A 56,756-nucleotide genomic window follows, 5' to 3' on the forward strand; every position below is an offset into this window, starting at 1 on the left:
TTCTGCTGCGCTTATTTACGGACGAGCAGAGCCAACTCGCTACGTCGTAGATTTGGTTCGAGGCCGCTGGCGTAGCTGTTTGCTGGTTCTGCTGTTCTTCTTCGCGAGCTTGACCGCGTACTCTACCTACAAGATGGCCATCCCGTCCGTCGTTCCATTCTATGCGGACAACTGGTTAGCCGATCTGGATGAATGGCTGCACGGGACAGCGCCGTGGGAACTCACGCACAGGCTCGACAGCAATACGTGGTCGATCGTCGTCTTCAACAGCTATGAGGTGATTTGGTTTTTCCAATGGTTCGGCACCATGCTTTTCGTGTCTCTCTGGTCGGACAAGATTGGCCGCATCCGCTACCTCTGGGCAGCAGCGCTGACGTTATGCATCCTCGGCACCATCTTGGCCTCGGCGCTGGCGTCGGTCGGGCCGATCTACTACCACCAGTTTGTTGGCGAGGACCGCTTCAGCGGACTCAAGGTCGCCATGGACGGTCTCGACTATAGCCACATGGTGCGGGAGCCCGCCGCATATCTTCTGACGGCTTACCAGAGCGGCCGGCCAGACCTTGGCGGCGGCATCTCGGCCATGCCAAGCATGCACGTCGCCTTTGCCACACTGAATGCCTATCTGCTTTCTTCCCTCAATATCTGGCTCGGTGTTCTCGGTTGGATGTTCGCAGCCCTGATAATGTACGGTTCGGTATATACCGGATGGCACTATGCTGTTGACGGCTACGTCTCCATCATTGTGGTGTCGGTGATCTGGTGGGTAACCGGACGCCAGCCGGCGCAAATTGAGACACAGTTGATACGCCAATCGATAGAAGGTTAGGTGTGCGACGCCTGACAATGTCAGCCAGGGGCAACAGCGCTGGTTAATTTATTGGCCGCGCCAGCAATTGCAGACGCCCCACAGCGACGGCGAGGTCAAACCATGGAAAAGAGAAGGTCTTGGCCGATCCCGGGAATGGCTTTGCTAAAGTGAAGATCCAGCTTTAACCTTCTGCAGCGCATTTCCAGGTCGAAAACCGGGCTTGATCCCCTATCTGTCCGGGAACGCCGCACGGAACGGAGCCATTATGAGTGACAGCCAGCTCAAGGTAAGGATTGCGGGTGGGAACGCCATTCGAAGCCTGCATGCCGACCTGCCAGTCAACGCCACGTTCCATATCTGGCTTAAGGCGGCCAAGCCGGACGTTCCGGGCTCGCTGTCTTTTTCCAATGTCCGTGGCAAGTTCGGCGAGGTGAGCGTTACGAACGCCGAAGAGTATGAATTCAGAATTTTTCACGTCTTCGGCGGTGGCAGTGTCGAACTCGACTACGACACGGATCAGACCTCGGTATCGGTCGCCTACTGGTTCGCATTGGCCGACGTGCTGGAGACAGGCATTACAGTTATCCACACCAATCCGGGAAATGCCCCGCCGAACATTCCTGACAGCTATCATTTTCGCCCGCCGTTCGGCTGGATGAACGATCCAAACGGATTCGGCCGGTTTGGAGGTCGCCCACATCTCTTCTACCAGCATTATTCCCATGGGCTTCGGTGGAACACGATGCACTGGGGGCACGCCGTATCTTCCGACTATCTGCGATGGCGTCACATGCCCATATTCCTGTTCCCGTCGGAAGATCTTACCGCAAGGCCCGACAAACGGGGCGGGGCGTATTCCGGCTCAGCCATCCCGCTTGCCGATGGCCCGGGTATTCGCGTCTTTTTCACCGAGCAGGTACAGGACCGTATCCCGGAACAGCAGATCCAGCTCACTGCCACTTCCAGCGACCTCATTACGGCTGGAAATGCCGACGTCATCCTGCCCTACCGCCCCCTTGACGAGGGATTGACCACCGATTTTCGTGACCCATACGTCTTCAAGGGACCGGATGGCCGTTGGAAAATGCTGCTGGGCAGCCAGAGCGATGAGGGCGGCGTTGTCCTGCTCTACGAAACCCACGACCATACGGCCGCCACCGGCTGGACATATATCGGCAAGCTTCTGGTCGAGAAACACTATCGGACGACGGCGATCGAATGTCCCTGTCTGCTGCCGATCGACGGGCCTGCGACCGATCCCGCGACGCGCTGGGTTCTAATTCTCGGCCTGATGAATAGTGAGGACCAGTCCACCCGGCGCAAGAATCTGACAATGGCCATTGTCGGCTGGTTCGATGGTCAGACCTTTTCCAAGGAATTCGAACAGGAACTGGACTTCGGGACGGATAACTACGCCTTCCAGGCCTTCGTCGACGGTGATGCCATTGTCGGTATTGGATGGCTTGCCAACTGGGCCGATACCGGACCAGCGATCGATTTCCCCACAGCCATGACGTTGCCTCGCAACATCCATTTGTCTGCAGGCGAGTTGCATACCCCGCCCATCGGAGCAGCCGAGAGCCTGCGGAGCCATATTCTGGACCGAACGCGCCTTGCAGCCGGAGAGCAGGTAAGCTTTATCAACGGTTCCGTCGAAATCCTGTTCGAGTTGGAAAAGCCGGGTGCCCATTTCCGCCTGAAGCTCCATCATCCAACTGTTCGCCTCGAGGTTGTCGTCGACGACGAGGGACTTGCCATTTGTCATGAAGACGGGGGCGCAGCTCAGTCTCCTCACTATATCGCCAAGGGAGCCCGTCCAAGACGGCTGCGGATATTCCTCGACTACGGATCGATCGAGGTCTTCGCGGATCACGGTCGTTGGGCTGGCACGAAGCGGATCAGCGGTTTTGAGCCGGTGCAATCGGCACGTCTCATCGCCGAAACGGGCGCAGTTCTACACGCGACGGTATGGGCGCTCAAACCGTGACAAGGAGATCAATATTTCCAGTTTAGGATGGGGCGTCGTCAAACACCGACCAATGAACGAGGCCTTCGACGACGCCAAAGGCAAACTGTTCTTTTGCGCTGTAAATCAGCGGGTTGTCCCGAGCCATGTCAAGCAGTTCGGGTAGGGCATTGGCGACGACAATCCCGCGCGCACCCGGCAGGTCGAACATACTGCGATCGTTGTTGGTGTCGCCGGCGACCACCACCTCATCCAGGCCGATGCTGAGTTCATTGCAGAGCCAGGCCAGCGCCTGGCCCTTGTCTGCCGAACGCGGCAGGATATCGAGATCGCGTCCGCTGGAATAGATCATCGTCACTGACAGGCCGGCCTCGGCCAGAGCGCGCTCGATGCTGGCAAGGGCTTCCGGACTTGCTTCGTGCAGGTACCAACTCGATTTGAAGGCGTGTTGATAGCCGTCGGGTTGGCGAACGGTGTCTTCGAGCGATCCGAGCACCGCATCGACTTTCTCAAGAGACCAGCCTTCCGAAAACCTCTGGGTAAAGTGCCCCAGATCAGTAAAGTGTGCGAGACGCGAGGTGTGCCGCGGACCGGCGAGCATTGTGCCGACACCGCCGATCACGTAGTCCGGCGCTGGCAGGCCGACTTCGTCGACGAAGTTCAAAATATCGTCGGCCAGACGACCGCTGTTGTAGACGAGAACCGGCCGGTGCTCGGGGTCGAGCGCTTCCCATTTGGAACGGAAGCGTGATGTCGCCGGCGCGTCGCCTGCCAGAGTCCCGTCGAGGTCACTCGATAGAAGCGCGATCGGTTTCAATCGCCGTCGTTCCACGGCTCATCCCAATCATGGTCGTCGACCGCCTTCAGCACCGGACGTCCTTCGACAAGGCTGACAAGCTGCTGCGCGATACCTGTCCAGGTGAACAGGCTGCGCGCCTTGTGCGCGCCCATGCGACCCAGTCGGCCGTAGAGGCGCTGGTGCTTCATAGGCTTGACGATGGTGATGCCGAGATCTTCCTTGTCGAACGGATCACCGAACAGCGCGTGCCGGCCATAGCTGATCCCGCGATAGAGGCCGCCATGGATCGTAACCACGGTGGGCGTTCCGCAGGCCATTGCCTCGATCGCGGTCATGCCGAACGGCTCGTAGCGGCTCGACAGGACGAACATGTCCGCCGCCCGATAGGAGTCGGCCAGATCCTCGTCGGCAACATATCCAGAGAAGACGACACGATCCTGCAAGCCTAGCTGTTCAACCTGTTCCTTGAGCTGGTTCAGGATCTTCTGTTCCTGCTCGTCCATGTTCTCGCCGCCGACAGCAAGTCTCAGGACCGCATCCGGCACACGCGGCGCCACCACGGAAAACGCATCGATCAGCAGGTCGTAGCCCTTGTTGGTGGCGAGCCGGCCGAGCGCCAGGATCGTTCGCCCTTCGAAGCCGAGCCGATGGCGGATCAGCCGGCGAGACGCCTCGCTGACGGGGAAGAACCGGTTGTCGTCGTAACCGGGCGGGATCATGTGCACGCGGTCGCGCTCGAGACTGTAGTCCTCGACCAGCATATCCAACTGCGGCGGCGTTGTTGCAATCACCATGGCACAGCTTCGATAGATGATGGTCTCGTGCTTTATGCGCTCGGTGAAATTGAACTCGGCCTCGAATGTATCGGCCTTGTCCGGGTAGTCCGTCTTCATCTGGCGCTGCTTCCATATGCCGAGCGAATGCGGCGTATGGATGTGCGGGATATTGAGAGCTTCCGACAGTCGCTGCCCCGCCACGCCCGCATCCCAGTAGTGACTGTTGATGAAGTCGTAGGAGAGGTTTTCCCTGCGAATCAGGCGCAACGCGTTTTCACACCACTCGAGAAGGTGGCGGTGGAGGTATTCCTTCGGAATAAAATCGGGTCCGCCGCAGGCGACACGCAGGACACGAACCCCGTCTGCCACTTCATCGATAGGAGGCTGGTCTTCAAATCGCCGCGTCCAGATATCGACGGCATAGCCCAATTGGGCCAGCTTTTTGGCAAGTTCCAGGACGTAGACCACCTGTCCGCCGGTATCGGCCGCGCCGAGTGGTGGGTTGGCAGCTACGTAGCCGTGGGTTGAAATGAGTGCAATTCGAGGTGTCGCCGCATCCGAGTTGACGTCCGGCATCTGTATCCTTCTCTACGATTCTGCACGCCCTCAGTCGAAAGCGTGCGCCAATTCACAACTATAGGGATTCCACCACCCATCCGCAAATTCCGAGCACGCGCTCAGGTCAGCGCAATTGACGCGATGGTAAGGCGAACCGGCTCTGTTGCATGTTTCGGTCACCGAGTGGCCTCAAACAGCGTTAGACGGTTGTTCGAGGATTTATGGTGTCCAAAGGCCGCCATTTCGATCGGTCTGTCGTCCTTTGCGCCCGTTGGTCTCTGGCCTCAGGAGCTGAGCCTACGCCTCCTTGAGGAGATGGCCGAGTGCGGCATCAACGTCGATCCCTCAATCCGGTTGCGCGTGGCTTCGCTCCCCGGTGAGGAAGGGTGGATTTCGTTTGATTTTCCCGCGCATTGCGCAATAGAGCTGCGGAGCCTCAGGTCGAATCGTGCCGCCGCTCTATCTTTGTGTTTCAGCATCGGATTTTCCCAAAACCGGTTTCCACTTCTGGGTCCGATGCTCTAGACCTGACAGGCACCTTTTCCGGAATTCTGATGGCGGGAGGCGCTGGTGGAAGGCCAGGACGAACAGACGACCGGCGCCAGGGCCGCTGAGGACAGCCACGCCGACATTTATGGCGAGGACGGCGCCATTCTGTCTTCGTTCCTTGCCGCGATCGGTGCAGCGATTGCCGATCGCGACACGCTGACGCTGAAGCGTGAAGTCGACGACCTGCACCAATCGGAACTTGGCGATCTGCTCGAGGCGCTTCATCCCGAACAGCGCCGCGCGCTGGTCGACTTGTTGGGCGCCGATTTCGACTTTTCCGCGCTGACCGAGGTCGACGAGGCGATCCGCCGCGACATCGTCGACAGCCTGCCCAACGCGCAGATTGCCCAGGGGGTGCAGGATCTCGATTCCGACGACGCGGTCTACATTCTCGAGGATCTCGAAAAGGAAGACCAGGACGAGATCCTGTCGCAACTGCCGTTCACCGAGCGGATCAGGCTGCGCCGCTCGCTCGACTATCCCGAAGAGACCGCCGGCCGCCGCATGCAGACGGAGTTCGTCGCGGTGCCGCCGTTCTGGACGATCGGCCAGACCATCGACTACATGCGCGAGGACAACAACCTTCCCGACCGCTTCAGCCAGATCTTCGTCATTGATCCGAGCTTCAAGCTGCTCGGCGCCATCGATCTCGACCAGATTCTGCGCACCAAGCGCTCGATCAAGGTCGAAGAGGTCATGCATGAGACCAGGCACGCCATTCCGGCCACGATGGACCAGGAAGAGGCGGCGCGCGAATTCGAACAATACGACCTTCTCTCCGCCGCCGTCGTCGACGAGAACGAGCGGCTGGTCGGCGTGCTGACCATTGACGACGTGGTCGACGTCATCCAGCAGGAAGCCGAGGAGGATCTGCTGCGCATGGGCGGTGTCGGCGACGAAGAGCTGTCGGATAGCATTCTTTCGACCTCGCGCTCGCGGGTTCCGTGGCTGCTCGTCAACCTGCTGACGGCGTTCCTGGCGGCCTCGGTGATCGGCCTGTTCGACCGCACGATCGAGCACATCGTGGCGCTGGCCGTGCTGATGCCGATCGTCGCGGGCATGGGCGGCAATGCCGGCTCGCAGACCATGACGGTCACGGTGCGGGCGCTGGCAACCAGGGACCTCGACATCTACAATGCCGGCCGCATCATCCGCCGCGAGATGGGGGTGGGCTTTATCAACGGCATCATCTTCGCCATCTTGATCGGCATCGTCGCGGCCGCCTGGTTCCGCGATCCCAATTTGGGCGGCATCATCGCAGCGGCGATGATCATCAACATGTTCGTCGCCGCACTTGCCGGCATCCTGATCCCGCTGCTGCTCGACCGGTTCAAGATCGACCCGGCCGTGGCCTCGGCGGTTTTCGTCACGACGGTCACCGACGTCGTCGGCTTCTTTGCCTTCCTCGGCCTCGCCACATGGTGGTTCGGCGTGCGCTGAGCGAACGTGCGGTTATGCCTTCAATTGACTTTTACGTAAATGCCATGCGAGATTTTGGAAGTGCCTGTCGGCCGATTCTGACGCGCGTCTGGACGATAGCGAGGCCGCATGGTTGGAACTCGCAGCGCGGCTGGGCATTTGGAGTGACGATGCGGGAATATTATTCGATCACCGAACTGACCCGCGAATTCGATATTTCGACGCGGACGCTGCGCTTCTACGAGGACGAGGGGCTGGTGCAGCCGGTACGTCGCGGCCGTACGCGGCTGTTTCGCCCGTCGGACCGGCACCTCATCCGCCAGATCATGCGCGGCAAGAGACTCGGCTTTTCGATCAATGAAATCCGCGAAATCATCCAGATGTATAAGGAGCCGCCCGGGGAGGTCGGTCAGCTCAACCTGATGATCAAACGCATTGAGGAAAAGCGCGAGGATCTGCGCCAGAAGCGCCGGGACCTCGAAGAGACCTTGGCCGAACTCGACCAGGCCGAGGAATCCTGCGTCGAGCGATTGGTGGAGCTCGGCGTCAACACCTGACCGGCCCTTTCGATAATTCTACTCTGAAAAGACCTTGCTGCACGCCTCAAATCCAGCGTCGCACCTTTTTCGCGTAGTCCCGGTATTTCTTGCCGAATTTCGTCGTCAGCACTTTTTCCTCGCCCTCAATCGCCATTTTCTGCGTTGCGAAGGCGGCGATGATCGCCAGCGGCAGGAACCATACGATCCCCGAGACAAGGGCCACGCCGATCAGCAGCAGTGTGTTGGCCAGATATATTGGGTTGCGGCTGACAGCAAAGGGGCCTGATGTCACCAGATGGTCCGGCACGGCGTTTGGGTGGAGCGTCGTCTTTGCCCGGATCATGGTGCGGATCGCCGTGAACCAGAGTGCGACGACGCCGAACAATGCCACCCAGCCGGCCGCGAACAGGATGTCGCCGAGCAGGCCGCCGATCCATGGCAGCGGGTAGAGCAAGCCAAGCCCGATGCTGACGGCGATGGCCGCGACATAGATCAGCGGCGGCCAAGGTATAAACCCCGGTTTAGGTTGCCCCGGTTTCTGTTGATGGTCGGTCATTGTGCTCCTCCCTCCATCAAAGTGCTGTCGGCTTTGGCAGTGCAGGCGCCGGCGAGCTCGTTGAGATGTGCCTTCCATTCCGCAGCCTGGTCGTTGCGGTAGAGCCGATCAAGCGTGGCCTCGCCCTCGAGTGTATCGAGCATGCACACACAATAGCTGGAGCAGAACTCCGTGTCGCGCGATTGCTCGCACGATGTCTGGCATTCTTTCAGGAAGGTGACCTGCCTGGTCTCGACCGGTGCCGGCACCACTTGCGAAAGCAGCCAGACCGAGCCGATCAGCACCGGCTGGTGGATCAGATAGAAGGCGAGGCTGTGCCGGCCGATAAAGACCAGCGGATTTGTCCAGCGGCCGGGCGTCAGGCCCGCCAGCCGCGTCAGCAAGCCGGAAGTGAAGGCGAGTTTTGCCGCCGCGATGCCCACAAGCACGGGGCCGAACCATGGAAACAGCGGCACATAATCGTTGGAGCGAGGATTGGTTGCCGACAGGCCGACCCACCACAGGGCCGGATGGTCGAAGATCTCGGACCTGAGGTAGAGCGGCGCGGTGATGACGAAAGCCGCGACAACAAGCGTCAGCAGCGCCGGCAGCCGCAGAAACACCAGGCCGAGCAGGCTGGCGAGCGCGATCTCGTGCAGGATACCGAAGAAGATGAAACTGTCCGGCGTGGCAAGCCTCGTGGCAGCCGATATGGCGAGCGCCGCACCAGCGACCATGGCGAAGCGTTTCCAGAAACCGTTCCAGCGGATCTGTTTGCCATGGGCGAGGAACAGACTGACGCCGACCAGGAACAGGAAGGTCGAAGCGATGCAGCGCGCGTAGAATTTCCACCAGCCGAAGGCGGTCAGACCGGGATCGGTGTAGCCGAAGAATTCGAGATCCCAGGTGAAATGGTAACTCGCCATGGCAAGCAAAGCGACGCCGCGGGCGACGTCGATGGCGATGATGCGCTTCGGCTTCGGTTGATCCTGAACGGATACGGTCAGCGTGTCGATGCTCATGGTCTCGCAATTCTGATTCAGCAAAGCAAGACGACTATCACGATTGGCCCGGACAAAAGAAGGCGGCAACACACGGCCTCGGCTCCGGTTCGCGCCGGCGTCGCATCAAGGCCGGCATTAGAGCGACGTGCGTCCACTTGGACGCACAAAGTTCGCTCTAACGCTTTGAATCTACGCATCGTGCTTTCCGAGAATCGATTCCGATTTCGCGCCGATGCGGTAGGCCAGCGCCGGAAAGCCTTTGGCCGGTTCGCTTTTTGCCGTGAACGGGTCGGTTTCCTGTTACCGACCCTAGGATGGCCACGGCAGATTTGGCGCTCACGTCCTGCTTTGGGCGATTCTGCTTCGGGGACAGCAATGGCTACCCATGTGCGGCAGTTGGTGGGCATGCTTTGCCGCGTGATGGGCGCCAGCGCGTTGTCCATCACGCTCAGCCTCTACATTATGGACCACATCCGCAAGACCGATTTCATGCAGGCCGAATCGCTGCGCATGGCGTGGTCGATGCTCGCCTGGACAAGCGGGCCGACACTCGGCATCTTCCTCTACACGCGTTTTGGCATCTATGCCGCGCATGGCGCGGTCGCCATCTTCGCCATGGCCCTGCTGGCGCTGTTCTGGACCAACCGGCTCGGCGACGATCAGTCGATCCGCCCTGGCAAGACGCGGCCGGCCAATCCGCTCGCCAATATCGGCCGCTTCGTCCCGCAGCCGCGTCTCAGGCTGGCCTGGCTGATCGCCTTCGGCCGCTCCTGCTTCTGGACGACATTTTTCGTCTACGGGCCTTTGTTCATGGTGATCACAGGAGAGGGCGAGCTCGCTGGCGGCCTGCTGGTCTCAGCGGGCAATGCGCTGTTGTTCACGGCCATCTTCTGGGGCAGAGTGGGACAGCGTTTCGGCGGCCGGCGAACCATGACATCAGCCTATTTCGCCCTGTCGGCCATGCTGCTGGCGGCAGGCGCCGTCGGCGAATCCGTGCCGTTTCTTACCGGCGCCTTGCTGCTGTGCGGCGCGCTCTTCGCCATCGCTCTCGACGCGTTGGGCTCGACCGCCTTCATGCGCTCGGTGCGGTTCTATGAAAGGGCTGAGATGGCGGCGGTCTATCGCACCTATCTCGACTTTTCCGAGCTGACACCGCCGTTGGTCTATTCGGTGGTGCTGGCGTTTTTCGGGCTGGGCTCGGTGTTCGCCACGCTCGGCCTGCTGGCGGCGGGCTGCGGTTTTGTCACCTGGCGGTATCTGCCGAAGTCGCTTTGATCGTCAGAATTTTGGTGAAAGCGTTGTATGCCGCTCGCGCACCCAGTTGTGGAAGCGATGCAATTCATATTCCTCGGGCATCAGCATGCGGCCTTGTGGCGCATCGAGCGCAGGCCTTTCTGGTTGATCTCGCAGATATCAGCGTCCTCCTCCAGCACCTGCCTGCCGAAAGCGACGATGTTGTCGATATTAGCCGTTGGATCGGCGAGCTTCGGGGGAAAAAAGCCATTCGGCGGTCAGTTCGGTCTGCTCCGAGCCGAGCGGCACCAATCGCGGCGACGGGCTGGCTGGCCCGCCGAGAGGCGCATTCGCGCTGGTGGCTGGCGGAATTTGGTTTGCCGGACGCGACGATTCTGCCTATAGTCGCAGCTGTCGTCGGTTCCGTTTGGAGCCGCGCATGATCCCGAAACCGGAATCGGTTTCGGAAAGGTCATGCGCAGAGTCTAAGTGTTAGAGCGTCCTTGTGCGTCCATTCGGACGCACGGCGCCCTAAAGGGAATGCGGTGAGGGCGAATTGTTGGCCCAATGCCGTGGCTGCCCCCGCAACTGTGTGCGGTTAGTCCTCTCCATATGCCACTGAAGAGTTTCTTCGGGAAGGTGGGGAAGGGCGTTGATCCGCGAGCCAGGAGACCTGCCGGCGACAGGAAAACTGACTTCTATGCCCTCGGGTGGAGGGCGAAAGGACAAGACATGAATACCGCTTCCGTCTCGCTCGGCACTTCCGTCTCCTCGCAGTCGCGCTTCGTGCAGCTGGCGCTTGCTGCATTTCTCGGCATTTTCGTGATGGGCTTTGTCGGCTTCTCGCATATCGATGCGGTCCACAATGCCGCTCACGACTATCGCCATTCGATGGCGTTCCCCTGCCACTGATGAGGGGCTGACACCATGACACTGTTTCGCAACGTCGTGTTCATCGCGGCGATCGCAGGGCTTGTGGCAGGCGTCGTTCTCGCCTGCATGCAGGCCTATGCCACGGTGCCGCTCATTCTGAAAGCGGAAGTCTACGAACAGGCCGGCGGTGGTCACACGCATGACCATGCCGCGGCGCCGGCTGCGAACGCCGGGGATACGAATGCTATGACCAGCGCGGCGCCAGCGCCGGCCGAAGCTGCCGCCCCGGAAGAGGGGGGCTGGACGCCGGCCGACGGCTTCGAGCGCTTCGCCTTCAATATCGTTGCCAATGTGGTCACCGGCATCGGCTTTGCGCTGATCTTGGTCGCCGCTTCGGAGTTCGCCGGCGGCATCGGCAATTGGCGTCAGGGCCTGTTCTGGGGCTTTGCCGGCTTTGCCGTATTCACGCTGGCTCCGAACCTTGGCCTGCCGCCCGAATTGCCGGCGATGCCGGCGGCCGATCTCACCCAGCGCCAGATCTGGTGGACGGCGACCGTGATGGCGACCGCGGCGGGTCTCGGCCTGCTTGCCTTCCGCAAGTCGTTGCCACTGGCGCTGATTGCCGTAGCGTTGATCGTGGCGCCGCATATCGTCGGCGCGCCGCAGCCCGACAGTTTCGAATCGCCGATCCCAGAAGGCCTGCATCACCAGTTCGTGGTGGCGGTGACGCTGACCAATCTGGTGTTCTGGCTGGTGCTCGGCGGCATCGTCGGCGTGGTGCGTGGCCGCTTGACCGGCACCGCGACCGGCCTACGCGACAGCTTTGCCTGATCGCGTTGCCGGGACGCTGACCCTGGTCATCGGCGGTGCACGCTCCGGCAAGAGCGCGCATGCCGAAAAATTGGCGAGGGCCTGCCCGGCGCCGTGGGCCTATATCGCCACGGCGCAAGCCTATGACGACGAGATGCGCGAACGTATTGCGCTGCATCGGTCGCGGCGCGGCGAGGGCTGGACGACCATCGACGCGCCGCTCGATCTCGTCGGCGCGATCCAGGCGCTGCCTGACGGCCGGCCCGTCCTGATCGACTGCCTGACTTTGTGGCTGACCAATCATATGCTGGCCGAACATGACGTTGAGGCCGAATGCCGAGGGCTGGCGGATGTGCTGTCACGACCGCGCGGGCCGTGGTTCGTGGTTTCCAACGAGGTCGGCCAGGGCATCGTGCCGGACAATGCGTTGGCTCGCCGGTTTCGCGATGCCGCCGGCCGGCTCAACCAGCAAGTCGCGGCAGTGTCCGATACGGTGCTGCTGATGGTGGTGGGGCTGCCGCTCAAGGTGAAGTGACATGGCTGATACTATCGATCCCAAGGACGAGGAGCGCCATCGCGCCAAGATGGCCAAGCGCAAAGCGGTGCAGGACGCCGAGGTCGCGGCAAAGACGGTCGAGAAGGGGCTGCTGATCGTCAACACCGGGCCCGGCAAGGGCAAGACCACTGCCGCCTTCGGGCTGGCGCTGAGGATGCTCGGCTACGGCAGGCGCGTCGGCGTCGTCCAGTTCATCAAGGGCAAATGGCCTACCGGCGAGAAGGACGCCTTTGCCGCCTTCGGCGACCGGGTCGTCTGGCATACAATGGGCGAGGGCTTCACCTGGGAAACGCAGGATCTGAAGCGCGACATCGCCGCCGCCGAAGCGGCCTGGGCCAAGGCGCTCGAGCTGATGGCCGAGCCATCGATCAGCCTTCTGGTGCTCGACGAGCTGAACATCGCGCTGCGCTACGATTATCTCGATCTCGACAAAGTGGTGGCGGCGCTGAAAGGGCGCCGCGAAAACCTGCATGTCGTCGCCACCGGCCGCAACGCCAAGCCGGCGCTGGTCGATGCCGCCGATCTTGTCACCGAGATGGGCGTGACCAAGCATCACTTTTCCGCTGGCGTGAAGGCACAGCAAGGAATCGAGTTCTGATCACTTCGCAGCAGGAGAACTGTCTGTTGGAACAAGCGGTAATCGTCTATCTTCTTCTGAATGACGGGCAGTTTGGAACGTCGAAAGAACGCGCTTCCATTTTCGCGCTGGAAGATCGGCTAGAGCAAGTCGTCGGCAATGCTTCGGTCGGTGAGTTTGATGGCGATGAGTTTGGCGACGGCAAGTGCATCCTCTATATGTACGGGCCAGATGCTGAGCGACTCTTTTTTGTGATTGAACCAGTATTGAAATCTTCTCCTGCAGCTGTCGGTGGCTATGCGATCAAAAGGTTTGGCAAGGCGGGTTGATTCAAGCGCAAGGGAAGTCCGCGTTACTTGGTGACTTGAGTTCCCGACCCGTCCGATGGGTCACGCAGCGATGACGATCACCGACAGCAAGCCGAACAGCGCGATCAGCAAAAAGTCGGCCACCCGATAGAGTTTCAGCGCCCGCCTGATGTCGGCGCTCTCGGCATCGCGGTGGCCGCCTTCGCCCATGAACGTATCGTCGACCATGACGCCGTCATAGGAACGCGGGCCGGCGAGCGCCAGGCCGAGCGCGCCGGCCATCGCCGCCTCCGGCCAGCCGGCATTGGGCGAGCGGTGCTTTGTCGCGTCGCGCTGCACGGTGCGCCAGGCGTTGCCGGCATCGGCGCCTTTGACGAAGAAAGAGGCACCCACGATGAGCAGTGCGGTCAGCCGCGACGCCGGCAGGTTGATCAGATCGTCGAAGCGCGCTGCCGCCCTGCCGAAGGCCTCGTGGCGCGGGGTGCGGTGGCCGATCATCGAATCGGCCGTGTTGGCGGCCTTGTAGGCGACGCCGCCGGCCAGCCCGCCGACGCCGATCCAGAAGACGGGCGCAACGACGCCGTCGGAAAAATTCTCGGCCAGGCTTTCGATCGCCGCGCGGCAGACGCCGGCTCTGTCGAGCTTTTCCGGATCGCGGCCGACGATCCTTGAGACGGCAGCACGGCCAATGTCGAGTCCACCATTGTCCAGTCCGTCGGCCACCGCCTCGACATGCTCGGCCAGGCTCTTCTGCGACAGCAGCGACGTCGCCAGGATTGCCGTGAGGACCAGTCCAGCTGGAATGCCCGAAAGCATGGCTTCCACGGCGAAGGCGATGGCGGCCGGCACCAGCACGATGATCAGCAGCGCATGAACACCGCGCCGGCGACGCAGGGCGTCGGAATCAGTATCGCGGTTGAGCCTGCGGTCGAGAAAGGATATCAGCCTGCCGAACCAGGTGACGGGATGGCCGATGGCGCCGAACAGCCAGGCCGGGTAACCCACGGCGAATTCAACAACCAGTGACAGGAAAGCGGTCAGGATCGACATGAAGTCTCTTGATGGAGCGGCAACAGTGGTGGATCACGGCGGAAGCCTTGGCCGGGCGAGGGCGCTGTTTCCGCATGCGCCGCAGCCCTTCGTCGACCTCTCGACCGGTATCAATCCGCACTCCTATCCGTTTTTCGATCTGCCCGCCACCGCCCTGTCCAGATTGCCGGAAGCAGCGCGGGTCCGCGAGTTGGCCGAAGTCGCGGCAAGCGTTTATGGCGCGCCATCGGCAGCGAATGTGGTGGCGACGCCGGGCACGCAGATCCTGTTGCCGCGCGTCGCCTCGCTGGCGAGCCCCGGCAAGGCGCTGGTGCTCGGGCCGACCTATGCTGAACATCAGCGGGCAGCGGCAATCGCCGGCCATGCTGTGACGGAGGTCGATGATTTCGAGGTCCTGGCAGGAGCCGATCTCGCCATCATCGTCAACCCCAACAATCCGGACGGGCGCATCATCGAACGCAAGAAGCTGCTCGATCTTGCCGGAAAATTGCGCGCCAAAGGCGGGTTGCTGGTCGTCGATGAGGCGTTCATGGATGTCGGGCCGCGCGCGGAAAGCCTGGCCGGCGATGTCGAGCAAGGCGGCATTGTCGTGCTGCGTTCCTTCGGCAAATTCTTTGGCCTCGCCGGCCTGCGGCTCGGCTTTGCACTGGCCGACGCGCTGACGGTCGAACGGCTCGAGGCGCAGTTCGGGCCATGGGCGGTCGCCGGCCCAGCGCTCGAATACGGTATCCGCGCGCTTGCCGACAGCGGCTGGCGGGCCGAGATGCGACGCCGTCTGGCAGAGGATGCAGCACGGCTCGATGCGTTGTTCGGCCGCTTCGGCGTCTCAGTCGCCGGCGGCACCACGCTGTTCCGCTATATCGGGCTGGCGGACGCCGCCGGACTGTTTTCGGCGCTTGGCGAGCGCGGCATCCTGCTTCGGCATTTTTCCGGCCGGCCGCATGTGCTGCGCGCCGGGCTGCCGGGTCCTGACGAGGAATGGCAGCGGCTCGAATCGGCTCTTGCCGACTGGGCGCAACAGCGCGACGATAACACCAAGGAGGTCAAGCAATGATCCATGTCTGTTCGCTATCGAAGGTCGAGGAAACGGTCGCGAGAACCGGCGCCGAGCGGCTGCTTTCCCTGCTGGCTGCCGGTACCGAGGTGACGCGGCCGGCGTCGATCGCCCGGGAAAACCATCTGCATCTGGTCATGCATGACATTGCGGTGGCGCAAGAGGGCATGACCATGCCGGGCGAAATCCATGTCCGCGATCTGCTCGATTTCGCGCGCCGATGGGATCGTGCAAGGCCGCTGGTCGTGCATTGCTATGCCGGCATCAGCCGTTCGACCGCCTCGGCTTACATCATCGCGGCGGCATTGGCGCCGAAGCGCTGCGAGGTCGAATTGGCTGAGACGCTGCGCGCGTTGTCGCCGACGGCGACACCTAACCCGCGGCTGATCGCGGTCGCCGATACGCTGCTCGATCGCAACGGCCGCATGATCGGCGCGATCCAGGCGATCGGGCGCGGCGCGGACGCCTTCGAAGGTACGCCTTTTGAGTTGAAGATCGACGCCTAATGCTGTCGCCCAAAAGTGCGCAGCGGTTTTGGGGTAACGACATGTATAAAAACAAGAGCTTAAAGCGCGTCGCATAAATCCGTTCAGACGCGACGCGCTTTAGAGTTTGACCAAGATCTTTTCCGAAACCCGGTTTCCGCTGTTTGCTGCGCTGACCTTCGGTTCGGGACCATGGCCTGACTATGCCAGCCAGTCGGCCAGCTTCGCCTTGCGCACATCCTTCAACAGGCTGATGAAGCCGTCGGCCTGATGGTTGGCGGTAAGCCTGCCCTTTTCGGCCGTTGCAATGCTGGCGTCCCCGACCACGCCGTTCGGGTTGAGATCGGTGGCGATCCAGGCGAAGGCGTGCGTTCCGGTTTGGCGCAGCAGTGGAAATTCCTTTTCGGCGCGGGCGACGTTGGACACGAAATTGTCGGCCTTTGCCATGTCGACCAGATCCGGCCGGAAATGCAGCATCAGCGAGGTCTCGACATCGCCGCCATGGATGCCGTGGCGATCCTCAAGCTCGGTATACATGCCGGCCGGCCGGCCAAAGCGCTGCCAGCTCGTCTTCACCGCCAGCATCTTTGCACGCACGCGCAATTCGCGCGTGATGATGCCCATGATCTCTTCGTTGCCGCCATGCGAGTTGACGACGATCAGTTTCCTTAGCCCGGCCCGCGCGATCGACAGGCCAAGCTCGGTCCACGCCTCGATCAAGATCGGCGCCGGCAGAGTGAGGGTTCCCGGTGCATGCAGGTGCTCGTTCGACTTACCCACCGCCTGGACGGGCAGGATGCGGATGTCGAGATCGGCGGGCAGGCGGGCGATCACCGTGTCGAGCATGCCGGTCATGATCGAGGTGTCGGTCGAAACCGGCAGATGCGGGCCGTGCTGTTCGATCGCCGCCACCGGCAGGACGGCGATCGTCGCCTCCGGATCGATCGTGGCGTATTCGGTGGTCCGGTAGTCGCCCCACCACACGCGTTTGTTTGCAGCGGTCATGTCATGCCTTTTCGATAGACTGGCCTTTTCGATAGACTGGCCTCTTCGATGCACGGCCAGACCTAGCGCGGGAAGGATCGCCTGTCGATCACCCTGCCGCGATGACCTCGATCTCGACCTTGAATTCCGGCCGCGCGAAACCGGACACGATCATCAGCGTCGAAGCCGGCGCCGGGCTGGTGAACAGCCGATCGCGAACGTCCATATAGGGCCGCAGGAAGGCGCGGTCGGTGACATAGGTGTTGATGCGGACGATGTCGGAAAGTCCAAGCCCGGCCTCGCCAAGAATCGCCGCGATGTTCTGAAAACAGAGTTCGGCCTGTGCGCCGGCATCCTCCGGGATCTGATCGTCCGGAGCGATGGCGACCTGGCCCGAACACAGCACCAGCCTCTTGCCGGGAGGCACCTCGACGCCATGACTGTAGCGGGCGAAGGGCGGCTTGATCGACTTCGGCGCCAGGAATTTGAACATGAAAATCTCCAATCTGATGTCAGCCTAAAGCCGGATTGGCGGCCCGTTCAAGATGCAGTGCATACTATCAGGGCGATTGTGGACAGGCGTTCAAAAAATAGGCACGATGCCCCCGGTACAGCATGACCGTCCGGCCTTCGTGCACCACCGTTGCGCAGGCGGGCGGCCTCGGTGATGGCATGTGTCTTGCTTCTTGAGTCGATGGTGTCGAGCCCGGTGCGTGGCGCACCGGAGCCAACAGAGGGTGGTGTGGATGGACGGAAAACTTAAGATTTCGGTGGGCGCGATCGTGCTGCTTGCCGCAAGCACGCTAAGCGCGGCAGCGAACGAGAAGGTCACCTTCGGCACCAACTGGCTCGCCCAGGCCGAGCACGGTGGCTATTATCAGGCAGCCGCTGATGGCACCTATGCGGCTTGCGGGCTCGACGTGACGATCATGCAAGGTGGCCCGCAGGTCAGCGGTCGGCCGCTGTTGCTCGCCGGCAAGATCGACTTCTACATGGGCGGCAACATGCTGCAGGCCTTCGACGCCGTTCAGCAGGACATTCCGCTGCGCGTGGTCGCCGCCTCATTCCAGAAAGAGCCGCAGGTGATCATGAGCCATCCGGGTCAGGGCCTTGACAAATGGGAGGATTTGAAGGACGCGGACCAGTACATTATTGGCGACGAAGGTGCACAGAGCTACTTCCAATGGATGATCACGGAGTTCGGCTTCGATCCGGCCAAGCGCGTGCCCTATACGTTCAACCCCGCACCTTTCATCGCCAATCCGAAGTCGATCCAGCAGGGTTACGTGACCTCGGAGCCCTTCGCCGTCGCCAAGGAAGGCGGCTTCCAGCCCAATCTGTTCCTGCTCGCCGACTACGGCTTCGACACCTATGCGACGACGATCGAGACCATGCAGGCCACGATCGACAAGCGGCCGGAGGTGGTTCAGTGCTTTGTCGATGGCTCGGCCAAGGGTTGGTACAATTATCTCTACGGCGACAACGCTGCCGCCAATGCGGCGATCAAGAAGGATAACCCCGACATCAGCGACGAGCAGATCGCGTTTTCGATCGAGCAGATGAAGAAATTCGGCATCGTCGATTCCGGCGACACGGAAAAACTCGGCATCGGTGCGATGACTGACGCGCGCATCGAAAGCTTCTACGACAAGATGGTCAAGGCCAAGGTCGTGCCGGCCGGCGTCGACATCAAGAAGTCCTACACGCTGGCCTTCGTTAACAAGGGCGTCGGGATCGACCTGAAGAAATAGCACCCAGGCATGATGCAGGAGAAAGTGCCGCAAGCGCCGGCAAGCGCATCGGGCAAAGGTCCGATGCTGCTGGCGCTGCGTGGCGTCGGCAAGGTCTTTTCCAACGGCGTGACAGCGCTCAGCGATGTCGACCTGACGATCCGGGAAGGCGACTTTCTCAGCCTTCTCGGCCCGTCCGGCTGCGGCAAGTCGACGGCCTTGCGCCTCATTGCGGGTCTTGCGACGCCGACCTCCGGCGTGCTCGACTGGCGCGGCAGCAGCTCTGTCGACCGCTCGAATATCGGCTTCGTCTTCCAGGAGCCGACGCTGCTGCCGTGGGCCGATGTCTTCGACAATGTCTGGCTGCCGCTGCGGCTGAAGGGCGTGTCGCGGGCCAAGGCTGCGCCTGTCGTGATGGAGATGCTGGCGCGGGTCCACCTGACCGGCTTCGAGCATGCCGTGCCGCGCGAGCTGTCCGGCGGCATGAAGATGCGCGTCTCGATCGCCCGCGCCATGGTGACCAAGCCGCGCGTGCTTTTGATGGACGAGCCGTTCGCAGCGCTCGACGAGATCACCCGCTTCAAGCTCAACAACGATCTTCTGGAGCTATGGCAGGACGAGCATTTTACCGTCGTCTTCGTGACCCACAGCGTCTTCGAAAGCGTTTTCCTCTCCAGCCGCGTCGTCGTCATGGCGGCGCGACCGGGCCGGGTGTTCAAAGAACTCGTCATCGATGCGCCCTATCCGCGCAATGAAGCCTTCCGTACTTCGCCCGCCTATGCCGCGCTTTGCCGTCAGGCGTCCGATGTGCTGATCGGCGCCATCAACTCAACTGCCGGACCGCACCATGACGGCCATTGAAGAACACGTGCTGAGGCTCGATCCCGAGGAGGCGCGTCGCGTGCGCCAGGAGCGGCTCGAGCGCATCGGCCGATGGGTGCTGCCGCTGGCGATCATGATTCTGGCCATCTGGCTGTGGGACCGCATCTGCGTCTGGAACGACATCCCGAAATATATCCTGCCGCGCCCCGGTGTGGTGCTGCAAACGCTGTTTGACGATGCCGGGCTGCTGTTTTCCTCGCTGCTGGTGACGCTCAAGATCACCTTCCTCAGCCTGTTTCTGGCCATCGTCGGCGGTGTTGGGTTGGCGGTCCTGTTCGCACAATCGAAATGGGTGGAGATGTCGTTCTTCCCGTTTGCCATCGTCCTGCAGGTGACGCCGATCGTCGCGATCTTCCCATTGATCAACATCTACGTCGACAACCAGACGACGAAGCTTCTGCTGTGTGCCTGGATTGTCGCCTTCTTTCCGATCCTGTCCAACACCACGCTCGGCCTCAATTCCGTCGACCGCAATCTGCGCGACATGTTTAGGCTTAACGGCGCGACCCGCTGGCAGCAATTGCGTTATCTCAGGCTGCCGGCAGCGATGCCATATTTTCTCGGCGGGCTGAAGATCGCCGGCGGCCTGTCGCTGATCGGCGCGGTGGTGGCCGAGTTCGTCGCCGGGGCAACCGGCCAGTCGTCGGGGCTTGCCTCTCGCATCATCGAGGCCGGTTACCGGCTTAACGCCCCGCGGCTGTTTGCGGCCCTGATCCTGATCTCGTTCACCGGCATTCTGATCTTCCTGGTGCTGTCGCTGATCTCGCATCTCATTTTGCGGCGCTGGCATGAAAGCGCGCTGAAGCAGGAGCGATGAAATGTTGGAGATACCGGCCTCTGGTCCTTACCATCTCACCAACGTCCGGCTTCACGCATCACTGACGCCGGGCCTTGCCGCAGCCTTCGATGCCGACGGCTTTGCGCTCGCTGATATCGCCGTCGCCGACGGCAAAATCTCCAGCATCGTCGCGCATCGCCAGTCCAATTCGCCCGCAGCTGCCGCCGACCTCGGCGGCCGCGTCGTCATGCCGTGCTTCGTCGACTGCCACACGCATATCGACAAGGGCCATATCTGGCCTCGAAAACCCAATCCGGACGGCACGTTCATGGGCGCGTTGAACGCCACCGGCGCCGATCGCGCTGCCCGCTGGAGCGCAGACGACGTTGCCCGCCGCATGGCTTTTTCGCTGCGCTCAGCCTACGCGCACGGCACCAGGGCTATGCGAACCCATCTCGACAGCGTCGCGCCGCAGGAAGAGATCTCCTGGCCGGTGTTCGAGACGATACGGGAGAAATGGCGTGGCCGCATCGAGCTGCAGGCGGCCTGCCTGCTTGGCATCGAAGGCGTGCGCGACAGGAAGTGGTTCGAAAGGCTGGCCAAACGCGTCGCCGCGGCCAATGGCGTGCTCGGCGTCGTCACCTATATGCTGCCGGACCTGGAAGAGCTTCTCGACCAGGTGTTCGCGCAGGCGATCAAGCATGGCCTCGACCTCGATTTCCACGCCGACGAGACTGACGATATCTCGGCGATCTCGCTGAAGAAGATCGCCGAGGCGGCCTTGTGGAACGGTTTTGAGGGAAACATCCTCGTCGGCCACTGCTGCTCGCTGGCACGCCAGCCCGATCTCGATGTGCTCGACACGCTGGATAAGGTGGCGAAGGCGAGGCTTGCCGTGGTGTCGCTGCCGATGTGCAATCTCTATCTGCAGGACCGGCGCGGCGACAAGACCACGCCGCGCTGGCGCGGCGTGACGCTGCTGCACGAGATGAAAGCGCGCGGCATTCCTGTCGCCGTCGCCTCCGACAATACCCGAGATCCGTTCTACGCCTATGGCGATCTCGACATGCTGGAGGTCTATCGTATGGCGACGCGCATCCTGCATTTCGATCACCCGGTCGGCGATTGGCCACAGGCGGTGACTTCAACGCCGGCCCAGGTGATGCGGCTCGACGGTTTCGGCACCCTTGCAGCCGGCGGCGCCGCCGATTTCGTCGTCTTCAAGGGGCGGAGCTGGACGGAATTGCTGTCGCGGCCTGAATCGGATCGCATCGTGGTGCGCGACGGCCGCGCCATCGAGCGCCAATTGCCCGATTATGCCGAACTCGATGATCTGATGGTGGGATGATGGACCTGGCTACGCTCAAACGCGATCTTGACGGTCTGAAGATCGACGACCATCCGGCGATCGTCCAGCAAAAGAGCCGTGACTTCTACTGGTACAGCCCGGTGCTGAAGCAACAGCTCGACCATGTGACCGGCGATCTGATCGTGACACCGAAGACGGAAGACGAGGTGATCCGAGTGCTTGCCGCCTGTCACCGGCATGGCGTGCCGGTGACGCCGCGCGGCAGCGGCACCGGCAATTACGGGCAGGCGATGCCTTTGTCCGGCGGCGTCGTGCTCAATCTCGCCGAAATGAATGCAGTCAAGACAATCGCGCCCGGCCGCGTCGTGACCGGACCCGGTGCCGTCCTCGCCGACATCGACAGGGCGACGCGCGCGCATTCCGGCCAGGAGCTGCGAATGTCGCCATCGACCTATAACACCGCGTCGATCGGCGGTTTCGTCGCAGGCGGATCGGGCGGCGTCGGCTCGATCCGCTGGGGTGGGCTGCGCGACCTCGGCAATGTCATCCGGCTCAGGACCGTGACGATGGAGGCGGAGCCTCGCATCATGGATCTTACCGGCGAAGGGGTGCTGAAGGTGATGCATGCCTACGGCACCAACGGCATCATCACCGAGGTCGAGATGCCGCTGACCGCATCTTACGACTGGATCGACGTCATCGTCGGCTTCGACGATTTCATGGATGCGGCCGGCTTCGGCAACGATCTCGCCATTCAGGACGGCATTCTAGCGAAGCTGATCACGCCGATCGCCGCGCCCATCCCTTACGATTATTTCAAGCGGCACCAGCGGTTTTTCAGGCGCGAGCAAAGCATCGTCGTCTGCATGATCACGCCGCATGCCATGGACGCCTTTGTCGCTCTTACTGCGCGCAGCAAGGGCGAGATCGTCTTCCGCGCCGACAAGGAGGCCGATCTCAAGGGCCTGCCGCCGGCCTATGAGCTGACCTGGAACCACACGACGCTGCGCGCCATCAGGGTCGACCCGACGATTACCTATCTGCAGACCCGCTATCCTTCGCCGGATCACCTCGCTTACGTCAAGGCGATGATCGACCGCTTCGGCGACGAAGTGCCGACACATCTCGAATTCATCCGCTTCGACGGCGCGATCGGCGTGGCCGGGCTGCCGCTGGTCCGCTTCACGACGGCCGAGCGGCTCGACGAGATAATCCGCATCCACGAAGAGAATGGCTGCTGGGTCTTCAACCCGCACCGCTACACGCTGGAAGAGGGCGGCATGAAGCAGACGGACGAGGTGCAGCTCGCCTTCAAGCGCGAGACCGATCCGCAAGGGCTGCTCAATCCAGGCAAGATGATCGCCTGGGAAAACCCGGACTACGATTATCACTCGGGAAAGTCGTTCCTGTTCAAGGGGTTGCAGAAGGCGGGGTGATGAACATCCTCGTTCTCTACGCCCATCCGGTCGAGACCAGCTTCAATGCCGGTTTGCACAAGGTGATCGTCGAGCGGCTGACGGCAGCCGGCCACGCCGTCGACGACTGCGACCTCTATGCCGAGAATTTCGATCCCCGGCTGACGCGGGCCGAGCGGCTCGGTTATCACGACGATCGCGGCGCCGGTGATCCGGCAGCGCCCTATGTTGAGCGCCTGCTGCGGGCCGAGGCACTGGTGCTGTCGTTTCCGGTGTGGAACTTCGGCTATCCGGCGATCCTGAAAGGCTTTTTCGACCGCGTCTTCCTGCCCGGCGTCTCGTTCAAGCTGGTCAATGGCAAGGTGCAGCCGTCGCTGCACAACATCCGCAAGCTGGCGGCGGTCACCACCTATGGCGGCAGCCGGTTGCACGCAATGCTGATGGGCGACCCGCCGCGCAAGCTGGTCAAGCGTGTGTTGCGCACCACGGTCAAGCCAGGTGCCTCCGTGGCCTATCTTGCGCAATATTCGATGAACCTGTCGACCGATGAAACGCGGAAGAGATTCACGGCGAAAGTCGCCGCCAGCATGGATGCCTTCTGATGCGGGTCCTGGTGGTTTACTGCCATCCGGTCCCGGAAAGCTTTTGCGCCTCGATCCGGGATAGTGCCATCGAGGTGCTGAAGGCGAGGGGCTGGGAGGTGCGGCTGCTCGACCTCTATTCGGAGAATTTCGATCCGGTCATGGGCTGCGGCGAGCGACGCTCCTACAATGAACACGCCCCACAGGATCCGGCGCTCAGGCCGCACATCGAAAATCTCAACTGGGCCCAGGCAATTCTCTTTATCTATCCGACATGGTGGTATGGGCTGCCGGCAATGCTGAAGGGCTGGCTCGACCGGGTCTGGGCGACCGACGTCGCCTTCCGGCTGCCGGCCGGCAAGCGACGGATTCAGTCGCTGATGAGGCATGTGACGAAGATCGGGGTGATCACGACCTGCGGCGCACCGACCTGGTGGAGCGTCGTCGTCGGCCAGCCGGGACGCAGGACAATCCTGCGCGGCATGCGGGCACTCTGCGCCACCCGCTGCAGGACGCTCTTTCTGGCGCACTACCTGATGGACTCATCGACACCGAAGACGAGGGCGGCGTTCCTGGAGAAAGTGCGAACGAAGCTGGAGCGCTTCTGAGCTACATCCGCACCCGTTCCGATTTCGGATCATACATCGGCTTCAGCGATGCCTCGGTGGCGAAGCGCTCGCCGGCGATTTCGATCGCGTAGGACGACGACAGCACGTCCGCCTCGCTCTCGCCCTTGCAAGGCACGTAGCCGAGGCCGATGGCGCCGCCGAGATGATGGCCGTAATTGCCCGAGGTGATCGGGCCGACGATCTTGCCGTCGCGCAGGATCGCCTCATTGTGAAAGAGCAAGGGTTGCGTGTCTTTCAGGCGGAACTGCAGCAGCCGCCGGTCCAATCCGGTTTCTTTTTTTCTCAGCACGGCGTCGCGGCCAAGGAAATCGCCCTTGGCAGTCTTCACTGCGAAGCCAAGGCCTGCCTCCAGCACATTGTCCTCATCGGTGATGTCGTGGCCGAAGTGCCGGAAGGCCTTTTCGATGCGGCAGGAATCCAGCGTGTGCAGGCCGCAGAGTTTTAGGCTGACATCGGCGCCGGCCTCCTCGATAGCCTCGAACACGTGGGCGGCCTGGTCGGTCGAGACATAAAGCTCCCAGCCCAGTTCGCCGACATAGGTTACACGGTGGGCGCGGGCCAGCCCCATGCCGATTTCAATCTCCTGAAACGTCCCGAACGGGTTGGTTTCGTTGGAGAAATCGTTCGGGCTCAGCTTTTGAATCAGCTTCCTCGCATCCGGACCCATCAGGCAAAGCACGGCTTCGGCAGCGGTGACATCGGTGATGACGACGAATTCATGGGAGAGGTGTTTTTTTAGCCACGCGAGATCGCGCTGCAGCGTCGCGCCAGGCACGACCAGGAAGTAGGCCGTTTCAGATAGCCGTGAGACGGTGAGATCGCTCTCGATACCGCCGCGCTGGTTGAGCATCTGGGTATAGACGATCTTGCCCGGCGCCACGTCCATGTCGTTGGCGCAGAGTTTCTGCAGGAAGGCGCAGGCATCGCGGCCCTCGACACGGATCTTGCCGAACGAGGTCATGTCGAACAGGCCGACGCCGTTTCGGACGGCCAGATGTTCCTCGCGCTGGTTGTCGAACCAGTTCTGCCGCTTCCATGAATAGCGGTATTCGCGCTCCTGGCCGGGCCTGGCGAACCAGTTGGCGCGCTCCCAGCCGGCAACCTCGCCGAACACCGCACCGCGCGCCTTCAGATGTTCGTGCAGCGGCGAGCGTCTGACGTTCCGCGAGGTCGCCATCTGGCGGTACGGAAAATGGTCGGCATAGAGCAGGCCGAGCGTCTCGGAGACGCGCTCCTTCAGGTAGCGGCGGTTCTTCTGGAACGGCTGGGCGCGGCGGATGTCGACCTCCCACAGATCGAAGGGTGCCTCGCCGTCATTGATCCATTGCGCCAGGGCCATACCGGCGCCGCCGGAGGAAACGATGCCTATCGAATTATAGCCGGTCGCCATCCAGTAGCCGGAAAGCTCCGGCGCCTCGCCGAGATAGTAGCGATCATCAGGCGTAAAACTCTCGGGACCGTTGAAGAAAGTGTGGATGCCGGCGCTGGCCAGCATCGGCATCCGGTTGACGCCCATTTCAAGGATCGGCTCGAAATGCTCGAAATCCTCCGGCAACTGGTCGAAGCAGAAATCTTCGCGGATGCCGTCCATGCCCCATGGCTTGGCCACCGGCTCGAAGGCGCCGAGCATCATCTTGCCGGCGTCTTCCTTGTAGTAGGCGCATTCGTCCGGCACGCGCAGCACCGGCAGGCGGGTCAGGCCGGGGATCGGTTCGGTGACGAGGTAAAAGTGCTCGCAGGCATGCAGCGGTATGGTGACGCCGTTCTGGCGCCCGAGCTCGCGCGCCCACATGCCCGCGCAATTGACGACGACATCGGCTTCGATCATGCCTTGCTCGTCGCCTTGCGTCCAGGAGACGCCGGTAACGCGGCTATCCCTGGTATGGACCTTGGTTACCTTCACGTTCTCGACGATCGTCGCACCGCGCTGGCGCGCACCCTTGGCCAGCGCCATGGCGATATTGGCCGGGTCGCACTGGCCGTCGAGCGGCAGATGCACGGCGCCGACCACATCGGAAATGTTGAGATGCGGGTACATCTCCTTGACTTCATCAGGCGAAATCTCGCGCACGTCGACATCGAACGCGCGGGCGAGAGACGCCTGCCTATAAATCTCGTGCTTGCGCTCCTCGGTCAGCGCCACGGTGATCGAACCGACCTGCCGCATGCCGGTGCCGACATCGGTCTCGGCTTCGAGCTTGACGTAGAGGTCGGCCGAATATTTCGCCAGCCGCGTCATGTTCTGCGAACCGCGCAGCTGGCCGATCAAGCCGGCGGCGTGCCATGTCGTGCCCGATGTCAGCTGCTTGCGTTCGAGCAGCACGATATCGGTCCAGCCGAGCTTGGCCAGATGGTAGGCGACCGAACAGCCTGAAACACCGCCGCCGATAATGACGGCCCTTGCTTTGGGAGGAATGGCCGTTGTCGGGATGGTATTCTGGGGCAGGGCGCTCATGCGGCCTCACGGCGATAGTTGGAAGCGAAGCGGCGCAGCCGAAGGGCTGCTTCCAAAAGTATCGCCTCGGGCTGGCAGAGGCTGACGCGGATGTGGCCGGCGGCGGCATCGCCGAAACTCGAGCCCGGCATGACGCCGACTTTTTCCTTGTCGAGGAAAGCCCAGGCGAATTTCTCGTCGTCCGGCTCGATGGCCGAGATGTCGAGCATGACATACATGCCGCCTTCGGAGCCGCGCACCGTGATGTTGTTCATGCCGTGCATTGCGTCGAGGACGACGCTGCGCCTCGCGGCATAGCGTTCGGCGATCTCCTTGACGCCATAGCCGTTTTCCAGCGCCTCGGCGCAAGCGAGGCTGATGAAGGCCGGCAGGCCGTAGGTCGTCACCAGATTGAGGTTGGTCAGCAGCGAGATCATCTCTTCTGGCCCGGTCAGCCAGCCCATGCGCCAGCCGGTCATGCCGTGGCTCTTCGACATGGAATTGATGACCAGCGTGCGTTCCGCTATGCCGGGCAGCGAGCGCGGCGAGATGTGCTCGCCGCCGCCCAGCGTCCAATAGACCTCGTCCGACAGCAGCCAGAGGTCATGTTCCCGGCAGATCTGCGCCAGGTCTTCCAGCCGCTGGCGCGAGTAGACTGCACCCGTCGGGTTGTTGGGCGTATTGATGAGGATGGCGCGCGTGTTCGGCCGGAGCGCGGCACGAATGTCGGCGGCTCGCGGCTGGAAACCATCCTCGGCGGGTGTCTCGACTACGGTGAAATCGGCGCCCGCTGCACTGAACGTGTTGGGGTAGGTTGCGTAATAGGGCGCCACCACGATGGCATGGTCGCCCTGGTCGAGAACGGCTTGTACCGCCGCGTAAAGCGCTGCCTGTCCGCCTGGCGTGGCGATGACCTGGTCGGGGTTGGTCGCAACGCCGGTGCACGCGGTCGACGCCGCCGCCATTGCCTTGCGCAGGCGCGGAATGCCGGGAAGCGGGGTGTAGTGGTGGTTGCTGGCGCGAACCGCGTTCACGCAGGCTTCGATCGTCTGCGCCGGCGTGTCGAAATCGTGGTCGCCAACCGACAGCATGATGATGTCCTCGCCGGCCTCCTTGCGTGTCCAGGCAGCGAAATGAACCTCCCAGCCATCCTTGCCGGAAGGCACGATGCCGGAAATGCGCGATGATGGTCTGGGCATTATGCTACTCCCGAAATTTCGTAGTCGGCCTGTTCGAGCCGGTCACGCAGGGCGGCGATGTGGGGCGGTCCGACTTCACAGCAGCCGCCGACGATGCCGACGCCGGCTTCAACCCAGCCGACCGCCTGGCCTGCATAGGCGTCCGGATCAAGGTCGTGGCGGGCGTGCAGCACTTCCACGGTGCCGCCATGCTTGAGCGCCCCTATCGAGGTGAAGCCGTTGGCATAGGCGCCGACCGGGCCGCCAAGGCAGATCAGTTCGGGCAACGCTGCAGCAATCGCTTCGGGCCTGCAGCAATTGACCAGTCTAGCTGCGACCGGCAGCCCGTCGAGAGCGCTCGACGCAGCCGCAATGGCTTCGCCGCTGCGCAGTCGTGGTGCGCCGTGATCGGCAAGTGTCCAAGACACCCACACCGGTTTGCCGCTTTCCGACGCCGCGGTGACAGCCGCGCGCGCCTCCTCGGCCGACGCCATGGTCTCGCACAGGAACAGATCGACGCCGTCAGCCTGCTCGGCAACGATGCGGCGGTAGATGTCGAGCGTATCCTGGAAGGATATCGTCAGTGCCGGCGCGTAGCTGCCGAACAGGGGCGACAGGCAGCCGGCGATTGCCGCGTCGCCGGCCTGGTCGCGAGCTTGCCTTGCCAGTTCCATGCCGCGCTTCTGCAGCGGCTCGAACAGCTCTTCCGCGCCCTCCCGCGCCAGCCGTTCGGGCGTTGCCGAATAGGTGTTGATGGTGATGACACGGGCGCCGGCCCGGATGAACTCCGCATGCAGGTCGCGCACCAGGTCCGGTTCGTCGATCAGCACCCTGGCCGACCATAGCGGGGTGGGATCGGATTTGCTGCGGCGTACCAGTTCCTGACCCATGCCGCCGTCAGTGAGGATAACCGTCTTCACGCGCGCAACCTCTCATTCTTTGGATCCCACAGCGGTTCGTCCTTCTGCACCATCGCTTTGAAGCGCTCGCCGAAGATCTCGACCTCGACCGTGGTTCCCGGCTCAGTGAGATCGGCGCGCAACATGCCGAGCGCGATCGATTTGTCGATGCGATGACCCCAGCCGCCGGACGTCGTCTCGCCGACGATCTGTCCGTCATGCCACAGCGTCGACATGGTGGGCGCATCGCAGTCGCCGGGGTTTTCGATGATCAGCGTGACAAAGCGTTTCTTGACGCCCTGCTGCTTCTCGTTCTGTAGCGCTGCCTTGCCGCGGAAGTCGGGCTTGTCCCATCTGACGAAACGCCCCAACCCACCCTGCAGGATCGAATAGTCGGTCGACAGGTCGCCTTTCCAGGCGCGATAGCCTTTTTCGAGCCGCAGCGAATCCAGCGCGTACATGCCGAACGGCTTCAGGCCGTGCTTCTGGCCGGCCGCCCAGACAGCGTCGAAGACGGCGGCGGTGTCGTCGACCTTGGTGTGGATTTCCCAGCCGAGTTCGCCGGCGAAGGACACGCGCACCAGTCTTGCCCAACGGCCGGCGACCGTCGTCTCCTGGTGCGTCAGCCAGGGCAGAGCAAGGTCTGCGGCGCAGACATCGGCGAGGATTTTTCGCGAATTGGGCCCGGCGAGGATCTGCGTGGAGTATTCCTCGGTTCGGTCGACCAGCTTGAAGGAAGCGTCCTTCGGCATGCGCCATTTCAGCCACTCGAAATCGTGCCACTGCGCCACCGCGGCGGTGATCAGCGTCATCAAATTCTCGTCGTGTCGCACCACCGACATTTCGGTCACGATGCGGCCCTTGTCGTCGGCAAAATAGACGAGGCCGATGCGGCCGGGTTTCGGCACCAGCCCCGTAACCTGCTGGCTCAGCCATTCCGCAGCGCCAGGGCCGTCAAGGTTGAAGCGGGAAAAGCCGGGCAGGTCCAAAATGCCGGCGGCGTCGCGCACGGCGAGGCATTCTTCGCGGACGCGATGCTGCCATGGCCCGTCGCGACGGAAGGTCAGCGTCGCGGCTTCCGAAACATCGTCGCCGGCCTGCGCGTACCAGGTGGCGCGTTCCCAGCCATTATAGGCGTCGAAGCGGGCGCCGAGCGCCGTGATGCGATCATGGATCGGCGACAGTTTGCGGTCGCGCCCAGCCGGCCAGGCATGACGCGGGAACTGGATGGCATATTCGTTGCCGTAGATCTCCATGCCCTTGGCGACGCAGTAATCCGGGGCCGAGGCAAAGCTGGTGAAGCGGCGCGGATCGCAGGACCACATGTCCCACTCGGTCTGGCCCTCAGTCACCCATTCGGCCAGCACCTTGCCGGCGCCGCCGCCCTGGGCGATGCCGAAGGTGAAGACGCAGGCCTCGAAAGCGTTCGGCACGCCGGGCATCGGCCCGATCAGCGGGTTGCCGTCCGGCGCGTACGGGATCGGGCCGTTGATGACCTTGGACAGGCCGGCGGTGCCGAGGATCGGCACGCGGGCGACGGCATCGGCCAGATAGTCCTCCAGCCGGTCGAGATCGTCGGGGAACAGCTGGAATGAAAAATCGTCGGGCATCGGGTCGTTATGGCCGACCCAATGCGCACGGCAATTGCGCTCATAGGGGCCGAGATTCATGCCATTCTTTTCCTGGCGCAGGTAGTAGGAGGTGTCGACGTCGCGCAGCAGCGGCAGTTTCTTGCCTTGCTCTTTCGACCAGGCGGCCAGTTCGGGGATTTCTTCGAACAGGATATATTGATGGCTCATCACCATCATCGGCACGTCGCGGCCGAACATCTTTCCGACTTCAGCCGCGCGATAGCCGGCGGCATTGACGACCACCTCGCAGCGAATTTCGCCCTGCGCGGTCTCGACCACCCACTCGTCGTTCTCGCGGCGCACGCCGGTGACCGGACAGAAGCGAATGATCTTCGCACCTAGGTCGCGGGCGCCCTTGGCCAGCGCCTGGGTCAGCTGCGCCGGGTCGATGTCGCCATCGTTCGGATCGTAGAGCGCGCCCTTCAGCTCATGCGTTTCGATGAACGGGTAGCGGCGCTTGATCTCGTCGAGCCCGATCACGTCGATGTCCATGCCCTGGTAGCGGCCCATGCCCTTGGCGCGCTGGAACTCCTGCATTCGCTCGGCCGTATGGGCCAGCCTGAGCGAACCGGTGACGTGGTAGTTCATGGGATAGCCAACCGCGTCGGCCAGCCCGCGATAGAGCTCCGTCGAATAGCGCTGCATGTTCATCAGCGACCATGACGAGGAGAAGGTCGGCACGTTGCCGGCCGCATGCCAGGTCGAGCCGGAGGTGAGCTCATTCTTTTCCAGGAGCACGCAGTCGGTCCAGCCCGCCTTGGCGAGATGGTAGAGCGAGGAGGAGCCAACGACACCGCCTCCGATGATCACCACACGTGCCGTGATCGGCAAACCGGCCATGTTTTTCTCCAAACCTAAAGCGCGGTCCAGCGCGCTTTAATTCTGTTTTGATGCATGTCGTTATCCCAAAACCCTGCACACTTTTGGGGGACATGATTCAGTAAACAGGTGGCGAAACCACCCAGATGACTACCGCCGGCTCCGCTCCAGGATTGCGCCAGCGGAACGGCTTGCCGTCGAAGCGAAAGGAGTCGCCTTCGCCAAGCCGGTGCCAGACGCCTGATATCTCGATGTCGAAGCTGCCGGAAGCAACATACCCGGCTTCCTCCGTCGGCCGGCGTGATTCGGTCTTCAGTTCAGCACCCGGCGCGAAGACCGAACGCAGCATTTCGAAGCTACCGCCGAGATCGGGCGACAGAAGCTCCTCCACCAATCCGGAATCGCTTGTACCAAGCGTGCGGCGGCTGCCGGCGCGCACGACCACGCCGCGCTCGTTCTCCACAGGCACGTCGTGGCTGAAGAACAGGCTGACGGGCACGCCGAACAATTCCGCAAAGGCTCTGAGATCGCTCAGCGATGGTATCGACAGGCCGCGCTCCACCTGACTGACCCAGCCGACGGAGCGGCCGAGCTTCAGGCCGATCTCGGCAAGCGTCAGACCGCGCGCCCTGCGCAGCGCCCTGATATCGCCGGCCAGCAGCCGTTCGCGGTTTTCCTGCTCCGATCTGACAGCGGTTGAGGGCAAAGCCATTTCTCTTGATGAAATTTCTTGGTGAGAAATCCCCTTCGTGAAAAAGTCGGGGCAAATTTCATGAGACGTCAGGTTCGTGAAAAAATCAAGAGGATTTTCATAAGGCCACAAGAATTGCTTGCGCCATTTTGGCAGTTCAGGCAAAGGCTCGGCCACGAACGGCGAGTGAGGGCGTCCGGTCGAGGCTTACGATAGAGCGCCACGTGTCAAATTGGACCCGCAATGGTGCTCTTTCATTTTCTGGACGGCGCATGATCCTTTCCGGAATCGATTCCGGTTCCGGGTCAGGCGCAAAGGACGCCCATGCTGGAAAACAGGAATAAGATTACAGATGATGCGGCGATCGTCGACGAGGCGATCACGTCGCGCCGCTCGGTGCGGGCCTTTCTGCCCGACATGGTCGACGACGAGACGATCCGCGCCATTCTCACCGTTGCCGCGCGCGCCCCTTCGGGCACCAACATGCAGCCCTGGCGGGTCTACGTGACCAAGGGCGAGGTCAAGCAGCGGATCACCGATGCCATCCTCAACTCCGGCATCCGTGCCGAAAAGGCCGAGTGGGACGAGTATCGCTACTATCCCGACCAGTTCTTCGAACCCTATCTCACCCGGCGGCGGGCCAATGGCTTCGGCCTCTACAGCGTTCTCGGCATCGGCCGGCGTGAGGTGGACAGGATGCGCGCGCAGCACGACCGCAACTTCGTCTTCTTCGACGCGCCGGTCGGCATGATCTTCACCGTCGACCGGCGGCTGAACAAGGGGTCGTGGATCGATTACGGCATGTTCCTGCAGAATATCATGGTGGCGGCACGGGGCAGGGGCCTACACACTTGCCCGCAGGCCGCCTTTGCACCCTACCACAAGCAGATCAGGCCGGTGCTCAACATTCCAGACGAGGAGATCGTCGTCTGCGGCATGGCGCTCGGCCATGAAGACACGTCCAAGCCCGAAAACGAGTTCCGCACCGACCGCGCGCCGCTGGAAGAGTGGGTGACGTTCGCCAAATGAGATGGCGCCAAGTGAGGCGACGACGCGCCGTCTCGGTCTACTGCACTTCGTAACCGACTTCCTCGCTGGCGTGACAGAGCGCCTTCCAGAACGAGCGCGCAAACGACCGGAATACATAGATGTCGAACTGGTCGGCGCCGGTGCGCTGGATCTGGGCGAAGACGTCATGATGCATGGTCGAACGGCCGGCACCGACCGGAAAGGCCGGCAGCGCGAAGTCGATGGCGAAGAATTTCGCCAGCACCCATTCGGCCTTCGGTCCGGCGATGCGGATCGCGGTGCGGCCATGCGACAGGTCGGTCACCGTGCCGATCGCGGGCGTCACGACACCGGCAAAGCCCGACACCAAGCCCTCGGCCTCGTCGACCACCGTGAATTTTCCTGGCGCGAACCCGAACACCGATCTCACGCCGTCGGTGCTGCCGGCGCCGGCGCCATCGGGCAGAGCAAGGCCGGTCACGGTGCGGATACCGGCGATCAACTCCTTTTCGTGGCTCGGCCAGGCAGCGAGCTGCAGGATCGACCCCGGCCTGGTTTCGGAGAGGATGACATCGATGCCGTGTTCGAAATCGCCGTGCGAGCCGGTGCGCAGTTCCGGCTCAAGCGGTGCCGGCTCAAGCGGCGATTGGCGCTCAACCATGCATGCGGCTCCCGTCCGGATCAAAGAAGTGGTTGGAGACGATCTCGACCGGGCCGAACCGGTTGCGCAGGGGATCGGAGATATGGGCGCGCGTGCCGCGCCGTGCCTTGCCGTCCTTGACCAAAGCGAGCGCGATGTACTTGCCGAGCGCCGGCGAATAGCAGCAAGCGGTGATGTGGCCGATGGAATCGTGCGGATTGGCTTCGTCAAGCGCCTCGACGATGTGCGCGCCGCCGTTGAGCGGCTGGTTGTCCAGCGAAATCAGCCCGACGAGTTCCAGACGGCCGGGTGCGATCAGGCCCTCGCGATCCATCATCGCCGAGCCGATGAAGGGCTTCTTCTTGGACAGCATCCAGTCGAGATGCAGGTCGCGCGCCGTGGTGCGGCCGTCGATCTCGGCGCCGGTGACGTGGCCTTTCTCGATGCGCATCGTGCCCAGCGCCTCAAGCCCGTAAGTCACCAGTCCGAACGGCTTGCCGGCTTCGATCAACGCTTCCCAGACATGGGTGCCGTAGCCTGCGCCGGAGTAAACTTCGAAGGCCATTTCGCCGGAGAAGGAAAGCCGGCAGATCATCACCGGCACGCCTGATATCTTGCCATGCACGATTCCCATGAAGGGCAGTGCGGCGTTGTCGACGGCAGTGCCGGTGACGCAAGCAGCAAGAATGGCTCGCGCGTTCGGACCGCCGATCGCCGCACCCGCCCATTGGTCGGTCACCGAGGTCACGTGGACCTTCAGCTCCGGCCAGATGACGTCGAGGAAATATTCCAGGTGCTGCATCACCTTGCCGGCATTGGCGGTGGTGGTGGTCATCAAGAAGTCCTGTTCGCCGAGCCGCCATGTCGTGCCGTCGTCGAAGGCGAGGCCGTCCTCGCGCAGCATCAGCCCGTAGCGGGCCTTGCCGACGGCCAGCGTCGAGAACATGTTGGTGTAGACCCGGTCGAGGAATTCCGCCGCGTCCGGACCCTGCACGGCGATCTTGCCCAGCGTCGAGACGTCGACGATGCCGGCGCTCTCGCGCGTCGCCTTAGCTTCGCGTACATAGGCCTGCTCGATCGTTTCGCCGGCGTGGCCGTAGATCATCGGGCGAAACCAGAGGCCGGCCGAATACATGGTCGCGCCGTTGACGACGTGCCAGTCATGCATCGGGGTCAGCCGCTCGGGCCTCAGATCGCCGAACCGTTCGGCGGCGAGCGAGCCGATCGACACCGCCGAAAAGGGTGGGCGAAAACGTGTCGTGCCGACTTCGGGGATCGGCTTGCCCAATGCTTCGGCCATGATGGCGAGGCCCGGTATGTTGGAGCTCTTGCCCTGGTCGGTCGCCATGCCGAGCGTGGTGTAGCGCTTCAGGTGCTCGACCGAGATGAAGCCCTCGCGATGCGCCAGCCGCACATCCTCCGCGGTCACATCGTGCTGGAAATCGACGAAGCTTTTTCCATCAGCCTTGATTTCGAACACCGGCGCCGGATCGGGATCGCCGGGTGCGGCTTCGACGACCGGCAAGGCCGCTGGCGTGCCCGTTCCACCCGCCGCGGAAAGGCCGGCGGCGCGACCTTCGGCGATTGCCTCGGCGGTGGAAAAGCTGCCGGTGAAGGCGCCGGCGCCAATCCATCGCTGCGTCGCGTTCGGTGGTAGGAAGGCTTGTCTGGCGGCATTCCATTCCGCCTTGGCGCCGTCCTGGCTGGCCAGATGGATGGTCGGCGACCAGCCTCCCGACATCAGCAGACAGTCGGCTTGAATGCTGCGCCGATCGCCGGCAAGCGCGCCGTTGACCATGTCGAAGCGCTGCACCTTGATACCGGCCAACGCCTTGCCGCCTTCGGTGGCGACCACGGCGTGAGCGGAAAGGTTCTTGGCCTCCACTTCGTCGGCGAGCTCGCGCATCTCGCTCGAAAGCTCCGGCCGCACGTCGACGATGGCGACGATCGCCGCACCGGCCTTCTTCAGCGCAAGCGCGGAGCGATAGGCGCTGTCATTGTTGGTGAAGAGCGCGATCCTGTTGCCCGGCAGCACACCGTACTCGTTGGCGTAGCGCTCGGCGGCATGCGCCAGCATCACACCCGGCCGGTCGTTACCCGGAAACACCAGCGGCCGCTCGAAGGAGCCGGTGGCCAGCACCACCGATTTGGCGCGGATGGTCCAGTAGCGATGGCGCGGTTCGCCCTTGCCGGGCCTCTCCTTATGATCGGTGACTCGTTCGAGCGCGGCGAGCGTGTTGCCATCGTAGTAGCCCCAGACCGTGGTGCGCGGCAGCAGGCGGACATTGTCATAGCCTTCGAGCTGGCCGGCGGCTCGCGCTGCCCAGTCGGCGGCCGGCATGCCGTCGATCGTCTCGCCCGACCAGTTGGCCGAGCCGCCGAAATGCGGTTCGAGCTCGCTGAGGATGACACGCGCGCCCTGATCGGCGGCGGCCCTGGCAGCCATCAGCCCGGCCGGACCGGAGCCGACCACCAGCACATCGCAGAAAGCGTTCATGCGCTCATAGCGCGCCGTGTCGGCAGCGATCCCAGCACGGCCGAGACCGGCGGCGCGGCGGATGAAATGCTCGCAGAACATCCAGAAACGCGTGCCTTTCAGCGGGCCGATCGCAGGTCCCATGAAGGTCTTATAATAGAAGCCGGCAGACAGAAGCTTGCCGCCGAGCTGGTTGGCGGCGCTGAGATCCCAGGACAGCGATGGAAAGCGGTTCTGGCTGACGGCGGTCAGCCCGTCATAGATCTCGACCATGGTCGCGGCAATGTTGGGCTCGCGAACCTCGCCCCGCAGCACCGTCACCAGGGCGTTCGGCTCTTCGACGCCTGATGTCAGCACGCCGCGCGGGCGGTGATATTTGAACGAGCGCCCGAACAGGGTGACACCGTTGGCCAGCAGCGCCGAGGCAAGCGTGTCGCCGGCATGACCGGTGTAGGGCGCGCCGTCGAAGGTGAACCGGATGGTTCGCAGGCGGTCGATCCGGCCGCCGGCATCGGTGCGGCGCGGGCTCATGGCTTGCCCTCCGCCTTGTGGCGCGCGGCGGATTTGTGGTCGCCGCGCGCGAAGGCGACGTTGGAGACCTCGTGTGTCAGCGTGTTGCGCACGACCCTGAGGTGGGCGCGGCAGCCGCCGGAATGCTGCCAGATCTCGTTGTGGTCGCCCGCCGGGTTCAACCTGTTGTAGACATAGGCGTTCCAGGCATCGAGGTTTTGGGAGGCAGGCTGAGGGCGCTCGCGGTTGCCATCGCCCTGATAGGTGAACTCGATGACGTCGCGCGGGCCGCAATAGGGGCAGGTGATGAGCATCGATGTCCTACCTAATGCAGCCTAGGCGTTGCGCCCTGGCCCTTGTCGTCGATCACAAGGCCGCGATGGAAACGGTCGAGCGTGAAGGGGGCGTTAAAGTCGTGCGGCTCGTCCTTGGCGATGGTCCAGGCAAAGCACCAGCCGGAGGCCGGCGTCGCCTTGAAACCGCCGTAGCACCAGCCGCAGTTGAGATACATGCCCGGCAGCGGACCGGTGGTGATGATCGGCGAACCATCCATCGACATGTCGCAGACGCCGCCCCATGAGCGCAGCATGCGGACGCGGGCGAGACCCGGAAACAGTGCCAGCATCTCGCTCATCACCTCGTCGACAACAGGCAAACTGCCGCGCTGGGCGTAGCTGTTATAGCCGTCGAGGTCGCCGCCATAGACAAGCCCGCCCTTGTCCGACTGCGACATGTAGAAATGGCCCATGCCGAAAGTCAGAACCGTGTTGATGAATGGCTTCAGCGATTCCGTCACGAAGGCCTGCAGCACATGGCTCTCGATCGGCATGGTATCGATGCCCGCGAGCCGCATGACTTGCCCGGTGCTGCCGGCCACCGCGACCGCCACTTTCTTGGCGCGGATCTCTCCGCGCGACGTCGAGACGCCTGATATGCGGTCGCCGTCGCGCAGGAAGCCGGTGACCTCGCAATTCTCGATGATGTCGACGCCGCGACGGTCGGCGCCGCGCGCATAGCCCCAGGCGACGGCATCGTGGCGGGCGGTGCCGGCGCGCCGCTGCATCAGGCCGCCGACGATTGGGAAGCGCGCCGTGGCGGAGGCGTCCAGCGCCGGCACCAAGCGTGCGATCTCGGCCGTGGTCATCAGTTCGGCGTCGACGCCGAGATGGCGCATGGCGTTGCCGCGGCGGGCAAAATCGTCGAGCTGGGCGGGTGTATGCGCGAGGTTGAGGCAGCCGCGCTGCGAGAACATGACGTTGTAGTTGAGGTCGTGCGAGAGGTTCTCCCACAGCTTCATCGAATGTTCGTAGAAGCGCGTGTTGGCCGGTAGCAGATAGTTGGAGCGCACGGCCGTCGTGTTGCGGCCGACATTGCCGGATCCGAGCCAGCCCTTCTCCAGCACGGCGACATTGGTGATGCCGTGCTCCTTGGCGAGATAATAGGCGGTCGACAGGCCATGGCCGCCGCCGCCGATGACAATCACGTCATAGGACGCCTTAGGGTCCGGTTTGCGCCAGGCCGGCTTCCAGTCCTTGTTGCCGGTCAGCGCGTTTTTGAGAAGCGAAAAGACCGAATATTCCGCCATTCTTTTTGTTATCCGTTCTGGCTTTTTGTCATCCGTTTTGGGCGATGGGGCACACTATAGAGCAGGCCGCTGCCGCAAAGCCAATATTGCGCCATCGCTTTTCGACTGGCCGACGCCGAGACCGCCGGACAGAGCGACGGCTTGCTCCCCGGTATGAGCGTCTTTATCAAGGACGAGCTTTAGAACGCCTTACCGCCTGTGAGTCGCCAAACGATCATGCTTTTCCGACTGCTCCGCTTCGTTCTGGTCCTGGCGATCGTTGCCTCGGCGCCGCTTTCGCTTGATGCGGCGGCGCAGGGGCTTGACCATGCTGCGTCCGGGGTGGTCGCCGACCAGCAGAAAATCCTGCAGGATCTGACGACGAGGACCGACAATCTCGAAAAGAAAATCCAGGAGGACGGTGACGACGACGCCAGCCTTGTCGATATCCGCCTGCAGCTCGAGGAAATGTCGCGAGGTGCGCTGAACAGCGCGCTTGCCTTCCGCCCGCGACTTTCGGAGATCAACGCAAGGCTCGATCAGCTCGGGGCGCCGCCGGCCGCGGGCCAGCCTCCCGAGCCCGACATCGTGACCAGCGAACGCCAGGCGCTGGCGTCCGAAAAGGCCGAGATCAATGCTGTCATCGCCGCGGCGCAAAACCTGTCGATCCGCATCAGCGGCCTCATCGACAAGATCGCCAATATGCGCAGCGAGCTGTTTCGCAATCTGCTCACTAAGCGCTACGTGCTGTCCGACGCTCTGAGCCCTGAGGTCATTTCCGATGCCAACGGTGAATTTACCGGCTTCTACAAGGCGGTGTCGTCCTGGCTGACCTTCGCCTTCAAGTTCAAGTTCCAGGCCGTGCTGGCCGCGACCTTGACGGCGCTCTCCCTGGCGGCGGTGCTTTTTGTCGGTGGGCGGCGCCTGTTCGGACGTGTTTTCGAAGCGGACCCTTCCGTCGAGGATCCGTCCTATCTCAGCCGGCTGTCGGTGGCGTTCTGGTCGACATTGCTGCCGACGCTGGCGGTCGGCGTCTTTCTCGTCTCGACCGTGTTCTTTTTCAACTACTACAACGTGTTGCGCGGCGACATTGGCGTTTTCCTGAACGCGCTGGTCGCCGTCATCGCGGTGGTGTTCTGCGTCAACCGGCTGACCAATGCGGCGCTGGAGCCGCGGCTGCCGAACTGGCGGCTCATACCCGTTGAAACGGGTCCGGCACGCTGGCTGGTGCGGCTGACGACCGCCATGGCGGTGGTGATCGGCGTCAACAATTTCCTGTCGGTCGTCAACGACAAGATGGGCTCGCCGCTGTCGCTGACCATCGCCAGAAGTTTTGTCGCCACCATCATCGTCGGCGTCATCCTGATCCTGATGGGGCTGCTCAAACCGTTCAAGGCACCCGACGGAAGCTGGCGCCCCTGGCCGGTGTGGCTGCGCTACACGGCTGTCGCGCTCGGCGTTTTCACCATCGCCACGGCGCTGCTCGGCTATATCGGCCTCGCCATCTTCGTCTCGCTGCAAGTCGTGGTCACCGGAACCATTCTGGTCACCGCCTATATCGGCTTCCTGTCGGCGCGGGCGATCAGCGAGGAAGGCGGCTTTGCCAACACGTCGATCGGGCGCTGGCTATCGACCAATTCCAGCTATGAGGAGTCCGCGCTCGACCAGCTCGGCCTGGTCGTCAGCGTCGCCATAAACCTGATGATCGTGCTGGTGTTCCTGCCGCTGATCCTGTTGACGTGGGGCTTCCAGCCCGGCGACATCCAGGCCTGGGGCTATAAGCTGGCGACGGGCCTCACCATCGGCTCGGTGACGATCTCGGTGACCGGCATCCTGACCGGCATCATTGTCTTCATTATCGGCTATTTCCTGACGCGCTGGTTCCAGGGCTGGCTCGACGGCTCGGTGATGGCGCGCGGCAAAGTCGACACCGGCGTGCGAAACTCAATCCGGCTGGCGGTCGGCTATGCCGGCGTGGCGCTCGCAGCACTCGTCGGCGTCTCGGCGGCGGGCATCGATCTCTCCAATCTGGCGCTTGTCGCCGGCGCCCTGTCTCTCGGTATCGGCTTTGGCCTGCAGAACGTCGTCTCCAACTTCGTCTCCGGTCTGATCCTTTTGGCCGAGCGGCCGTTCAAGGTCGGCGACTGGATCGTCGCCGGTGACATCAGCGGCACGGTCAAGAAGATCAGTGTGCGCGCTACCGAGATCGAGACGTTCCAGCGGCAGTCGGTGATCCTGCCCAATTCAAACCTGATCAACAATGCCGTCGGCAACTGGACGCACCGCAACAAGCTCGGTCGCATCGACATCAAGGTCGGCGTCGCCTACGGCAGCGACGTCAAGCAGGTCCATGCTGTCCTTTTGGAGATTGCGCGCGGTCATCCGCTGGTGCTGAAGAATCCCGAACCCTTCGTGCTGTTCACCAATTTCGGGCCGGCCGCTCTCGAATTCGAAATCCGTGTGTTCCTGGCCGACGTCATGAATGGCAACATCGTACAGAACGACATCCGGTTTGCCGTCCTCGATGAGTTCGCGGATCAGCATATCGAAATTCCGTCGGCGCCGCGCGCCGTCGTCGAGACCAAAAAGCATGACGCATGGCCGATCGACGATGACCAGATCGAGGCTGAATTCGCCGAGAAGGAGCGCGCGGCGGCCGAAGCCGCGGCCGAGACGAAACGCCTGGCTAGATCCGGGCGCAAGACCCGCAAGCCGGATCCCGATTAGGGTAATATTGATATCCAGGTATCACCGGCTTTCGACACAGCGAAAGCAATTGCGGCATGAATGCGGCATTCAGTTGCCGTTCAGCTTGCATCTCATATAAGCTCACATGCAAAGGGCGAGAATGCCTTGCGAAATGCAAACAGAGGCGGTGGAAACACCGATATTGCAAATGTGGAAGTCTCTCGTCGCCGCCATCGCTTTTCTTGCCGTGGGCGGTTCAGCCTTCGGCGCCAGCGCGACCAACAAGGACGCCGAGACCCGCACACTCGTCGTGACCGAAGGCGGTGGCAAGACGGAGCTGGCGCTGGCCGCCGGCGAAACCGCGGAATTCTGCCCGACCGGCTGTTTCGTTACCATGCCGAATGGCGACCTCGAGGCGCTGACCGGTTCGGAAACGATCGAAATCTCGGGCGGCGTCGCCCGTATCAAGTAGCCGCGTCAAAAAACGTTGACGATTTTTCGAAGGCCGGGCAATGCCCGGCCTTGTATGGTTTCGGGTGAGCGAAACTTAACGATGAAGGGCGAAATACCGTCACGCAAGCCAGGTCAGGCTGGGCGTTTTAACATTCGCTGCGCTGTTCCCCGTTATATCGGGCCGAAGACGCCGAAGCACGGCGCGGATTTTGGAATGGTGCATGATCCTTTCCGAGAAATCGGTTTTCGGGATCATGGGCTTTTAGGCAGGGCAACGGAAAATGGACGCGCGGTCGGACAGGAACGCAATTCCGCTTGCCGTCGATCTCGACGGCACGCTGATCGCGACGGACCTGTTGTGGGAAGGGCTGTTCATCCTTCTCAAGAAGAACCCGCTCTATATTTTCCTCGTGCCGTTCTGGCTCGCCGGCGGGCCGGCGCGGTTGAAGCAGGCCATCGCTCAACGCATCGACATCGATCCTGCGTCGCTGCCTTACCGCGAGGCGCTGCTTCAGCGCCTCCGCATTGAACATGGCGAGGGGCGCCAGATCGTGCTGGCGACCGGTACGCCGCGCAAATTGGCCGAGGCGATCGCCGCACATCTCGGGATATTCGATCGCGTCCTGGCGACCGACGGCCCCCACAACATGACCTCAGGCAGAAAGCGCGCCTCGCTTGTCGCCGCCTATGGCGATGGCGGCTTCGACTATGCAGGCAATAGCCGGCACGACCTTAGGGTATTCGACGCCGCGCGCGCGGCAATCGTCGTCGCGCCCGACCGCCATGCTGCGCGATGGCAGGCCGCCCACGGTGCCGAAATGATGCCGGCGCCGAAGCCGACGTTCAGAACCATCATCAAGATGCTGCGCGTTCATCAGTGGCTGAAGAACTCGCTGATCGCGGTGCCGATGGTACTGTCGCACGAATACTTCAACGCCGACATGGTCTGGGAATGCCTGCTGGCCTTCGTATCGTTCAGCGCAGTCGCTTCCGCCATCTACATCCTCAACGATTTCTTTGATCTCGCGCTCGATCGCAAACACCTGACCAAGCGCAACCGGCCATTCGCCAGCGGCGCGCTGTCGATCCCGTTCGGCCTCGGTTCGATGATGGTGCTGCTTGCAATGGGCGTTGGTGCAGGGCTTCTGCTGCCTATCGATTTCCTCGGCGTGCTCGGCGGCTACATAGTCATCACCACCGCCTATTCGCTGTCGTTCAAGCGCATGCTCCTGATAGACGTGCTGACCTTGGCCGGACTCTACACGATCCGCGTTCTGGCGGGCGCCGCGGCGACCGGCGTCGACGTCTCGTTCTGGCTGCTGGCCTTCTCGATCTTCTTTTTCCTGTCGCTGGCGCTGGTGAAGCGTTTTGTCGAGCTGCGCACGACCGCCATTCCGGCCGGCGAACGCATTGCCGGCCGCGGCTACCGCACCGAAGACCAGGAGATCGTCGCCCAGGCGGGCATGGCCTCGGCCTTTTCCTCGGCGCTGGTGCTGGCACTCTATATGGACAGTGTTGCGGTGCGCGAACTCTATCCTCACCCGTGGCTGGTCTGGCCCCTGGCGCCGATCGTCCTGTACCTGACCATCCGCGTCTGGATTCTCGCCCGCCGCGACGAGATGCATGACGATCCGGTCGTCTTCATCATCCGCGACTGGCGCAGCCAGATCGTCGTGCTCATCGGCGCCGTGTTCCTGGTCGCCGGAGGCTGGTAGGCGTGGCGAAGCAGCGGTTCCAGAGCTTCGGTCTTGCCACGCCGCCGGCACTCGATGTGATCCCGGCGGACGACGCTGTTGCGCTGCTGAAGAGTGGCAAGGCGGCAAGAAATGCCTTGCTCGCCTACGGCAACGGCCGCTCCTACGGCGATTCCTGCCAGAACCAGGCCGGCATGGTCGTCGACATGCGGCCGCTGAACAGGATCCGCGCCTTCAATGCCGAGACAGGCGTGATCGAGGCCGAGGCCGGCGTGCTTCTGTCCGACATCATCGCCCATGCAGCGCCATACGGCTTCTTTCCGGCCGCCGTTCCAGGCACGCAGGTCGTCACGCTCGGTGGCGCCATCGCCAATGACGTTCACGGCAAGAACCATCACCGGCGCGGCACCTTCGGCTGCCACGTCGAATCGTTCACGCTGCTCAAATCGGATGGACGGTCCCATTACTGTTCGGCCACCGACAATGCACGCCTGTTTGCGGCGACGATCGGCGGCATGGGGCTGACCGGACTGATCCTGTCCGCATCGATCCGGCTGATGCGGGTGCCATCCCTCGACATCGTCGAGACGGCGACGCCGTTCCGCGACCTCGGCGAATTCTTCGAGCTAGCCGAAGCGGCCGACCAAGCCAACGAATACGTCGTCGCATGGATCGACCAGCTTGCCGGCGGCCACGGCCGTGGGCGAGGGCTGCTGTTTACCGGCAATCATGCCGAGCATGGCTCCCATGTGGCCTTTCGTGCCGGCGGCAACCTTTCGGTGCCGTTCCAGCCGCCGTTCAACGTGCTCAACCCGCCGTTCCTGGCTGCCTTCAATGCCGCCTACCGGTGGAAGAAAGGCAGGTCTACCGCGCCGCGCCAGGTCGGCTACCAGGGTTTTTTCTTTCCGCTCGACGGCGTTGGCAACTGGAACCGGCTCTACGGACCGAACGGGCTTTTCCAGCACCAGAGCGTGGTGCCGGAAGACGTCGTGCGCCGAGCGGTGCCGGCGCTGCTTGCGGCGGCAAAACGGGCGGGGCAGGGCTCGTTCCTGACGGTCCTGAAGCGCTTCGGCTCGATCCGCTCGCCGGCACTGCTGTCGTTCCCGCGACCGGGTTTCACGCTGACGCTGGATTTTTCCAACCGTGGCCGGGGGACGCTGGCGCTGCTGAAGGAGCTCGACCACATCACGGTCGAGGCCGGTGGCGCGGTCAATCCCTACAAGGACGCCCGCATGGGCGCCGACATTTTCGCCGCATCCTTTCCGGAATGGCAACGCCTCGAAGCGATCCGCGATCCCGCCTTCATGTCGAGTTTCTGGGCGCGAACGGCGAAAAAACTCGAGGCTCGGCGCGAAACCGCTGAAGCCGCAGAATAGATAAAATTAGAACAGTTCGTGATTAACGGATCTAAGGCAAAGGTTTGCTTAAAACGTTTTGTACTTCACGAAACGTTTGCAGGTTTGTAATAGAACGGCTGAAGGGCTGGCGGAAGAAACATGAAGTACATCGTCTTCATTCTGTTCACGGTCATGACCAACGCCGCTGCGCAGCTCATGCTGAAACAGGGCATGATGTCACTCGGTACGATCTCCTTCGAGGGCACCAATCCGTTGCTGAAGCTGTTGCAGATTGTCTTCAGCCCGTGGGTTTTCTTCGGCCTGTGCACCTTCGTCATCTCGATGGCTTCGCACCTCTATGTGCTGTCCAAGGTCGAGCTCAGCTTCGCCTATCCGTTCCTCAGCCTCGCCTATGTCGCCGTTGCGATCTTCGCCTATTTCATCTTCCGCGAAGACCTCAATGCCTGGCGCATCGCCGGCATCGCCTTCATCTGCGTCGGCACGGTGCTGATCGCCCAAAGTGGCCGGGACTTGGGCGATCGAGAGCACGAGGACGAGACGGCTGGCCTTTCCCCCGACAAGATTCACACCAGCGGGATTGTTCGATGAGACATGTGATCTTTGGCGGCGACGGTTTCGTCGGCCGCCACCTTGCCCCGAAACTTCTGGCCGACGGCGAGGAGGTGGTCGTCGCCGACATCGCCAAGAGCGACCTGCCGCATTACCGTTCGGTCCGATATGTCAGGTGCGACGTCACCGATCCGGCCTCGGTCGCTTCGGTCGGGCTGAAGGCCGACGACATGGTCTATAATCTTTCGGCGAAAATGCTGTCGCCGATCCAGGTGCGCGCCAAGCGCCACCAGTTCTTCTTCCCGGTGAACTTCCACGGCACCGAGCACATCATAAAGGCGATGGACAGAGCCGGCGCGCCCAAGCTCGTCCATTACACGACCGACATGATCTACGGCCATACGATCACGCAGCCGATGACCGAGGAACATCCGGTCGCGCCGCTCGGCGAATATGGCTGGTCGAAGCAGAAGACCGAGGAGCTGGCCGCCGAATGGCGCAAGCTCGGCATGTCGATCTCGCTGTTTCGGCCGCGCCTGATCATCGGTCCCGGCCGCCTCGGCATCCTCGAAAAACTGTTCAAGCTGATCGATTGGAATCTTCCGGTGCCTATGATCGGCTCGGGCAAGAACCCGTATCAGTTCATCTCGGTGTTCGACTGCGCCGAGGCAGCGCGCGCCGCCTGGAGAGCCGGCGTGCCTGATGAAGCCTATAATCTCGGTTCGCTCAACCCGCCGCCGGTCAGGAAACTGCTCGGCGATCTGATCAGGCATGCCGGGTCGAAGTCGATCCTGATCCCGACACCGGGCTGGGCAGTCAAGCGCACGCTCGACCTGCTCGATTTCTTGAACATGCCGATCATGGATCCGGAGCAGTATCTGATCGCCGACGAGGACTGCGTGCTCGACGTGTCCAAGGCCGAACGCCAGCTCGGCTGGGTGCCGCAATATCGCGACGAAGACATGCTGATCGCCGCCTATAGCGAATACCGCGCCAAGAAAGACGGCCATGCCGTCGCCGCCAGACATGTGCCCGCCGATTGATGGGCCAGCAGGAGACCCCTGAGATGACCGTCATGACCAAGCCAGACCACACGACTGCGCGCGCCACGGTCAGCGCGCCGGCACTTCCGCCCGCCACCACCGCCAAGCCCGATCTGATCAGCGTCGAGCAGGCCAAGGCGATGGATGTCGCGCGCATGACCGACCTGTTCAAGGCGCATCTCAACCCCGGCCAGCTACATTTCATGAAGCTGCTCGGCTTCCACAAGATCAAGATCGAGCGCGCCGAAGGCATGTTCTACATCGACCAGAACGGCCGCAGGATCCTGGATTTCTTCGGCGGCTTCGGCTCGCTGGCCTTCGGCCACAATCATCCGCGCCTTCTCGATGCGCGCAAGAAGTTCCAGGAGGAGAAGCGGCAGGAGATCGCTATCGCTTTCATGTCGCAATATGCGGCCGCCCTGGCGCACAATCTCGCCAAATGCTCGCCCGGCGATCTTGACATGGTGTTTCTGGGCTCGTCCGGCTCGGAAGCCATGGAGGCGGCCGTGAAGCTCGCCGAGCGCGCCGCCGGCCCGAAGCGGCCAAAGGTCGTCTATGCCGAGAATTCCTTCCACGGCAAGACCAAGGGTGTGCTGGCGATCACCGACGGCTCGCTTTACCGCGCCGACTTCAAGGTGGCCGACAATGTCGTGCGCATCCCTTTCGCCGACATCGAAGCGGTCGAGCGCACCTTCCGCTCGGACCCGGAGATCGGCGTCATCGTGCTGGAAACCATCCAGGGTGGTGGAGGCATCATCCAGGCGCCTGCTGAATACTGGCAGAAGCTGCGTGCGCTATGCGACCAGTACGGTGTGCTGTGGGTCGCCGATGAAGTGCAGTGCGGCTATGGCCGCTCCGGCCGTTTCTATGCCTTCGAGCATTACGGCGTCGTTCCTGATGTGACGGCGCTGGCAAAATCGCTCGGCGGCGGCAAGGCGGCGGTCGGCGCGATGATTGCCAGGCGCGAGGTCTACATGAAGGCCTATGGCACGCCGAAGACGGCGATGATCCACGCCATGGCTACCTTCGGCGGCATGGGTGAGGCCTGCGTCACCTCGATCGAGGCGCTCAACGTGCTTTACGACGAGGGGCTCATCGACAACGCCGCTGTGACCGGCGACCATCTGCTGCAACGCCTTCAGGCGTTGAGGGAAAAATACCCGAAGATCATCAAGGAGGTCCGCGGCAAGGGCCTGATGGTCGGGCTGGAATTCCACGATTTTTCGCAGACCATGCCGATGGTGCTGCGGCCGGTGGTCAGCGTGCTCGACGAGAAGCTGAAGGGATCCTTGTCCGGCTTCGTCGGAGCGCTGTTGCTGCGCGACTACGACGTGCTCGTCGCCTTCACCGAATACAACCGCAATGTCATCCGTCTCGAACCGCCGTTGATCTGCCAGCGCGAACATGTCGACCGCTTTGTCGAGGCGCTCGACAGCCTGTTGTCGCGCGGCATCGTGTCGATCGTGAAGGATTTCGTCAAAAGCCAGGTCCGCTAGCCAGGTCCGCCGAGCGAAACCATGCTGACCAAATCTCCCGTTTCGACAAACCTGCTCGACCGGGTCACCGAGGCCGGTCTGGCATGGGGCGAGGGCACCTATGCGCGTCTTGCCGCACCGGTCGGGGCGGCGGCCTTCGCGCTTTACATCGTGTTGATCGCTGTGACGACATGGTTCATCCCCGACGCCAATTGGGACATGCTGCCCTACCTCGCGATCGCCGAGGAGGGCAGCTATCCCAATGTGCAGGCGCTGCACGACTATGCTTATGGCACGGTTAGGGACGGCGTCTCGGCGGGCGAGTACAAGACACTGACGGACGACAGCGGCGGCTTCCGCAGTCATATGGCCGGGAATTCCACCGACTTCCATTCGCTGCTCGGCATGTACCGGATCAAGTTCCTTTACGCCGAGATCCTTTCGACGATGAGTTCTGTGATGTCGCCGGTCGAGGCGATGCGTGTGATCTCAGTATTGTCGGTGCTGCTGTTCGGTGCGATCGCGCTGCTCTGGCTGCGGTCCGAAGGCGCGCTGGCGCTGGCGCCGGTCGCCGGCGCGGTGCTGATCATGGCCGAATTCGGCGACGCGGCGCGGGCAAATACACCTGATCTGCTATGCTCCGCGCTGTTCCTCGGCGGGCTTTTTGCGTATGTGCGCGGTCGCGAAGTGGCCACCGCGATCCTGCTTTTCCTCGCTTTCATGGCGCGGCCCGACAACATCGTCTTTCTTGCGATCTTCGCCGCATTGCTGGTCGCCTTCCGGCAGAAGGGGTGGGGCGCTCTGACCGGATTTGCCGCCTCCCTGGTCGCCTATTTCGCTATCTCGCATTGGGCGCAGCATCCCGGCTGGTGGCCGCATCTGTGGTTCTCCAACGTCGAGCAGCACTATAACATGGACGGTTTCGATCCACCCTTCTCGGCTGTCGTCTATCTCCGGGCTCTTGCCGCCTCCCTGGTCCGCGCCGTCAGCCTGAACAGCTGGGTCGGCGTCTCGGTGCTGGCGCTGGCGGGGTGGTATGCGACCGGCCGCGCCGGCTTCAAGCTCGACCGCCGTGCCGGCATCCTGTTTGCGGCGCTGGTGCTCGGCGCGCTGGCCAAGTTCACCGTCTTCCCCATCCACGACACCCGCATCTACTTTCCCTATCTGATCCCGCCGTTCCTGCTGCTCGCCGGCCCCTTCATGGCGCTGTGGGCGAGCATCGAACGGCGTCGCGCCCCAGTGTTGCACGTCGTTTCGGGAGATGAACCATGAGGTCCGTCTCCAGCCTGGCGCGCATCATTTTCCCTTGAAGCAGCTGATCTCAACTGCAGTGCCCCGCGTCCTTTTGGGCGCGTAAAGGACGCTGTGGAATTTTTCCGCGCATGATCCAGGCGAAAATCGATTCCGATTTTCGGGGGCATGCGCCGGGGTCGCGCCGCACCTGTGGCGTGTCGCAAACAGGCGGTAGCGCGATGGCCGTCGTCTGCATATTGTGCGCCGGTCAGCGGGCGCCGGCGCCCGCAACAGCACTTTTGGAGTCGCGGGCATGGCAGGGTTTCCGGAAAAGGCGAAGGTCGTCATCGTCGGGCTGGGCGGCATTGTCGGCGCATCGGTCGCCCATCACCTGATCGAGCGCGGATGGGACGACATCGTCGGCATCGACAAATCAGGCATCCCGACCGACATCGGCTCGACGGCGCACGCCTCCGACTTCTGCTACACGACTAGCCATGACTTCCTGTCTTGCTGGACGACGCTCTATTCCATCGATTTCTACGAGAAGATGGGCCATTACGCCCGCATCGGCGGCCTTGAGGTCGCTCGCGTCGGCGACGACGATCGCATGGAGGAGATCAAGCGCAAGATCGCATCGGCAAAGGCCTTCGGCACGCGTGCCCGCCTGATCGATCCGGCCGAGATCAAGCAGAAATTCCCGCTGATCGAAGAAGAGAAGGTGCAGGGCGGCCTGTGGGATCCCGATGCCGGTCTCGTCATCCCGCGCTCGCAAACGGTCGCCGGCAAGCTGGTCGATCATGCGGTAGCCTCCGGCAAGCTCAAATCCTTCGCTAACACGCCGGCCAAGTCGCTCGTCGTCGAGAACGGGCGTATCAAGGGCGTGGTGACCGACCGTGGCACAATCGAGGCCGACTACGTGATTGTGTGCGCGGGTATTTGGGGCCGGTTGATCGCGGAAATGGTGGGCGAGGACCTGCCGGTGATGCCGATCGACCATCCGCTTACCTTCTTCGGGCCCTACACCGAATTCGCCGGCACCGGCAAGGAGATCGGCTGGCCGCTGCTGCGCGACCAGGGCAACTCGGCCTATATGCGCGACACCGGCGACCCCAAGACCGCCGAAGGCGGGCAGATCGAATGGGGCTATTACGAGGAGACCAATCCGCGCCTTTGCCATCCGCGCGACCTTCTGGAGAAACACCAGGCCCGTCTTTCGCCCTCGCAACGCGACCTCGACATGGAACAGATCCTGGCACCGCTCGAGCGCGCCATGGAACTGACGCCGATCCTGGGCGAACTGGGTTATAATGAGAGCCATTCCTTCAACGGGCTTCTGCAGGTGACGTCAGACGGCGGCCCCTCTATGGGCGAGAGCCAGAAGGTGCGGGGCCTCTGGTATGCCGTCGCAATATGGGTCAAGGACGGCCCCGGCATGGGCAAGCTTATCGCCGACTGGATGACGGACGGCCGGACGTCGATCGACCACCACGCCATCGACTATTCGCGCTTCTATCCGCACCAGACGCAAGAGCAGTTCATCTGGGACCGCTGCACCGAAACGGCGATGAAGGTCTACAATCCCGCCGTCCATCCGCGCGAGCCCTTCTCCAAGGCTCGCAACGTGCGCCGCTCGCCTTTCTGGGAGCGCGAGAAGGAACTCGGCGGCTATTTCATGGAGCTCGGCGGCTGGGAGCGCGCCCATGGCTATGCCGCCAACGAGCACCTGCTCGAGAAATACGGCAACCGGGTGCCGGTGCGCGAAAACGAGTGGGACAACCGCCATTTCTGGCGCGTCTCCAATGCCGAGCATCTCGCCATGAGCGAGGATTGCGGCATCGTAAATCTATCGCATTTCGCGATGTACGACGTGGCAGGGCCGGATCATGTCGCGCTGATGGAATGGCTGTGCGCGGCCAAGATCGGCGGCGACGGCAATATCGGCAAAGGCATCTACACGCATTTCCTCGACGATGAAGGCATGGTGCGCGCCGACCTGACCGTCATCCGCATGGCCGACCGGTGCCGCGTCATCGACGGTGCCGATGCCGGCCCGCGGGACTTCCACTACATGCAGCGGACGGCAGAAGACAAAGGGTTCGACGTCACCATCACCGATGTGACCGAGAACTACGTGACCGTCGGCATCTGGGGTCCGAACGCGCGCTCAACCTTGCAGAAGGTCGTCGAGGACCCGGACGGGCTGACGCCGGAGAACTTTGCCTTTGCAGCGATCAAGCCCGTCAAGATCGGCGGCAAGGACGTGACCGCTTTCCGCATCTCCTATGTCGGTGAGCAGGGCTGGGAACTGCACATGCGATATGAAGACGGGCTGGCCGTATGGGACGCGTTGCGTTCGACCGGCGTGATGGCTTTTGGCGTCGAGACCTATGCCAACAGCCGCCGCATGGAGAAGAGCCTGCGCCTGCAGAACGCGGATCTTTTGACCGAGTACAATCTGCTGGAGGCCGATCTTGCCCGTCCGAAGGTCAAGGAGGCTGATTTCAGCGGCAAGGCAAAGCATCTGGAGTATCGCGCCCGCGCGCATCAGCCGGCCATGCTTTGCACGCTCGTCATAACGGACAATGTCGATTCCAGGGGCGTAGCCCGTTATCCGGTCGGCACGATGCCGGTGATGGACCCGCAAACGGGTGAGACGCTGGTCGACGAACTCGGCCGCCGGTCGTTCACGACCTCGATCGCCTATGGCCCGACCATCGGCAAGAACATCGCGCTCGCCTATCTGCCCTGGGCGTATTGCCAGGAAGGCCGCAAGCTGAACGTCGAATATTTCGGCGAGACATACCCGGTCGAAGTGGCCGCCGTCGGCCACAGGCCGCTCTACGACCCGGAGAACCTCAATCCACGCAGCTGAGCCTCCCACAATAGATGGCGAGGGGCGGACTCGCAAAAATGTGAACGCAAAGCCTTAAAGCGCGTCGCGTCTGAGGGGGAGTCATGCGACGCGCTTTAAGTTATTGTTTTATATGCATGTCATTACCCCAAACCGCTGCACACTTTTGGCGACATGCATTAGCCCGGCGCTGGGCTTTTCGCTTTGTGGCGCGACGATTATCGCTTACCTTGCTGCAATGTCTGCTTTTCCCCACGCAAGACATCTCCTTTCAGGCGCCGCTGCACTGGCGCTGATGCTGGGGCTGGCGCCGGAATCCCGCGCCGCCGAACCCGTCGATATCGAACTGGTGCTGGCGGTTGACGTTTCGCTGTCGATGTCACCGGCGGAGCTCGAAATTCAGCGTCGCGGTTATGTCGCGGCGCTGACGCACGACACGGTACTGCAGGCGATAGCCGATGGCGCCTATGGCAAGATTGCCGTCACCTATGTCGAATGGGCCGGCACGACCTGGCAGCACGTCATCGTGCCGTGGACGGTGATCGCCAATCGTGCCGACGCCGAGCGGGTGGTCGAACAGCTCGCCGCCCATGCGCCCAACAGCGCACGGCGCACCTCGATTTCCGGTGCCTTGCAATTCGGCAGCGATCTCTTCGCCGAAAGCGGCTTTCAGGGCGTCAAGCGCGTCATCGACATTTCAGGCGATGGCCCCAACAATCAAGGTGCTCCCGTCGACATCATCCGTGACGAGCTGGTGAAGCAAGGCATCACCATCAACGGCCTGCCGCTGATGACTCGGAGCGGCTTCACCAGTGTCTACGACGTGAACTATCTCGACCGCTACTACACCGACTGCGTCATCGGTGGGCCCGGCGCGTTCATGATCCCGGTCAATGAGTGGACGCAGTTTCCCGAAGCGATCCGCCGCAAGCTGGTGCTCGAGCTTGCCGGGCCTGCCTCACCGCAATGGGCGGCGGACGAAGCGGCGCATCCGCCAGTGATACTGGCGCAAGACAAGCCGGCCACCGACTGTCAGGTCGGCGAGAAAATGTGGCGCGACCGAAGCTGGATGTTCGACAGCCGCTAGAGCACTGGACGTTCTAGACTTGGCGAACACTCCACTCCGGGAGGCAATGGCGTCTACACCATCCAGGTGTTGCCTTTTTTACGCGACCAGCAACTGCTTGCGATCGACGCGCTCCTGCTGCGGCGAGCGCGCATAGAGCTCGCGGTAGCATTTGGAGAAATGCGAGGCGGAGACGAACCCGCAAGCGACCGCCACTTCGACCACCGGCATCGATGATTGGATCAGCAAGTGCCGGGCCCGGTCGAGGCGGATTTCCAGATAGTAGCGGGCAGGGGATCGTCCCATTTCGGTGCGGAACAGGCGCTCTATCTGGCGGCGCGACAAGTCGACATGATCGGCAATCTCGATCAGCGACAGCGGCTCGGACAGGTTTGCTTCCATCAATTCGATGATGGTCAGCACTTTGGAATTCTGCACGCCAAGGCGCGCACGCAGCGGCAGGCGCTGGCGATCGGTCGGGCTGCGTACGCGGTCGGTCAAAACCTGCTCGCAGACCCGGTTGACGAGGTTGTCGTCGAAATCGTCGCCGATCAGCTTCAGCATCATATCGAGCGCCGCGGTGCCGCCGGCGCAGGTGTAGATGTTCTGGTCAATCTCGAAGAGGTCGGCAAAGACATTGGCCTTCGGGAACGCCTCGGAAAAACCCGGCAGGTTCTCCCAATGAATGGCGCAGCGCTTGTTGGACAACAGGCCGGCGGCGGCCAGTATATGTGCGCCAGTACACAAGCCGCCGATGGCGACGCCGCGGTTGTATTCCTCGCGCAGCCAGGCGAAGGCCGATCTGTTCTGGTAGCGCTCGACATTGATGCCGCTGCAAACGACCGCCATGTTCGGCCGTTCGGGGCCGGACATCTTCTTGCGTTCGTCCTCCAGCGAGGTGTTGACGGCGCATTCGACGCCGTTCGAGGCGCGCACCGGCTTGCCGTCGATGCTGGCGAGCCGCCAACGATAGGCCTCGTAGCCGAGCATCCGGTTGGCCGAGCGCAACGGATCGAGCGCCGTTGCAAAGGCGATCATGGTGAAATCGGGGACCAGGAAGAATACAAACGACCGCCTGATCGGATGATTTACGACGTTCACAGGATAACCCTCACGCTGCAATGGCGCGAACAGGATGTCGCGATCAGCATAGCGACATCAGGAAAAACCTTTCCTGTCAATTGGCTAGGCGGCGAAAGACAGACTTTATTTGCGACATGGGTCGCAAATGGGCAATCGCTATGCGTCGACGGTCCCAGCATGCCGCCGGTTTGAGCAAATATGCGGCATGTGGTCGGCACATACAAAACGCGCCGCCTCGGCAGAACCGAAGCGGCGCTGTGATCAACTTCGAAGCAGCAGCAGATAGCGCCGCTTGCGAGCTTGTCAGATCAGGCGACGAAGCCGAGGCGTGCGGCGGCCACGGCGCCGGTCTGGCCGGGCATGGTGTTGGCAAGGCGCTGGCGCTCGAGCGCGGTCGTCAGGTTCATTTCACGGCGAGAAAAAAGGCGGGCAAAAAGCTTCATCATCATCTCCATTCGGTTGCTCAGACGGGTCGCCTTCGCTTGATGGAGTGGGGCAGCTCGTTGGCTGGCGCTGATATAGGCTTACGTGAGGGGAAACTAAATCGCAAAAGCGAAGCACTTGATAGGAAAAGCGACACCGAATGCGACAAATTTGGGCATTCCGCCCAATATTTATGATCGCTTACAAGGCGTTAGTTCGAAATGTGAGCTGCTATGCAGCCCGTTCATATGCGCCATGCAGCGGCGACATGGCTCCAAAAAACATTTGACTGCAAACAAAAAGGCCTGCCGGGCATGATCTGCGCGACAGGCCTTCAGCATTGAATACACACGATCTATTTTGCTCCGCCAGCCCAGGATCCAACGCCATAGCGAGTGCCGGTCTTGGTGTCGGTGGCTTCAGGCCAGCCGATATCCTTCTGCAGTTCGATCGGCAGAGAGCGGATGGCGCGTTCGGTCTGGTAGCGGGCGCGAGCCGCGCTGAATTCGGTCGCGATGCGGCCGATGGATGACAGGATGGACATTTTCATTCTCCTTTTTGCATTGGGTCGGGAGCTTGCCGATCGCTCGCTACACCCGGTTTGTTTCAGCTTCATTTCGTGTCGATTGCAGATCGATGTCGTGGGCGTTCAAGGCCGCTTTCGATACATCTGCCTTCGATGGAGTTGACTATCCCACCAAAGTGATGTTCAATCAAACGAAATGGAATGATAGTTTGCATCAGAAAAATTGAAGGCTGCTTCCCATGAACGCCCCACTCAATCATCCGTTGCCGCTGCTTGATCTCGACGTCTTGCGCACCTTCGTGGCAATCGCCGAGACCGGCAGTTTCACAACCGCGGCCAATGCCGTCTTCCGCACGCCGTCGGCCGTCTCCATGCAGATCAAGAAACTTGAGGACATTCTCGGCCGCTCCGTGTTTGCGCGCGACGCGCGCTCGGTGACGCTGACCACGGATGGCGAGATGCTGCTCGGCTACGCCCGCCGGCTGTTGTCTATCAACCGCGAGGTGGTGTCGAAATTCATCATCCCCGACATTGTCGGGGTGGTGCGGCTCGGCTCGCCGGACGATTATGGCGAGCGCGTGCTGCCACATGTCTTGAAGCGTTTTGCGCAGTCGCATCCCTCTATCGCAGTCGATGTCACCATCGACCAGAGCAGCAATCTGCGCCGGCGCATGGACGACCGGGCGCTCGACATCACGCTGCTCACCAATTCCTATAAGACCAGCGCGCTCGGCGCCGAAGTGCTGCTCACCGAACCGATCGTCTGGGCCGGCGCCAAGGGCGGCTGTGCGCATCTGCGCGAACCGTTGCCGGTGTCATTGTGGGAAGAGGGCTGTGCCTGGCGGGCCGGGGCGCTCGAAGCGCTCGGCCGCGAAGGCCGCAACTATCGCGTGGCCTATATGAGCGCGCATACGGCCGGCCAGCGCGCTGCAATCATGTCCGACCTCGCGGTAGCGCCGCTGCCGAAATCGTTCCTCGGCAGCGACATGGTTGAGCTTTGCCCGAAGGACGGCATGCCCGATATCGGCACCTACAATCTGGCCATGGTCGTGGCGCCGGACGCCAGCGCGCCGGTGAAGGCGGTCGCCGACCACATCCGTGCGACCTTCGAAGTGTTCAGGGAAACCGGGAAATTTTGATTCAGGACCTCAACGGCGTCGCCAGGTTGTGAGCGGTGACGACGCGATCTGTCTTTTGCAGTGACAATTTGTCGGCTTTGGCGTGATAGCTCTCGGTTTCGCTGGTCAAAAACGCCACGATGCTATCGCGCGCACGCCGCGCCTCGGGCATGTCGATGAGCGGCCATGCATGGAACATGCCTTGCTCGAGAACAACCTCAATTTCGACACCGGCGGCACGGGCCTTTTGCGCGAAGATCAGGTTGTCGGGGGTCAGCATGTCGCGCGAACCGGTCAGAAGCAGCGTTTTCGGCAACACCGAGAGGTCACCGTAAAGCGGGCTGATGCGCCAGTCGCTGGGATTTATGCCGGCACTGTAGAGCCGGACCGCCTCCAGCCCGCCCGGAATTCCCAGCCACGGATCGTAGCGTTCCGCCTCGAACACTTCCGGGTTGGCGAGCGACACGTCGAGGCCGGGCGAAATCAACACATGGCGTGACGGCAAGGGCAGGGCGTCTTCCGCTGCCATCATGGTCAGCACCACGGCCATGTTGCCGCCGGCGGAATCGCCCATAAAGACGATGTCCTGCGCTTCCGTCTCATCGAGCATCTGCCGGTAGACCTTGCCGACCATGCCGAACATGGAGTGGAAATCGTGTTCGGGAGCAATCGGGTAGATCGGCACGGTGATGCCGAAGCCCAACCGACGGGCCATATCGCCGATCAACCGCCAATGATACGGCGTGATTTCAAAGACGTAGGCGCCGCCATGCAAGTAGAGGATACGCTTCCGCTCGCCAGCCTTTGGCGCGATTTCATAGACGGGAAAGCCGTCCACGCTGCGCGTCGTGATGTCGAAACGTGATCGGAGCAAGGCAGGCGGCTGATGGTTCTCCGTCTTGCGCGCATAGGCAATCCAGCGCTGCAGGTTTTCCGGACTGGAAAAGGCTTTCTTGCGGCTATACCTGAGCACAAAGGAAACGACGTGGCTTTTGAGGCTGGGCATGCGGACACACGGACTTCGGTTGAGCCGACTAAGAGAACCCCCGCTATCGAAGATCGTGCCTTCGCCCAGAATGTCAAGATTTGCGCTGAGACAACACGGCGGTGTGATCTGGCTGGCAATCAAGGCC

At 62.3% G+C, this 56,756-nt stretch carries 51 protein-coding genes and 1 riboswitch (1 of these 52 only partly in view); of the genes, 31 read left to right on the forward strand and 20 right to left on the reverse strand.

The genetic code is table 11. From position 1 onward, the window contains the following. Both A9K68_RS15500 and A9K68_RS15505 read left to right on the forward strand, forming a co-directional pair. A protein-coding gene (locus tag A9K68_RS15500; protein ID WP_246811384.1) for a phosphatase PAP2 family protein crosses the window boundary here: on the forward strand, positions 1-829 show its 3' portion. Its footprint begins 137 nt before the window's first position; 829 of the gene's 966 nt are visible here — the last part of the coding sequence; the start codon falls outside the window, past its left edge; it ends in the stop codon at positions 827-829. Between the two features lie 247 nt (positions 830-1,076). Further along, positions 1,077-2,798: a GH32 C-terminal domain-containing protein gene (locus tag A9K68_RS15505; RefSeq protein ID WP_065012290.1), complete on the forward strand. Its 1,722-nt coding sequence runs from the start codon at positions 1,077-1,079 to the stop codon at positions 2,796-2,798. 22 nt (positions 2,799-2,820) lie between these two features. Here the strand turns inward: A9K68_RS15505 and A9K68_RS15510 are convergent, their stop codons facing one another. Both A9K68_RS15510 and A9K68_RS15515 read right to left on the reverse strand, forming a co-directional pair. Beyond that, the gene (locus A9K68_RS15510; RefSeq protein ID WP_065012289.1) at positions 2,821-3,594 is read right to left on the reverse strand and encodes an HAD-IIB family hydrolase; all 774 of its coding nucleotides are present in this window, start codon (positions 3,592-3,594) and stop codon (positions 2,821-2,823) included. Beyond that, positions 3,591-4,928 (reverse strand): glycosyltransferase family 1 protein, encoded by a 1,338-nt coding sequence (locus tag A9K68_RS15515; RefSeq protein ID WP_065012288.1) that lies wholly within the window; start codon positions 4,926-4,928, stop codon positions 3,591-3,593. The genes A9K68_RS15510 and A9K68_RS15515 overlap by 4 nt, the downstream gene beginning before the upstream one ends. Before the next feature lie 552 nt (positions 4,929-5,480). On the opposite strand from A9K68_RS15515, the gene mgtE reads away from it, so the two are divergent. After that, positions 5,481-6,899, forward strand: coding sequence for a magnesium transporter (gene mgtE, locus A9K68_RS15520; protein ID WP_029352017.1), 1,419 nt, complete (start codon positions 5,481-5,483; stop codon positions 6,897-6,899). A 149-nt stretch (positions 6,900-7,048) separates the two neighbouring features. Further along, positions 7,049-7,435, forward strand: coding sequence for a MerR family DNA-binding transcriptional regulator (locus tag A9K68_RS15525; RefSeq protein WP_065012286.1), 387 nt, complete (start codon positions 7,049-7,051; stop codon positions 7,433-7,435). 46 nt (positions 7,436-7,481) lie between these two features. Here A9K68_RS15525 and A9K68_RS15530 read toward each other — a convergent pair whose 3' ends face one another. Both A9K68_RS15530 and A9K68_RS15535 read right to left on the reverse strand, forming a co-directional pair. After that, on the reverse strand, positions 7,482-7,973 hold the full coding sequence (locus tag A9K68_RS15530) for an isoprenylcysteine carboxylmethyltransferase family protein (protein WP_065012285.1): 492 nt from the start codon (positions 7,971-7,973) through the stop codon (positions 7,482-7,484). Continuing rightward, the gene (locus tag A9K68_RS15535) at positions 7,970-8,974 is read right to left on the reverse strand and encodes a DUF1624 domain-containing protein (RefSeq protein ID WP_065012356.1); all 1,005 of its coding nucleotides are present in this window, start codon (positions 8,972-8,974) and stop codon (positions 7,970-7,972) included. Before A9K68_RS15535 ends, A9K68_RS15530 begins: the two co-directional genes overlap by 4 nt. Before the next feature lie 357 nt (positions 8,975-9,331). Between A9K68_RS15535 and A9K68_RS15540 the strand changes: the two genes are divergently transcribed. The 6 genes from A9K68_RS15540 (at position 9,332) to A9K68_RS15570 (ending at position 13,334) form a co-directional block, all read left to right on the forward strand. Next, positions 9,332-10,231, forward strand: coding sequence for an MFS transporter (locus tag A9K68_RS15540; protein WP_246811385.1), 900 nt, complete (start codon positions 9,332-9,334; stop codon positions 10,229-10,231). Positions 10,232-10,675: 444 nt separating this feature from the next. Beyond that, positions 10,676-10,885: riboswitch (cobalamin riboswitch) on the forward strand. 36 nt (positions 10,886-10,921) lie between these two features. Next, the gene (locus tag A9K68_RS15550) at positions 10,922-11,101 is read left to right on the forward strand and encodes a CbtB domain-containing protein (RefSeq protein ID WP_029352005.1); all 180 of its coding nucleotides are present in this window, start codon (positions 10,922-10,924) and stop codon (positions 11,099-11,101) included. A gap of 15 nt (positions 11,102-11,116) precedes the next feature. Then, positions 11,117-11,893 carry a CbtA family protein gene (locus A9K68_RS15555; RefSeq protein WP_065012283.1) on the forward strand — a complete coding sequence of 259 codons (777 nt, stop codon included), beginning with the start codon at positions 11,117-11,119 and terminating at the stop codon, positions 11,891-11,893. Beyond that, positions 11,886-12,407 carry a bifunctional adenosylcobinamide kinase/adenosylcobinamide-phosphate guanylyltransferase gene (cobU, locus tag A9K68_RS15560; RefSeq protein WP_065012282.1) on the forward strand — a complete coding sequence of 174 codons (522 nt, stop codon included), beginning with the start codon at positions 11,886-11,888 and terminating at the stop codon, positions 12,405-12,407. The genes A9K68_RS15555 and cobU overlap by 8 nt, the downstream gene beginning before the upstream one ends. A 1-nt stretch (position 12,408) precedes the next feature. Continuing rightward, a complete protein-coding gene (gene cobO, locus A9K68_RS15565; RefSeq protein ID WP_065012281.1) occupies positions 12,409-13,026 on the forward strand; it encodes a cob(I)yrinic acid a,c-diamide adenosyltransferase in 618 nt (205 codons plus the stop codon). 26 nt (positions 13,027-13,052) lie between these two features. After that, a complete protein-coding gene (locus tag A9K68_RS15570; RefSeq protein WP_246811386.1) occupies positions 13,053-13,334 on the forward strand; it encodes a hypothetical protein in 282 nt (93 codons plus the stop codon). A 60-nt stretch (positions 13,335-13,394) separates the two neighbouring features. On the opposite strand, the gene cbiB is transcribed toward A9K68_RS15570, so the two are convergent. Continuing rightward, positions 13,395-14,363 carry an adenosylcobinamide-phosphate synthase CbiB gene (cbiB, locus tag A9K68_RS15575; protein WP_065012280.1) on the reverse strand — a complete coding sequence of 323 codons (969 nt, stop codon included), beginning with the start codon at positions 14,361-14,363 and terminating at the stop codon, positions 13,395-13,397. Between cbiB and cobD the strand changes: the two genes are divergently transcribed. Together cobD and A9K68_RS15585 are read left to right on the forward strand one after the other, a co-directional pair. Further along, positions 14,362-15,417 (forward strand): threonine-phosphate decarboxylase CobD, encoded by a 1,056-nt coding sequence (gene cobD, locus A9K68_RS15580; protein ID WP_082982795.1) that lies wholly within the window; start codon positions 14,362-14,364, stop codon positions 15,415-15,417. The genes cbiB and cobD overlap by 2 nt on opposite strands. Continuing rightward, positions 15,414-15,923, forward strand: a complete 510-nt coding sequence (locus A9K68_RS15585) for a tyrosine phosphatase family protein (RefSeq protein WP_065012279.1) — start codon at positions 15,414-15,416, stop codon at positions 15,921-15,923. The genes cobD and A9K68_RS15585 overlap by 4 nt, the downstream gene beginning before the upstream one ends. Before the next feature lie 180 nt (positions 15,924-16,103). Here A9K68_RS15585 and A9K68_RS15590 read toward each other — a convergent pair whose 3' ends face one another. Both A9K68_RS15590 and A9K68_RS15595 read right to left on the reverse strand, forming a co-directional pair. Next, complete coding sequence (locus A9K68_RS15590; protein WP_065012278.1) at positions 16,104-16,907, reverse strand: creatininase family protein; 804 nt, start codon at positions 16,905-16,907, stop codon at positions 16,104-16,106. A gap of 88 nt (positions 16,908-16,995) precedes the next feature. Next, complete coding sequence (locus tag A9K68_RS15595) at positions 16,996-17,379, reverse strand: RidA family protein (RefSeq protein ID WP_065012277.1); 384 nt, start codon at positions 17,377-17,379, stop codon at positions 16,996-16,998. 253 nt (positions 17,380-17,632) lie between these two features. Between A9K68_RS15595 and A9K68_RS15600 the strand changes: the two genes are divergently transcribed. Genes A9K68_RS15600 through A9K68_RS15630 form a run of 7 tightly spaced genes read left to right on the forward strand, consistent with a single transcriptional unit; the run spans position 17,633 to position 24,189 of the window. Continuing rightward, positions 17,633-18,637, forward strand: a complete 1,005-nt coding sequence (locus A9K68_RS15600) for an ABC transporter substrate-binding protein (protein WP_065012276.1) — start codon at positions 17,633-17,635, stop codon at positions 18,635-18,637. 9 nt (positions 18,638-18,646) lie between these two features. Next, the gene (locus A9K68_RS15605; RefSeq protein ID WP_065012275.1) at positions 18,647-19,477 is read left to right on the forward strand and encodes an ABC transporter ATP-binding protein; all 831 of its coding nucleotides are present in this window, start codon (positions 18,647-18,649) and stop codon (positions 19,475-19,477) included. Further along, positions 19,464-20,315: an ABC transporter permease gene (locus tag A9K68_RS15610; RefSeq protein WP_065012274.1), complete on the forward strand. Its 852-nt coding sequence runs from the start codon at positions 19,464-19,466 to the stop codon at positions 20,313-20,315. Before A9K68_RS15605 ends, A9K68_RS15610 begins: the two co-directional genes overlap by 14 nt. Position 20,316: 1 nt before the next feature. After that, positions 20,317-21,624 (forward strand): cytosine deaminase, encoded by a 1,308-nt coding sequence (locus A9K68_RS15615; protein ID WP_065012273.1) that lies wholly within the window; start codon positions 20,317-20,319, stop codon positions 21,622-21,624. Then, the gene (locus A9K68_RS15620) at positions 21,624-23,021 is read left to right on the forward strand and encodes an FAD-binding oxidoreductase (RefSeq protein ID WP_082982801.1); all 1,398 of its coding nucleotides are present in this window, start codon (positions 21,624-21,626) and stop codon (positions 23,019-23,021) included. The genes A9K68_RS15615 and A9K68_RS15620 overlap by 1 nt, the downstream gene beginning before the upstream one ends. Beyond that, positions 23,021-23,602, forward strand: a complete 582-nt coding sequence (locus tag A9K68_RS15625) for an NAD(P)H-dependent oxidoreductase (RefSeq protein ID WP_065012271.1) — start codon at positions 23,021-23,023, stop codon at positions 23,600-23,602. The genes A9K68_RS15620 and A9K68_RS15625 overlap by 1 nt, the downstream gene beginning before the upstream one ends. Further along, positions 23,602-24,189 carry an NAD(P)H-dependent oxidoreductase gene (locus A9K68_RS15630; RefSeq protein WP_065012270.1) on the forward strand — a complete coding sequence of 196 codons (588 nt, stop codon included), beginning with the start codon at positions 23,602-23,604 and terminating at the stop codon, positions 24,187-24,189. Before A9K68_RS15625 ends, A9K68_RS15630 begins: the two co-directional genes overlap by 1 nt. A 1-nt stretch (position 24,190) precedes the next feature. Here A9K68_RS15630 and A9K68_RS15635 read toward each other — a convergent pair whose 3' ends face one another. The 5 genes from A9K68_RS15635 to A9K68_RS15655 all read right to left on the reverse strand — a co-directional run bounded on the left by A9K68_RS15635 (position 24,191) and on the right by A9K68_RS15655 (position 31,883). After that, positions 24,191-26,665 carry an FAD-dependent oxidoreductase gene (locus tag A9K68_RS15635; protein WP_065012269.1) on the reverse strand — a complete coding sequence of 825 codons (2,475 nt, stop codon included), beginning with the start codon at positions 26,663-26,665 and terminating at the stop codon, positions 24,191-24,193. Next, positions 26,662-27,843, reverse strand: a complete 1,182-nt coding sequence (locus tag A9K68_RS15640; protein WP_065012268.1) for a pyridoxal phosphate-dependent aminotransferase — start codon at positions 27,841-27,843, stop codon at positions 26,662-26,664. The genes A9K68_RS15635 and A9K68_RS15640 overlap by 4 nt, the downstream gene beginning before the upstream one ends. After that, positions 27,843-28,742, reverse strand: a complete 900-nt coding sequence (locus A9K68_RS15645; protein WP_065012267.1) for a homocysteine S-methyltransferase family protein — start codon at positions 28,740-28,742, stop codon at positions 27,843-27,845. The genes A9K68_RS15640 and A9K68_RS15645 overlap by 1 nt, the downstream gene beginning before the upstream one ends. Then, positions 28,739-31,192 (reverse strand): FAD-dependent oxidoreductase, encoded by a 2,454-nt coding sequence (locus tag A9K68_RS15650; protein WP_065012266.1) that lies wholly within the window; start codon positions 31,190-31,192, stop codon positions 28,739-28,741. The genes A9K68_RS15645 and A9K68_RS15650 overlap by 4 nt, the downstream gene beginning before the upstream one ends. Before the next feature lie 97 nt (positions 31,193-31,289). Next, positions 31,290-31,883 carry an XRE family transcriptional regulator gene (locus A9K68_RS15655; RefSeq protein WP_082982793.1) on the reverse strand — a complete coding sequence of 198 codons (594 nt, stop codon included), beginning with the start codon at positions 31,881-31,883 and terminating at the stop codon, positions 31,290-31,292. 303 nt (positions 31,884-32,186) lie between these two features. Between A9K68_RS15655 and A9K68_RS15660 the strand changes: the two genes are divergently transcribed. Further along, positions 32,187-32,891, forward strand: coding sequence for a nitroreductase (locus A9K68_RS15660; protein WP_029351978.1), 705 nt, complete (start codon positions 32,187-32,189; stop codon positions 32,889-32,891). A 37-nt stretch (positions 32,892-32,928) separates the two neighbouring features. On the opposite strand, the gene A9K68_RS15665 is transcribed toward A9K68_RS15660, so the two are convergent. From A9K68_RS15665 to A9K68_RS15680, 4 genes are read right to left on the reverse strand one after another with little or no spacing between them, the layout of a single operon-like run. Then, positions 32,929-33,531, reverse strand: a complete 603-nt coding sequence (locus A9K68_RS15665) for a sarcosine oxidase subunit gamma (RefSeq protein ID WP_065012265.1) — start codon at positions 33,529-33,531, stop codon at positions 32,929-32,931. Next, positions 33,524-36,517 carry a sarcosine oxidase subunit alpha gene (locus tag A9K68_RS15670; protein ID WP_065012264.1) on the reverse strand — a complete coding sequence of 998 codons (2,994 nt, stop codon included), beginning with the start codon at positions 36,515-36,517 and terminating at the stop codon, positions 33,524-33,526. Before A9K68_RS15670 ends, A9K68_RS15665 begins: the two co-directional genes overlap by 8 nt. Next, a complete protein-coding gene (locus A9K68_RS15675; RefSeq protein WP_065012263.1) occupies positions 36,514-36,810 on the reverse strand; it encodes a sarcosine oxidase subunit delta in 297 nt (98 codons plus the stop codon). The genes A9K68_RS15670 and A9K68_RS15675 overlap by 4 nt, the downstream gene beginning before the upstream one ends. Before the next feature lie 11 nt (positions 36,811-36,821). Then, positions 36,822-38,081, reverse strand: a complete 1,260-nt coding sequence (locus tag A9K68_RS15680) for a sarcosine oxidase subunit beta (protein ID WP_065012262.1) — start codon at positions 38,079-38,081, stop codon at positions 36,822-36,824. A gap of 216 nt (positions 38,082-38,297) precedes the next feature. Between A9K68_RS15680 and A9K68_RS15685 the strand changes: the two genes are divergently transcribed. From A9K68_RS15685 to A9K68_RS15730, 10 genes are all read left to right on the forward strand, one after another. Next, positions 38,298-40,787: a mechanosensitive ion channel family protein gene (locus A9K68_RS15685; RefSeq protein WP_065012261.1), complete on the forward strand. Its 2,490-nt coding sequence runs from the start codon at positions 38,298-38,300 to the stop codon at positions 40,785-40,787. 169 nt (positions 40,788-40,956) lie between these two features. Continuing rightward, positions 40,957-41,220, forward strand: a complete 264-nt coding sequence (locus A9K68_RS15690) for a hypothetical protein (RefSeq protein WP_029351968.1) — start codon at positions 40,957-40,959, stop codon at positions 41,218-41,220. A gap of 262 nt (positions 41,221-41,482) precedes the next feature. Then, positions 41,483-42,916, forward strand: a complete 1,434-nt coding sequence (locus A9K68_RS15695; protein WP_065012260.1) for a UbiA family prenyltransferase — start codon at positions 41,483-41,485, stop codon at positions 42,914-42,916. A gap of 2 nt (positions 42,917-42,918) precedes the next feature. Continuing rightward, on the forward strand, positions 42,919-44,271 hold the full coding sequence (locus A9K68_RS15700; protein ID WP_065012259.1) for an FAD-binding oxidoreductase: 1,353 nt from the start codon (positions 42,919-42,921) through the stop codon (positions 44,269-44,271). Between the two features lie 120 nt (positions 44,272-44,391). Further along, positions 44,392-44,841, forward strand: coding sequence for an EamA family transporter (locus tag A9K68_RS15705; protein ID WP_029351963.1), 450 nt, complete (start codon positions 44,392-44,394; stop codon positions 44,839-44,841). Next, positions 44,838-45,845, forward strand: coding sequence for an NAD(P)-dependent oxidoreductase (locus A9K68_RS15710; protein WP_065012258.1), 1,008 nt, complete (start codon positions 44,838-44,840; stop codon positions 45,843-45,845). Before A9K68_RS15705 ends, A9K68_RS15710 begins: the two co-directional genes overlap by 4 nt. A 23-nt stretch (positions 45,846-45,868) precedes the next feature. Then, the gene (locus A9K68_RS15715) at positions 45,869-47,341 is read left to right on the forward strand and encodes an aspartate aminotransferase family protein (RefSeq protein WP_065012352.1); all 1,473 of its coding nucleotides are present in this window, start codon (positions 45,869-45,871) and stop codon (positions 47,339-47,341) included. Between the two features lie 21 nt (positions 47,342-47,362). Then, positions 47,363-48,592, forward strand: a complete 1,230-nt coding sequence (locus tag A9K68_RS15720) for a hypothetical protein (protein WP_065012257.1) — start codon at positions 47,363-47,365, stop codon at positions 48,590-48,592. 274 nt (positions 48,593-48,866) lie between these two features. Continuing rightward, entirely contained in the window at positions 48,867-51,428 is a 2,562-nt protein-coding gene (locus A9K68_RS15725; RefSeq protein ID WP_065012256.1) for an FAD-dependent oxidoreductase, read from the forward strand. A gap of 217 nt (positions 51,429-51,645) precedes the next feature. Then, positions 51,646-52,494: a DUF1194 domain-containing protein gene (locus A9K68_RS15730; protein ID WP_065012255.1), complete on the forward strand. Its 849-nt coding sequence runs from the start codon at positions 51,646-51,648 to the stop codon at positions 52,492-52,494. Positions 52,495-52,572: 78 nt separating this feature from the next. Here the strand turns inward: A9K68_RS15730 and A9K68_RS15735 are convergent, their stop codons facing one another. The 3 genes from A9K68_RS15735 to A9K68_RS15745 all read right to left on the reverse strand — a co-directional run bounded on the left by A9K68_RS15735 (position 52,573) and on the right by A9K68_RS15745 (position 54,523). Further along, positions 52,573-53,574 carry a GlxA family transcriptional regulator gene (locus A9K68_RS15735; protein ID WP_029351952.1) on the reverse strand — a complete coding sequence of 334 codons (1,002 nt, stop codon included), beginning with the start codon at positions 53,572-53,574 and terminating at the stop codon, positions 52,573-52,575. Between the two features lie 290 nt (positions 53,575-53,864). Continuing rightward, positions 53,865-54,011, reverse strand: coding sequence for a hypothetical protein (locus A9K68_RS15740; RefSeq protein WP_163602974.1), 147 nt, complete (start codon positions 54,009-54,011; stop codon positions 53,865-53,867). A gap of 323 nt (positions 54,012-54,334) precedes the next feature. After that, a complete protein-coding gene (locus A9K68_RS15745; RefSeq protein WP_065012351.1) occupies positions 54,335-54,523 on the reverse strand; it encodes a hypothetical protein in 189 nt (62 codons plus the stop codon). A 221-nt stretch (positions 54,524-54,744) separates the two neighbouring features. Here A9K68_RS15745 and A9K68_RS15750 point away from each other — a divergent pair, with 221 nt between their 5' ends. Beyond that, a complete protein-coding gene (locus tag A9K68_RS15750; protein WP_029351948.1) occupies positions 54,745-55,644 on the forward strand; it encodes a LysR substrate-binding domain-containing protein in 900 nt (299 codons plus the stop codon). Between the two features lies 1 nt (position 55,645). Here A9K68_RS15750 and A9K68_RS15755 read toward each other — a convergent pair whose 3' ends face one another. After that, positions 55,646-56,629 carry an alpha/beta hydrolase gene (locus tag A9K68_RS15755; RefSeq protein WP_065012254.1) on the reverse strand — a complete coding sequence of 328 codons (984 nt, stop codon included), beginning with the start codon at positions 56,627-56,629 and terminating at the stop codon, positions 55,646-55,648. Between the last annotated feature and the right edge of the window lie 127 nt (positions 56,630-56,756).

It is taken from the genome of Mesorhizobium sp. AA22 (assembly GCF_001672375.2).
Taxonomy (GTDB): Bacteria; Pseudomonadota; Alphaproteobacteria; order Rhizobiales; family Rhizobiaceae; genus Mesorhizobium; species Mesorhizobium wenxiniae.

Bases quoted from the DNA above. Each gene is read 5' to 3' on its own strand.
- A9K68_RS15505 (WP_065012290.1), top strand. From the start codon at position 1,077: ATGAGTGACAGCCAGCTCAAGGTAAGGATTGCGGGTGGGAACGCCATT.
- A9K68_RS15515 (WP_065012288.1), bottom strand. From the start codon at position 4,928: ATGCCGGACGTCAACTCGGATGCGGCGACACCTCGAATTGCACTCATT.
- A9K68_RS15525 (WP_065012286.1), top strand. From the start codon at position 7,049: ATGCGGGAATATTATTCGATCACCGAACTGACCCGCGAATTCGATATT.
- A9K68_RS15530 (WP_065012285.1), bottom strand. From the start codon at position 7,973: ATGACCGACCATCAACAGAAACCGGGGCAACCTAAACCGGGGTTTATA.
- A9K68_RS15535 (WP_065012356.1), bottom strand. From the start codon at position 8,974: ATGAGCATCGACACGCTGACCGTATCCGTTCAGGATCAACCGAAGCCG.
- A9K68_RS15540 (WP_246811385.1), top strand. From the start codon at position 9,332: ATGGCTACCCATGTGCGGCAGTTGGTGGGCATGCTTTGCCGCGTGATG.
- A9K68_RS15550 (WP_029352005.1), top strand. From the start codon at position 10,922: ATGAATACCGCTTCCGTCTCGCTCGGCACTTCCGTCTCCTCGCAGTCG.
- A9K68_RS15555 (WP_065012283.1), top strand. From the start codon at position 11,117: ATGACACTGTTTCGCAACGTCGTGTTCATCGCGGCGATCGCAGGGCTT.
- cobO (WP_065012281.1), top strand. From the start codon at position 12,409: ATGGCTGATACTATCGATCCCAAGGACGAGGAGCGCCATCGCGCCAAG.
- cobD (WP_082982795.1), top strand. From the start codon at position 14,362: ATGAAGTCTCTTGATGGAGCGGCAACAGTGGTGGATCACGGCGGAAGC.
- cbiB (WP_065012280.1), bottom strand. From the start codon at position 14,363: ATGTCGATCCTGACCGCTTTCCTGTCACTGGTTGTTGAATTCGCCGTG.
- A9K68_RS15585 (WP_065012279.1), top strand. From the start codon at position 15,414: ATGATCCATGTCTGTTCGCTATCGAAGGTCGAGGAAACGGTCGCGAGA.
- A9K68_RS15590 (WP_065012278.1), bottom strand. From the start codon at position 16,907: ATGACCGCTGCAAACAAACGCGTGTGGTGGGGCGACTACCGGACCACC.
- A9K68_RS15595 (WP_065012277.1), bottom strand. From the start codon at position 17,379: ATGTTCAAATTCCTGGCGCCGAAGTCGATCAAGCCGCCCTTCGCCCGC.
- A9K68_RS15600 (WP_065012276.1), top strand. From the start codon at position 17,633: ATGGACGGAAAACTTAAGATTTCGGTGGGCGCGATCGTGCTGCTTGCC.
- A9K68_RS15605 (WP_065012275.1), top strand. From the start codon at position 18,647: ATGATGCAGGAGAAAGTGCCGCAAGCGCCGGCAAGCGCATCGGGCAAA.
- A9K68_RS15610 (WP_065012274.1), top strand. From the start codon at position 19,464: ATGACGGCCATTGAAGAACACGTGCTGAGGCTCGATCCCGAGGAGGCG.
- A9K68_RS15615 (WP_065012273.1), top strand. From the start codon at position 20,317: ATGTTGGAGATACCGGCCTCTGGTCCTTACCATCTCACCAACGTCCGG.
- A9K68_RS15620 (WP_082982801.1), top strand. From the start codon at position 21,624: ATGGACCTGGCTACGCTCAAACGCGATCTTGACGGTCTGAAGATCGAC.
- A9K68_RS15625 (WP_065012271.1), top strand. From the start codon at position 23,021: ATGAACATCCTCGTTCTCTACGCCCATCCGGTCGAGACCAGCTTCAAT.
- A9K68_RS15630 (WP_065012270.1), top strand. From the start codon at position 23,602: ATGCGGGTCCTGGTGGTTTACTGCCATCCGGTCCCGGAAAGCTTTTGC.
- A9K68_RS15635 (WP_065012269.1), bottom strand. From the start codon at position 26,665: ATGAGCGCCCTGCCCCAGAATACCATCCCGACAACGGCCATTCCTCCC.
- A9K68_RS15640 (WP_065012268.1), bottom strand. From the start codon at position 27,843: ATGCCCAGACCATCATCGCGCATTTCCGGCATCGTGCCTTCCGGCAAG.
- A9K68_RS15650 (WP_065012266.1), bottom strand. From the start codon at position 31,192: ATGGCCGGTTTGCCGATCACGGCACGTGTGGTGATCATCGGAGGCGGT.
- A9K68_RS15655 (WP_082982793.1), bottom strand. From the start codon at position 31,883: ATGGCTTTGCCCTCAACCGCTGTCAGATCGGAGCAGGAAAACCGCGAA.
- A9K68_RS15660 (WP_029351978.1), top strand. From the start codon at position 32,187: ATGCTGGAAAACAGGAATAAGATTACAGATGATGCGGCGATCGTCGAC.
- A9K68_RS15665 (WP_065012265.1), bottom strand. From the start codon at position 33,531: ATGGTTGAGCGCCAATCGCCGCTTGAGCCGGCACCGCTTGAGCCGGAA.
- A9K68_RS15670 (WP_065012264.1), bottom strand. From the start codon at position 36,517: ATGAGCCCGCGCCGCACCGATGCCGGCGGCCGGATCGACCGCCTGCGA.
- A9K68_RS15675 (WP_065012263.1), bottom strand. From the start codon at position 36,810: ATGCTCATCACCTGCCCCTATTGCGGCCCGCGCGACGTCATCGAGTTC.
- A9K68_RS15680 (WP_065012262.1), bottom strand. From the start codon at position 38,081: ATGGCGGAATATTCGGTCTTTTCGCTTCTCAAAAACGCGCTGACCGGC.
- A9K68_RS15685 (WP_065012261.1), top strand. From the start codon at position 38,298: ATGCTTTTCCGACTGCTCCGCTTCGTTCTGGTCCTGGCGATCGTTGCC.
- A9K68_RS15690 (WP_029351968.1), top strand. From the start codon at position 40,957: ATGTGGAAGTCTCTCGTCGCCGCCATCGCTTTTCTTGCCGTGGGCGGT.
- A9K68_RS15695 (WP_065012260.1), top strand. From the start codon at position 41,483: ATGGACGCGCGGTCGGACAGGAACGCAATTCCGCTTGCCGTCGATCTC.
- A9K68_RS15705 (WP_029351963.1), top strand. From the start codon at position 44,392: ATGAAGTACATCGTCTTCATTCTGTTCACGGTCATGACCAACGCCGCT.
- A9K68_RS15710 (WP_065012258.1), top strand. From the start codon at position 44,838: ATGAGACATGTGATCTTTGGCGGCGACGGTTTCGTCGGCCGCCACCTT.
- A9K68_RS15715 (WP_065012352.1), top strand. From the start codon at position 45,869: ATGACCGTCATGACCAAGCCAGACCACACGACTGCGCGCGCCACGGTC.
- A9K68_RS15720 (WP_065012257.1), top strand. From the start codon at position 47,363: ATGCTGACCAAATCTCCCGTTTCGACAAACCTGCTCGACCGGGTCACC.
- A9K68_RS15725 (WP_065012256.1), top strand. From the start codon at position 48,867: ATGGCAGGGTTTCCGGAAAAGGCGAAGGTCGTCATCGTCGGGCTGGGC.
- A9K68_RS15730 (WP_065012255.1), top strand. From the start codon at position 51,646: ATGTCTGCTTTTCCCCACGCAAGACATCTCCTTTCAGGCGCCGCTGCA.
- A9K68_RS15740 (WP_163602974.1), bottom strand. From the start codon at position 54,011: ATGGAGATGATGATGAAGCTTTTTGCCCGCCTTTTTTCTCGCCGTGAA.
- A9K68_RS15745 (WP_065012351.1), bottom strand. From the start codon at position 54,523: ATGTCCATCCTGTCATCCATCGGCCGCATCGCGACCGAATTCAGCGCG.
- A9K68_RS15750 (WP_029351948.1), top strand. From the start codon at position 54,745: ATGAACGCCCCACTCAATCATCCGTTGCCGCTGCTTGATCTCGACGTC.
- A9K68_RS15755 (WP_065012254.1), bottom strand. From the start codon at position 56,629: ATGCCCAGCCTCAAAAGCCACGTCGTTTCCTTTGTGCTCAGGTATAGC.